Source organism: Bradyrhizobium sp. (assembly GCF_028868675.1).
GTDB lineage: Bacteria > Pseudomonadota > Alphaproteobacteria > Rhizobiales > Xanthobacteraceae > Bradyrhizobium.
On record NZ_JAGWUA010000016.1, the window covers coordinates 1 to 44812 of the forward strand.

41 protein-coding genes and 1 pseudogene are annotated in these 44812 nt (G+C 66.3%); 26 read left to right on the forward strand and 16 right to left on the reverse strand.

The annotated features are described in order from the left end of the window. Positions 1-213 (forward strand): annotated as a pseudogene (locus tag KGM94_RS04075) (peptide chain release factor 1); the annotation flags it as partial. Positions 214-231: 18 nt separating this feature from the next. On the opposite strand, the gene KGM94_RS04080 reads toward KGM94_RS04075, so the two are convergent. Next, a complete protein-coding gene (locus tag KGM94_RS04080; protein WP_366526208.1) occupies positions 232-633 on the reverse strand; it encodes a helix-turn-helix domain-containing protein in 402 nt (133 codons plus the stop codon). 188 nt (positions 634-821) lie between these two features. Beyond that, positions 822-1232, reverse strand: coding sequence for a hypothetical protein (locus tag KGM94_RS04085; RefSeq protein ID WP_300255231.1), 411 nt, complete (start codon positions 1230-1232; stop codon positions 822-824). A gap of 352 nt (positions 1233-1584) precedes the next feature. On the opposite strand from KGM94_RS04085, the gene KGM94_RS04090 reads away from it, so the two are divergent. From KGM94_RS04090 to KGM94_RS04105, 4 genes are all read left to right on the forward strand, one after another. Beyond that, entirely contained in the window at positions 1585-2931 is a 1347-nt protein-coding gene (locus KGM94_RS04090) for a substrate-binding protein (protein WP_300255232.1), read from the forward strand. A 108-nt stretch (positions 2932-3039) separates the two neighbouring features. Beyond that, entirely contained in the window at positions 3040-3915 is an 876-nt protein-coding gene (locus tag KGM94_RS04095; protein ID WP_300255233.1) for a branched-chain amino acid ABC transporter permease, read from the forward strand. Between the two features lie 26 nt (positions 3916-3941). Further along, complete coding sequence (locus KGM94_RS04100; RefSeq protein ID WP_300255235.1) at positions 3942-5798, forward strand: branched-chain amino acid ABC transporter ATP-binding protein/permease; 1857 nt, start codon at positions 3942-3944, stop codon at positions 5796-5798. Next, a complete protein-coding gene (locus KGM94_RS04105; RefSeq protein WP_300255237.1) occupies positions 5795-6493 on the forward strand; it encodes an ABC transporter ATP-binding protein in 699 nt (232 codons plus the stop codon). Before KGM94_RS04100 ends, KGM94_RS04105 begins: the two co-directional genes overlap by 4 nt. An 8-nt stretch (positions 6494-6501) precedes the next feature. Here KGM94_RS04105 and KGM94_RS04110 read toward each other — a convergent pair whose 3' ends face one another. After that, the gene (locus KGM94_RS04110; protein WP_300255238.1) at positions 6502-6927 is read right to left on the reverse strand and encodes an HIT family protein; all 426 of its coding nucleotides are present in this window, start codon (positions 6925-6927) and stop codon (positions 6502-6504) included. A gap of 101 nt (positions 6928-7028) precedes the next feature. On the opposite strand from KGM94_RS04110, the gene prmC reads away from it, so the two are divergent. Together prmC and KGM94_RS04120 are read left to right on the forward strand one after the other, a co-directional pair. After that, positions 7029-7907, forward strand: coding sequence for a peptide chain release factor N(5)-glutamine methyltransferase (gene prmC, locus KGM94_RS04115; protein ID WP_300255240.1), 879 nt, complete (start codon positions 7029-7031; stop codon positions 7905-7907). Positions 7908-8359: 452 nt separating this feature from the next. Next, on the forward strand, positions 8360-9100 hold the full coding sequence (locus tag KGM94_RS04120) for a DUF4167 domain-containing protein (protein ID WP_300255242.1): 741 nt from the start codon (positions 8360-8362) through the stop codon (positions 9098-9100). Between the two features lie 63 nt (positions 9101-9163). Here KGM94_RS04120 and KGM94_RS04125 read toward each other — a convergent pair whose 3' ends face one another. Beyond that, on the reverse strand, positions 9164-9904 hold the full coding sequence (locus tag KGM94_RS04125; protein WP_300255244.1) for a methyltransferase domain-containing protein: 741 nt from the start codon (positions 9902-9904) through the stop codon (positions 9164-9166). A gap of 108 nt (positions 9905-10012) precedes the next feature. Between KGM94_RS04125 and gloB the strand changes: the two genes are divergently transcribed. After that, on the forward strand, positions 10013-10780 hold the full coding sequence (gene gloB / locus KGM94_RS04130; RefSeq protein ID WP_300255246.1) for a hydroxyacylglutathione hydrolase: 768 nt from the start codon (positions 10013-10015) through the stop codon (positions 10778-10780). Between the two features lie 8 nt (positions 10781-10788). Then, entirely contained in the window at positions 10789-11211 is a 423-nt protein-coding gene (locus KGM94_RS04135; RefSeq protein WP_300255293.1) for a cupin domain-containing protein, read from the forward strand. Between the two features lie 24 nt (positions 11212-11235). On the opposite strand, the gene KGM94_RS04140 is transcribed toward KGM94_RS04135, so the two are convergent. The 3 genes from KGM94_RS04140 to KGM94_RS04150 all read right to left on the reverse strand — a co-directional run bounded on the left by KGM94_RS04140 (position 11236) and on the right by KGM94_RS04150 (position 14322). Next, positions 11236-12105 (reverse strand): EamA family transporter, encoded by an 870-nt coding sequence (locus KGM94_RS04140; RefSeq protein ID WP_300255248.1) that lies wholly within the window; start codon positions 12103-12105, stop codon positions 11236-11238. Between the two features lie 143 nt (positions 12106-12248). Further along, positions 12249-12974, reverse strand: a complete 726-nt coding sequence (phbB, locus tag KGM94_RS04145) for an acetoacetyl-CoA reductase (RefSeq protein WP_300255249.1) — start codon at positions 12972-12974, stop codon at positions 12249-12251. 169 nt (positions 12975-13143) lie between these two features. Next, complete coding sequence (locus KGM94_RS04150; RefSeq protein WP_300255250.1) at positions 13144-14322, reverse strand: acetyl-CoA C-acetyltransferase; 1179 nt, start codon at positions 14320-14322, stop codon at positions 13144-13146. 316 nt (positions 14323-14638) lie between these two features. Between KGM94_RS04150 and phaR the strand changes: the two genes are divergently transcribed. The 8 genes from phaR to KGM94_RS04190 all read left to right on the forward strand — a co-directional run bounded on the left by phaR (position 14639) and on the right by KGM94_RS04190 (position 24332). Next, positions 14639-15220, forward strand: a complete 582-nt coding sequence (gene phaR, locus KGM94_RS04155) for a polyhydroxyalkanoate synthesis repressor PhaR (RefSeq protein WP_300255252.1) — start codon at positions 14639-14641, stop codon at positions 15218-15220. Between the two features lie 116 nt (positions 15221-15336). Further along, positions 15337-16014, forward strand: a complete 678-nt coding sequence (locus KGM94_RS04160; protein WP_300255254.1) for a Spy/CpxP family protein refolding chaperone — start codon at positions 15337-15339, stop codon at positions 16012-16014. Between the two features lie 114 nt (positions 16015-16128). Further along, complete coding sequence (locus KGM94_RS04165; protein WP_300255256.1) at positions 16129-16554, forward strand: hypothetical protein; 426 nt, start codon at positions 16129-16131, stop codon at positions 16552-16554. 106 nt (positions 16555-16660) lie between these two features. Further along, positions 16661-17056, forward strand: coding sequence for a FixH family protein (locus KGM94_RS04170; RefSeq protein WP_300255257.1), 396 nt, complete (start codon positions 16661-16663; stop codon positions 17054-17056). A 63-nt stretch (positions 17057-17119) separates the two neighbouring features. Continuing rightward, the gene (locus KGM94_RS04175) at positions 17120-18529 is read left to right on the forward strand and encodes an efflux RND transporter periplasmic adaptor subunit (RefSeq protein WP_300255259.1); all 1410 of its coding nucleotides are present in this window, start codon (positions 17120-17122) and stop codon (positions 18527-18529) included. Beyond that, positions 18526-21699: an efflux RND transporter permease subunit gene (locus KGM94_RS04180; protein ID WP_300255261.1), complete on the forward strand. Its 3174-nt coding sequence runs from the start codon at positions 18526-18528 to the stop codon at positions 21697-21699. The genes KGM94_RS04175 and KGM94_RS04180 overlap by 4 nt, the downstream gene beginning before the upstream one ends. 194 nt (positions 21700-21893) lie before the next feature. Then, the gene (locus KGM94_RS04185) at positions 21894-23606 is read left to right on the forward strand and encodes a PQQ-binding-like beta-propeller repeat protein (RefSeq protein WP_300255263.1); all 1713 of its coding nucleotides are present in this window, start codon (positions 21894-21896) and stop codon (positions 23604-23606) included. 87 nt (positions 23607-23693) lie between these two features. Further along, complete coding sequence (locus KGM94_RS04190; RefSeq protein ID WP_300255265.1) at positions 23694-24332, forward strand: cytochrome c4; 639 nt, start codon at positions 23694-23696, stop codon at positions 24330-24332. Positions 24333-24335: 3 nt separating this feature from the next. Here the strand turns inward: KGM94_RS04190 and KGM94_RS04195 are convergent, their stop codons facing one another. Beyond that, positions 24336-25256: an ankyrin repeat domain-containing protein gene (locus KGM94_RS04195; RefSeq protein ID WP_300255267.1), complete on the reverse strand. Its 921-nt coding sequence runs from the start codon at positions 25254-25256 to the stop codon at positions 24336-24338. 259 nt (positions 25257-25515) lie between these two features. On the opposite strand from KGM94_RS04195, the gene KGM94_RS04200 reads away from it, so the two are divergent. From KGM94_RS04200 to KGM94_RS04215, 4 genes are all read left to right on the forward strand, one after another. After that, positions 25516-28383 (forward strand): PAS-domain containing protein, encoded by a 2868-nt coding sequence (locus tag KGM94_RS04200; RefSeq protein ID WP_300255269.1) that lies wholly within the window; start codon positions 25516-25518, stop codon positions 28381-28383. A gap of 241 nt (positions 28384-28624) precedes the next feature. Beyond that, positions 28625-29605: a tripartite tricarboxylate transporter substrate binding protein gene (locus KGM94_RS04205; protein WP_300255272.1), complete on the forward strand. Its 981-nt coding sequence runs from the start codon at positions 28625-28627 to the stop codon at positions 29603-29605. A 138-nt stretch (positions 29606-29743) separates the two neighbouring features. Next, a complete protein-coding gene (locus tag KGM94_RS04210; RefSeq protein ID WP_300255274.1) occupies positions 29744-30229 on the forward strand; it encodes a tripartite tricarboxylate transporter TctB family protein in 486 nt (161 codons plus the stop codon). Positions 30230-30232: 3 nt separating this feature from the next. Then, positions 30233-31741 (forward strand): tripartite tricarboxylate transporter permease, encoded by a 1509-nt coding sequence (locus tag KGM94_RS04215; RefSeq protein WP_300255275.1) that lies wholly within the window; start codon positions 30233-30235, stop codon positions 31739-31741. A 46-nt stretch (positions 31742-31787) separates the two neighbouring features. Here the strand turns inward: KGM94_RS04215 and KGM94_RS04220 are convergent, their stop codons facing one another. After that, positions 31788-33470 carry a bifunctional diguanylate cyclase/phosphodiesterase gene (locus KGM94_RS04220; RefSeq protein ID WP_300255294.1) on the reverse strand — a complete coding sequence of 561 codons (1683 nt, stop codon included), beginning with the start codon at positions 33468-33470 and terminating at the stop codon, positions 31788-31790. Between the two features lie 230 nt (positions 33471-33700). Between KGM94_RS04220 and KGM94_RS04225 the strand changes: the two genes are divergently transcribed. Then, entirely contained in the window at positions 33701-33973 is a 273-nt protein-coding gene (locus KGM94_RS04225; RefSeq protein ID WP_300255277.1) for a hypothetical protein, read from the forward strand. A gap of 6 nt (positions 33974-33979) precedes the next feature. Here KGM94_RS04225 and KGM94_RS04230 read toward each other — a convergent pair whose 3' ends face one another. From KGM94_RS04230 to mtgA, 3 genes are all read right to left on the reverse strand, one after another. Continuing rightward, entirely contained in the window at positions 33980-34621 is a 642-nt protein-coding gene (locus KGM94_RS04230) for a hypothetical protein (protein ID WP_300255279.1), read from the reverse strand. Between the two features lie 139 nt (positions 34622-34760). After that, positions 34761-34943, reverse strand: a complete 183-nt coding sequence (gene rpmF / locus KGM94_RS04235) for a 50S ribosomal protein L32 (protein ID WP_211990280.1) — start codon at positions 34941-34943, stop codon at positions 34761-34763. Between the two features lie 163 nt (positions 34944-35106). Then, positions 35107-35787, reverse strand: coding sequence for a monofunctional biosynthetic peptidoglycan transglycosylase (gene mtgA, locus KGM94_RS04240; protein WP_300255296.1), 681 nt, complete (start codon positions 35785-35787; stop codon positions 35107-35109). A 174-nt stretch (positions 35788-35961) separates the two neighbouring features. On the opposite strand from mtgA, the gene KGM94_RS04245 reads away from it, so the two are divergent. Further along, positions 35962-36870 (forward strand): polyprenyl synthetase family protein, encoded by a 909-nt coding sequence (locus tag KGM94_RS04245; protein ID WP_300255283.1) that lies wholly within the window; start codon positions 35962-35964, stop codon positions 36868-36870. 11 nt (positions 36871-36881) lie between these two features. Beyond that, positions 36882-37571: a DUF1345 domain-containing protein gene (locus tag KGM94_RS04250; protein ID WP_300255297.1), complete on the forward strand. Its 690-nt coding sequence runs from the start codon at positions 36882-36884 to the stop codon at positions 37569-37571. Between the two features lie 221 nt (positions 37572-37792). On the opposite strand, the gene KGM94_RS04255 is transcribed toward KGM94_RS04250, so the two are convergent. Beyond that, on the reverse strand, positions 37793-39559 hold the full coding sequence (locus tag KGM94_RS04255; RefSeq protein WP_300255285.1) for a caspase domain-containing protein: 1767 nt from the start codon (positions 39557-39559) through the stop codon (positions 37793-37795). Between the two features lie 216 nt (positions 39560-39775). On the opposite strand from KGM94_RS04255, the gene KGM94_RS04260 reads away from it, so the two are divergent. Together KGM94_RS04260 and KGM94_RS04265 are read left to right on the forward strand one after the other, a co-directional pair. Beyond that, positions 39776-40150 (forward strand): nuclear transport factor 2 family protein, encoded by a 375-nt coding sequence (locus KGM94_RS04260; RefSeq protein ID WP_300255287.1) that lies wholly within the window; start codon positions 39776-39778, stop codon positions 40148-40150. A 36-nt stretch (positions 40151-40186) separates the two neighbouring features. Next, complete coding sequence (locus tag KGM94_RS04265; RefSeq protein ID WP_300255288.1) at positions 40187-41794, forward strand: Na+/H+ antiporter; 1608 nt, start codon at positions 40187-40189, stop codon at positions 41792-41794. Between the two features lie 158 nt (positions 41795-41952). Here KGM94_RS04265 and KGM94_RS04270 read toward each other — a convergent pair whose 3' ends face one another. From KGM94_RS04270 to KGM94_RS25260, 3 genes are all read right to left on the reverse strand, one after another. Continuing rightward, positions 41953-43290, reverse strand: coding sequence for a Rieske 2Fe-2S domain-containing protein (locus KGM94_RS04270; RefSeq protein WP_300255290.1), 1338 nt, complete (start codon positions 43288-43290; stop codon positions 41953-41955). A 151-nt stretch (positions 43291-43441) separates the two neighbouring features. Continuing rightward, positions 43442-44680: a flavodoxin-dependent (E)-4-hydroxy-3-methylbut-2-enyl-diphosphate synthase gene (gene ispG, locus KGM94_RS04275; RefSeq protein ID WP_300255291.1), complete on the reverse strand. Its 1239-nt coding sequence runs from the start codon at positions 44678-44680 to the stop codon at positions 43442-43444. Between the two features lie 13 nt (positions 44681-44693). Next, positions 44694-44812: RodZ domain-containing protein (locus tag KGM94_RS25260; RefSeq protein WP_366526209.1), on the reverse strand; the 119-nt coding region annotated here is incomplete at its 5' end.

Sequence of the window (44812 nt, forward strand, 5' to 3'; positions counted from 1 at the left end):
GCGGACCGCAAGGAGAAGGTCGGCTCCGGCGACCGCAGCGAGCGCATCCGCACCTACAATTTCCCGCAGGGCCGCGTCACCGATCACCGCATCAATTTGACGCTTTACAAGCTGCCGCAGGTCATATCCGGCGAGGCGCTGGGCGAGCTGATCGACGCGCTGACCACCGAGCACCAGGCCGCGCAGCTCGCGGCGCAAGGCGCGGCGGCGTAGGCAGTTCTTCAGCGTCCCTCAACGTGTCCCCGATTGGATCGATCGCAAGGCCTTGCTCAACGCCGGGCTCGCGGCGCGCAGCTCCTCGAGATGGATCTTCGACAACGAGCGCAGCTTCTGCTCGCCCTTCGCGGTCAGCTTGAGCCGGACGCGCCTGGCGTCCTCCGGATCGACGGTCCGGACGATCAGCTTGAGCTTCGCCATCCTGCCCATCAGTTCGACGGCGGTGTGATGCCGGATCAAGAGAAACCGGGCGATGTCGCCGACGCTTGCGGCACTGGCAAGACCCTTGATGCCGAGCAACGCCTGATGCTGCTGTGGCGTCAGGCCCGCGCGTTGGGCCGCCGCTTCGCTGAACGCGAGGAAGGTCCGGACCTGGTAGCGGAACCGGGCCAGCGCTTCATAGTCCGCCTCGCGCATTGCCGCACGGCGCCTGCGCGTTGGCCTCGATGTCCGCTTCGACTGAATCATCTCGTGGTCTCGACCGCTCGCTTCGCGCCTCCGCAAAAATCGCGAAGAGAGTAGCAAGCGCGCGTTCCGGCGCTCAAACGCTCCCGGGACCGATGCACAGAAAATCGCCCGGTATCCCGGTCCGCGACCGCGCGACGCTACTCGAAGCTCGAGAGCAGGGTCTTCACCAGGATGATCTGGAACGCGATGGGAATGCGCACGCTCTTGCGCCGGATCGATTTCTCCAGTGCCGCGATCATCTCGGCGCTGGAGAGCGCCCCGGTCGACGCATTTGCGATCAGCCGCGCCCACATCTCCGACAGCGATCTGCCGGCCCGTAGCGACGGCGCGATCGTCACGCCGCAGCCTTGCGCCCATATGACGATCTCGCGCGCGGTCTGAGGACCGCAATTGCGCGCAGCCGCAAGGCGGTCCGCGGTCAATGCGAGAAGCAGCTCTCGGGAGGGAATCCAGCTTCCCTTCGGCGCCTGCTCGCCGGTGAGCTCGACCGCGAGCTCCTTGAGCACGTTCTGGGCGCGCACGCTCAGGGTCTTCGTCGGTCCGCGCATCGGTTTCGATCGGCCCGAGGACGCCGTCCGCCGGACGGAGCGGCCGGGAAACGGCTCTTCCCGCGTGCCGAATTGCCCTTTCCTGACGCTCGCCACTCTCGTTCGTCGGTCCATATCGACTATCCATCCGGTGCATTACGTAAGCAGAAAGGCTAATATCTATCGTATTACGATATGTTTTTGCGAGATAATTTTCGTCCTTCGACCAAAGGCGAAATTGACAGGCCGCCATCACAAGCAATGTTTGAGGCCAGAACCACACGCGGATGTGACGCGATCCGACTGCCGAGTCGGACGAGAGCCCGAGACCTCGCATCTTCGCGCGGACAAAAAAACGTTTGGAGGATAGCTCATGAAGGACAACCTGATCGGCCGCGGCCTCAGCCTCGGTATCTCACGCCGCCGCTTGTTGCAGGGCAGCGCCGGACTCGTCGGCGGAACCCTCGTGCAGGGTCTGCCGGCCTTCGCAGCCGACAAGCCGGCGCTCGGCACCTATCCGGCGGGCGTGTCGGGTTCGACGGCCTTCATCGGCATCTCGGTGCCGCGCACCGGAACCTATGCGGTGCAGGGCGAGGACGAGCTCAAGGGTTACGAGCTCGCCGTCGAACACATCAACTCGGGCCACGAGCTGATCAAGAAGATCTCGCCGAAAACCACCAAGGGCGTGCTCGGCAAGGAGCTGAAATACGGCGTGGCGGATTCCGCGGCCAAGCCGAACGAGGCGGTGCAGGCACAGCAGCGCTTCATCAGTGAGAACAAGGCGATCATGATCACCGGCGGCACATCGAGCGCGGTGGCGGTCGCGCTCAACAAGCTCGCCCAGCGCGAGCACGTGATCTTCGTCTGCGGCATTTCCGGCTCCAACGACACCACCGGAAAGGACTGCGTCCGCTACGGCTTCCGCCAGGACTTCTTCGGGCAGACCGCGGCGGCGGCGATCGGCCCCGTCATGGTCAAGACGTTCGGCAAGGGCAAGAAGGCCGCCTATCTGACGCCGGACTACACCTACGGCCACACCGTCACCAAGTCGATGCAGGACTATCTCGCGACCGCGGGCTGGACCACGGCGACCGACCAGGTCGCGCCGCTGGGCGCGCCCGACTACTCGTCCTATCTCCTCAACGTCGCCAACTCCGGCGCCGACGTCCTCATCAACGTCAACTGGGGACATGACGCCGTGCTGTCGACCCAGCAGGCCAAGCAGTTCGGCGTGCTCGACAAGATGAAGCTGGTCGTCCCCTACCAGGTCCCGTTCATCGCCCCCGAAACCAAGGGCCTGATGCAGGGCGTCTACGCCGCCACCGACTATTGGTGGACGCTGGAGGACAAGTTCCCGCTCGCCAAGATCTTCAACGAGACCTTCGAGAAGAAATACGGCTACAAGCCGGAATGGGGCGCGGAGAACGCCTATGTCAGCTTCGCGCACTGGGCCCGCATGGTCGAAGAGGCCGGCAGCTTCTATCCGCCCGACGTCATCAAGGCCTACGAGAAGGGCGAGACCATTCCCTCCCTCGTCGGCGACGTCCACTACCGCGCCGAGGACCATCAGTGCGTCCGTCCCGTCATCATCGTCAGGGGCAAGATGGAAAAGGACATGAAGAGCAAGGACGACTATTGGGAGGTCGTCGAGATCGTCCCCGGCGAAGGCCTGATGCAGAAGCCGGACGCCTTCGGCTGCCACCTCGGCGAATACAGTTGAGGCAAGCTTCATCAGCGACGCCGCAGGCGGTTGCGACGCCCTGCGGCGTCGGCCTTTTTTGCACGCGGATTCACCCCGTTTGCGAGCCGGAAAACGTGACCGCGCTTCATGATTAGTTGGCCCAATCTCGTCTCCCAGCTGTTCAACGGGCTGGCGCTCGGCGCCCTGCTCGCGCTGATCAGCTCCGGCCTGACCATCATCTACGGCACGCTCGGCGTGCTCAACCTCGCGCACGGCGCGATGTTCATGATCGGCGGCTATGCCGGCTACGTCGCGTACCAGTACACCGAATCGTTCATCGCCGCGGTCGTGGCGGGCTCCCTGTTCGTGATGCTGCTCGGCGTGGCGATGGAGCGCCTCATCATCCGCCATTTCTATCATCGCCCGCACGAGGATCAGCTTCTCGTCACCTTCGGGCTCGGCATCTGCTTCGTCGAGATCGTCCGCCTGATCTTCTCGAGCCAGTCCCAGGTCGTGCCGCCCCCGCCGATGCTGCAGGGGATCACCAATCTCGGCTTCATGTTCTATCCGACCTATCGCCTCGCGGTGGTCGGGATCGTGGCGGTCGCGCTCGGCGCGCTGTTCCTCATCCTGTATCGCACGCGGCTCGGAATGATCGTGCGCGCCGGCATCGAGGACTCGGTGATGGTCGATTCGCTCGGCATCAACGTCTACCGCGTCTTCATGGTCGTGTTCGGCATCGGCGCGATGGCCGCCGGCTTCGCCGGCATCGTCAACGCGCCGGTGGTGTCGCTGACGCCGGGCGTCGGCGACGACATCCTCGTCGAGACCTTCGTGGTGGTGGTGATCGGCGGCGTCGGGTCGTTTCCCGGCGCGATTCTCGGCGGCCTGATCGCCGGCGAGATCATCAGCGTCACCTCGATGTTCAACCCCGGCTACGCCTACGTGATGCTGTTTGCGGCGATGACGCTCGTGCTCGTGGTGCGACCGCATGGCCTGCTCGGCGTGCAAGGCCGCGAATAGATGCCGCGAATGAAAATGTTGGTCAGATGCTCAAGCAACGCCCCTTCCTGATCGAGACGCTGACCGCCATCGGGCTGATCGTCGCTCCCTTCATCCTGCCCCATCTCGGCTTCGCGCCGAACACCGTGAACCGGATCCTGGTCTGGGGCCTGTTCGGCCTCGGCTTCGACATCCTGTTCGGCTTCACCGGCCTCCTGTCGTTCGGCCAGTCCGCCTTCTACGGCACCGGGGGATTCGTCGCCGCCTATCTCCTGACCCGCGCAGGCTTCGGCAGCGTGCTGGGTGCGCTGGTCATCGGCATGATCGCCGCCGCCGCGACCGGCTATCTGATCGGCCTGATCGCGCTGCGCCGCACCGGCATCTACTTCGCGATGATCACGGTGGCGATCGCGGAAGTGTTCTACTTCGTCGAGTTCAATCCGCTGTCGGACTTCACCGGCGGCGAGAACGGCCTGCCCGGCGTACCGACGCCGAGCTTCAACCTCGGCTTCACCACGCTGCACTTCACCAACGGCTGGTCGCTCTACCAGTTCATCGCGCTGTGCTACTTCATCGGCGTCGTGATCGCGCTCAGGATCGTGCGCTCGCCGGTCGGCGCCATCTTCAGCGCGATCCGCGACAACCCGCTGCGCGCCACCGCCGTCGGGCACAACATCCACGGCTACAAGCTCACCGCCTTCGTGATCGCCGCCGCCTATGCCGGCTTCGCCGGCGGCCTGCTCGGCGTGCTGCAGGCGTTCATGCCGCCCGACGCCTTCACCTTCGACACTTCGGGCCAGCTCGTGATGCAGACCGCGATCGGCGGCCGTGCCACGCTGTTCGGGCCGCTGGTCGGCGCCGCGGTCTGGCTGTTCCTGCAGGACTTCCTCCAGGCCGCGATGGGGCTCGGCGCAGCCTGGAAGCTGGTGCTGGGCGTGGTCTTCGTGCTGCTGGTCTGCTTCCTCCGCGGCGGCATCGTCGGCGGGCTCGTCGACCTCTATCGCTGGCTCGCCGGCAAGCGCGCCGCAGCCGAACAGGCGCCGTCCGATCAACCCGTCACCGCGAATGGGCCGGTGTCGCTTGCGGCGCATTCCCCCCCCGCATCCGTGCCGACCCGGGCGGCGCGCACGAGCGCCTCCGGTCCGATCCTGCAAGCCACCGGCCTCACCAAGCGCTATGGCGGGCTGGTCGCCAACAGCGACATCGACTTCACCGTCAATCACGGCGAGCTGCGTGGCATCATCGGCCCGAACGGCGCCGGCAAGTCGACCTTCTTCAAGATGCTGACCTGCGAGATCGCACCGACCTCGGGCCGGATCACGTTCGACGGGCGCGACATCACCGGGCTGGGCGTCACCCATGTCTGCCAGCTCGGCCTCACCAAGAGCTATCAGGTCAACCAGCTGTTCGCGGGGCTGACGGTGCGCCAGAACCTCGTGATCGCGGCGCTCGCACAGTTGCGCGGCAAGTTCCGGCTCGACCTGTTCCGGAGCATCAACAGCGTCAAGGGACTGCCGGAGCAGGTCGACCGCACGCTCGAAATGGTCAACCTGACCGCGCGCGCCGATACGCCGGTGTCCGAGCTCGCCTATGGCGAGAAGCGCCGGCTGGAGATCGGGCTTGCGCTCGCCACCTCGCCGAGCCTGCTGCTACTCGACGAGCCGCTCGCCGGCATGAGCCCGCGCGAACGGGTCGAGACCGTCAAGCTGCTGAGGTCGATCGCGCGCGACCGCACCATGATCATCATCGACCACGACATGGATTCCCTGTTCGAGCTGGTCGAGCGGGTGACGGTGTTGCAGGAGGGGCGCGTGCTGCTGCACGGCACGCCCGACGAGATCAGGACCAGCCCCGCGGTGCAGGAGGCCTATCTCGGCGGCGTTCACGGAGAGATCGCGGCATGAGCCTGATCGAGGTCCATGGGCTGAACAGCTACTACGGGGATTCCCACATCCTGTTCGACGTCGCGATGCGCGTCGAGCGGCACGAGGTCGTGGCCCTGCTCGGCCGCAACGGCGCCGGCAAGAGCACGACGCTGAAGAGCCTGATGGGCGTGGTGACGCCGCGCCGCGGCAGGGTGATGTTCGACGGCGCTGACATCGCCGGCCGCCGCAGCCACAAGATCGCACAGGCCGGCATGCAGCTCGTCCACGAGGAGCGCCGGATCTTCGGCAGCCTCAACGTCGAGGAGAACATCCTGATCGCGGGAATCACCGCGCCAAAACGCTGGCCGCTCGGCCGCATCTACGAGATGTTCCCGCGGCTGAAGCAGCGGCGGACCAATCGCGGCAATGAGCTGTCCGGCGGCGAGCAGCAGATGCTGGCGATCGCCCGCGCGCTGGTGCGCGATCCCAAGGTCATCCTGCTCGACGAGCCCTTCGAGGGGCTGGCACCGGTGATCGTCCACGATCTGGTGAAGGCCTGCCGGGACCTCGCCGCCGCCGGCCAGACCATCGTGCTGGTCGAGCAGAATCTCGCAGCGACGCTGGCGCTGGCGCAACGCATCTACATCATCAACAACGGCCACATCGTCCACGAAGGGCCGGCTCAGGAGCTGAAGGCGCAGCCCGAACTCCTGCAGCGTTATCTCGGCGTGTAGCGCCGCAATCAGCCGCGCAGGGCCGCGATCATCCGCCCGGCATGGTCCGCGAGCACGGCTGGATCTTCCTTCCGGGTCTGCGCCGGCAAGAGGTCAACGCCCTGCTTCACCGGCATGACGTGCATGTGCAGGTGGAGCACCACCTGGCCGGAGGCCGGCTCGCTGAACTGCTGGATGATGATGCCGTCCGCGCCGAACGCCCGCATCGCCGCGATCGCGATCCGCTTCGAGGTTCGCGCGACTTCGGCAAAGTCGTCCTCGGCGATATCGAGGATGCCGCGCGCCGGCGCCTTGGGGATGACCAGCGTATGGCCGGGCGAACGCGGCATGATGTCGAGGAAAGCGAACGCGCGCTCGTTCTCGTAGATCTTGAAGCACGGAATCTCGCCGCGCAGGACTTTTGCGAAGACGTTCTGGTCGTCGTATGCCGTCATGGCTTTCACCTCGTCAGCCCGTCCGCGATAAGATGCGAGCTGCGCCGTTGACGCAAGCCTTTCGCGCCGTCATATCGACGCCAGGCAGAACAGGCGGTTCATTGACGGACAGCGGAACGACCATCGAGCGCGCGCGGCGCGAGCTTGCGACACGGCTGCAATCGGCCGGCATCGAGACGGCCGCGCTCGACGCGCGCCTTCTGGTCGGAGCAACCCTCGGTCTCGACCTGACCGGCATGATCGCGCAGGCCGCCCGAGCGCTGGCTCCGGCGGAGGCCGCGCAGCTCGAGCGATTCGCGCGGCGGCGGCTGGCGGGCGAGCCGGTCGCGCGCATCCTCGGCGTCAAGGAATTTTGGGGCCTGCCCCTCAAGCTCTCGGACGCCACGCTGGTGCCGCGGCCCGACACCGAGACCGTCGTCGAACTGGCGCTCGAGATTGCGCGCGAGCGGTCCCCTTCGGGCGGCGGCCTGCGGATCCTCGACATCGGCACCGGGTCCGGCGCCATTTTGCTCGCGCTGCTGCACGAGCTTCCCGGCGCTTACGGCGTCGGCACCGACCTCAGCCTGACGACGCTGCGCGCCGCGAAGGGCAATGCCATCGACCTGGGTCTCGCCGACCGCGCCGCGTTCGTCGCCTGCCGCTATGCGGCGGCGCTCGCAGGCCCCTTCGACCTCATCGTTTCCAACCCGCCCTATATCCGGACCGCCGATATCGCGAGTCTGAGCCGCGAGGTCCGCGACCACGATCCGCATCTTGCGCTCGATGGCGGTCGCGACGGGTTCGAGGCCTACCGCGCCCTGATTCCACAGGCGGCGGGTCTTCTCGTGCCCGGCGGAGCGCTGATCGTCGAGGCCGGCCTCGGCCAGGCAGACGAGATTGAAACCTTGATGACGGCCGCGGCGTTATCGGTGGACAGGCCGCCCAGGGCCGACCTGGCTGGCGTTCCGAGGGCGGTTGCGGCCCGAAAAATGCCCCCATAAAAGCCCGATTGGGCTGCAAAAACCTCTTGGAATATGCCGTGGGAACGACTACGTTCCGCTCACAACACCGGTGCCGGCCCCGTAGACCTACGGGCGAAAGCCGGGCTCTCAGGGCGAGAGCTGCACTGGTCAAAGGTTCCAAGCCGCAGGTCCTGTTAAGCGCGATGGCCCGTGGAGCTGCGCTGCTTTCCGACCGCAACGTGAACGAAAGCCTGTTATTGCGCTTGAATACTTACGCAAGAAACCAGGGCTTGTTTCGACAAGCGAGATGAACGGGTTCGCCGGCGATGGATGCCGGCGGTGGGGAACGCGTGTTTATTGAACGCGACGGTCTACGACATCGGCAGGAACTTGATCCGCGTGGGCGAGCGTCGCACCACGGCCATCCGGATCTCTCTCAACATCAAGTCACGCGTTTAACTTTTCGATAGGGCTGGAATCAAAGGCAGGACATGAGAAACGGTCAAAACAAGCAGCGGATGCGCAACCGGAACAATAACAACAACAACCGGCGCGGCCAGAACCCGATGACCCGGGTCTACGAGTCCAACGGACCCGACATCAAGATCCGCGGCACCGCCTCGCATATCGCCGAGAAATACCTGCAGCTCGCGCGCGACGCGCGCTCCTCCGGCGACCCGGTCGCCGCCGAAAACTACTACCAGCACGCCGAACATTATTTCCGCCTGATCGCTGCCGCCCAGGAGCAATTCCGCCAGCAGCAGCAGCCGCGCGGCGAAGAGGCGGCCAGCGACGACGGCGAGGAGGAAGGGGAGAGCTTCTCCAACTTCGGCCAGGAGCCCGGCTTCGTCCCGCAGCAGCCGCAGCCCTTCATGCGCGACCGCGACGGCCAGCGCGATCATCAGCGTGACCACCACCGCGACAATCAACCCTATCAGCGCGACCAGCAGCAGCCGCGCGAGCATCGCGAGCGCGACCACCGTGCGCAGCCGCAATATCAGCCGCAACCGCAGCACCAGCCGCAGCCGGCGATTGCCGATACCGGCAGCGTCGATCGCCTGCCCTCCTTCATCACCGGCGCCCAGCCGCAGGTCGGTGGCGGTCAGGGTCAGGGCGGCTTCGAAGGCGGCGGCGAGCGCTATCCGCGACGCCGGCGCCGCCCGCACGGCCCGCGCCCCGAGCGCGATACCGCTCCGGCCGGACAGAGCGACGACATGGCGCCCGGCGAGTAAGCCGCCGCCTTTACCGATTGAATTCGCGATGCATCGTCCCGGCCTTGCCGGGACGATTTTTTTCTAGCCCCGTGTCACCGTCGAGGACGGCACCAGCACCGGCTTCAGCGACGGTATCAGCCGCGCCCGCTCGCGCTTGGCGGGGATGACGCGATAGACCTGCTTGGTCGCTTCCACGATATGCACGCCGGCAAAGGGCAGCGACAGCGCGGCGCCGGCGCGCTCCCACATCAGTGCCGATTTCAGGAACCAGCCGCCGGCATAGGGCGGCATGAACAACGCCTCGCCCCAGGCGGACGGCGTGAACCAGGTCTGGCGCAACAGGTCGGTGATCTGCGAGCGCGAATAGGGCCGGCCGTGACCGAACGGCGTCTTGTCGGTGCGGGTCCAGACGCCGCGCCGGTTCGGGATCACCGCGATGACGCGCCCGGACGGCGCCAGCACCCGCCACACCTCGCGCAACAGCGCGGCCGGGTCGTCGCACATCTCCAGCGCATGAACGAGGAGGATACGGTCGATCGCGGCATCCGGCAGCGGCAGGGAGAACTCGTCGACCAGCGAGGCCAGCGCCGGCCGCCCGGTCGGCCATTTCAGCACCCCTTGCGCCGCCGGCATGAAGGCGATGCAGCGCTCGGCATCCTCGCGGAACAGACCGAGATAGGGGGTGGGGTAGCCGATGCCGAGCACCCGCTGGCCGTCGGCATTCGGCCAGCGCTCCCCGATGCCGCGGTTGATCAACTGCCGCGCCACGATCCCGAGGCGGCGCGAGTAGAATTCGCGGAGATCAACGACGTCGATGCTCATGAGGCCAATGTACCATGCTCCCCGCGGCCGCGGCGCGCGGAATATTGCATTGCCTGCGCAACGTTAACGCCATATTTGTCGGGCGGGGCGAAGCGCGATGGAGATGTCATGGCCGCCGAAATTCGCATTTTCACCTGCTTGAACGACAATTTCGGCTATCTGATCCACGACACGGACACCAAGGCGACCGCCTCGATCGACGCGCCGGAAGCCGGCCCGATCGCCGCGGCGCTGGAGCGGGAAGGCTGGCGGCTGACCGACATCCTGATCACCCATCATCACGGCGACCACGTCGGCGGCGTCGCCGAGTTGAAGGCCAGGCATGGCTGCCGCGTCGTCGCCCCGCACGACAAGGCGGCAAAGATCGCCAACGTCGATCTGCGCGTCGCCAATGGCGACGTCGTCAAGATCGGCAACCTCCTGGGCCGCGTGCTGGAGACGCCGGGTCACACGCTCGACCATGTCTCCTACGTGTTCGATGCGGAGAAGACGGTATTTGCCGCCGACACGCTGTTCTCGATCGGCTGCGGCCGCGTGTTCGAGGGCAACTATCCCATGATGTGGGATTCGCTCCTGAAGCTGCGCGCGCTGCCGGACGATTTCCGCCTCTATTGCGGCCACGAATACACCGCCTCCAACGTCAAGTTCGCGCTCTCCGTCGACCCCGACAATCCGGTGCTGCAGGCGCGCGCCGCGGAAGTGACGAAGCTGCGCGCCGAGAACAAGCCGACCATTCCCTCGCTGCTCGGCGAGGAGAAGCGGGCCAACGTGTTCCTGCGCGCCGACGATCCCGACGTCGCCGCCCAGCTGCACATGAAGGGCGCCGAGCCGTCGGCGGTGTTCGGCGAATTGCGCGAACGCAAGAACAAGTCCTGACGATGCCGATGGCGACCGCGGCCGAGATCATCGCCCGCCTCGAGCTCAGGCGGCATCCCGAGGGCGGGCATTATCGCGAGACCTTTCGTGACCAGAACGTCGACGCCCAGGGGCGTGCGCGCTCGACCTCGATCTATTTCCTGCTCGCGTGCGGCGAGCGCTCGCACTGGCATCGCATCGATGCGGCCGAGATCTGGCACTACTACGCTGGAAGCCCGCTGACGCTGCGCATCGCGCATCAAGGCTGCACGGAGCATGTGGTGCGTCTCGGCACCGACCTTGCCGCCGGCGAGCGTCCGCAGGCGATCGTGCCGGCACAGGCCTGGCAGAGCGCCGAAAGCACCGGCGAGTGGACGCTGCTCGGCTGCACGGTGGCGCCGGCGTTCGAGTTCGCGAAATTCGAGCTCGCGCCGCAGGGCTGGAAGCCGTAAGCGACCTGTCATTCCCAGAATGACTTATCGACGCCGCAGCACCATGTCCTTCGCCGCGATCAGGCCGCCGCCGGCGATCAGGATCGCGGCGATGGCGATGTTGGCGCTGGCCTTGGCGAATCCGGCCGCGATCAGGAATCCGGTCGAGAGCAGCGGCGTCGCGTAAGAGGCTGCGCCCAGCACGCGGATGTCGCCCCGCTTCATGCCGATGTCCCAGGCGTAGAAGGCCGCGCCGACCGGACCGATCCCGAGCGCGACCACGGCAAGCCATTGCAGCGCGGTCTGCGGCCACACCGTCGTCTCGACGAGGACGTGCGTCAGCGCGGCGAGCGCCGCGGTGGCGAGGCAGAATCCGGCGACCGCATCGGTCGGCACCGCCTTCAGCCGCCGTGACAGCACCGAATAGGTCGCCCAGACGAAAGCGGCGACGAAGGCCGCGACGAGACCGGGCACCTGGCCCGGCGCGAAGTCGCTCGTATTGCCGGCGAACAGCAGCACCGTGCCGACGAGCCCGAGCAGCGCGCCGATGACGTGATGGACTGCGAGCCGCTCACCCGGAAGGAACGAGGAGAACAGCACGATCAGGAGCGGCCAGAGATAGTTGAGCAGACCCGCTTCGGCAGGAGGGGCGAAACGCAGCGCGAGAAAGTAGAGCGCGTGATAGCCGAACAGGCCGCCGATACCGACGATCCAGACCACGCGCGGCTGGCGCAGGCTCCGCATCGCCTCGATTCGCCCGATCCAGGTGAGCAGGCCGACCAGGCCGCCGATCGCAAACGTCATCGCCGCGAGCTGGAACGCAGGGATGGTGCCGGTCGCCACCGTCATCACCGCGAGCAGCGACCACATCAGGATTGCGGTCAATCCGATCAGCGTCGCGGTGCGGGGAGTCATTGCTTCGATACTTTCGTCATGGCCGGGCTTGTCCCGGCCATCCACGTCCTTGCGGGGATTACATTCGTTGTAGGGACGTGAATGCCCGGCACAAGGCCGGGCATGACGACTTTATCTGTATGACCGGATTTGATGCGCTCGCATCACACCATGTATTGACCGCCGTTGACCGACAGGGTCGAGCCGGTGATGGCGCCGGCTTCGTCGGCAGCGAGGAACACCACCGCGCGCGCGATCTCCTCGGGTTCGCCGAGACGACCGATCGGGATCAGCGGCAGGATCGCCTTTTCCAGGACGTCCTTCGGCACCGCCTGCACCATCTCGGTGTTGATGTAGCCCGGGCAGATCGCATTCACGGTGACGCCGGCCTTGGCGTTCTCCAGCGCCAGGGCCTTGGTGAAGCCGATCTCGCCGGCCTTCGCCGCGGAATAATTCACCTGGCCGAACTGGCCCTTCTGGCCGTTGATCGAGGAGATGTTGATGATGCGGCCGAATTTGCGCCCGCGCATGCCCTCGATCACCTGGCGCGACATGTTGAACAGCGAGCCGAGATTGGTGCCGATCACGGCGTTCCATTGCTCCAGCGTCATCTTGTGGAAGGCACCGTCCTTGGTGATGCCGGCATTGTTGACGAGCACGTCGATCGGGCCGACCTCGGCCTCGACCTTCTTCACGCCGCTGGCGCAAGCGTCGAACGAGCTGACGTCCCATTTGTAGACGGCGATGCCGGTCTCCGCCTTGAACTTCTCCGCCGCCGCGTCGTTGCCGGCGTAGCTCGCCGCAACCTTGTAGCCGGCAGCCTTCAGCGCCTTGCTGATCGCGGCACCAATGCCGCGCGTACCGCCCGTGACCAATGCAACTCGTGCCATAATGTATTCCTTCCCTTCGACGTTCCCTAGGACACTTTCAGCGAGCGTTTTTAGCCATCGATTATGAGGCAGGTTTGACGGACATCAAGAACAAAACGCCCGGCTCATCGCCGGGCGTTTGTCTTTCGTCGAAGCTTACGCGGTTGCGAAATCGCGCGCTACGCGCTCTTTAGTCGCGTGCCAAGCACATCGCGATACCCATGCCACCGCCGATGCAGAGCGTGGCGAGGCCCTTCTTGGCGTCGCGCTTCTGCATCTCGTGCAGCAGCGTCACCAGCACGCGCGCGCCGGAGGCGCCGATCGGATGGCCGATCGCGATCGCGCCGCCATTGACGTTGACCTTGGAGGTATCCCAGCCGAGATCCTTGTTGACGGCGCAGGCCTGCGCCGCGAACGCCTCGTTGGCCTCGATCAGGTCGAGATCGGCGATGTTCCAGCCGGCCTTCTTCAACGCGGCGCGCGAGGCGGGAATCGGGCCGGTGCCCATGATCTTGGGATCGACGCCGGCATGGGCCCAGGACACGATGCGCGCGAGCGGCTTCTTGCCTTCCTTGGCGGCCTGCTTCGCCGTCATCAGCACCACGGCGGCGGCGCCGTCATTGATGCCGGAGGCATTGCCGGCGGTTACCGTGCCGTCCTTCTCGAAGGCAGCCCTCAGCTTGCCCATCGCGTCGAGCGTGGCACCGTGGCGCGGATATTCGTCGGTGTCGACCACGATGTCGCCCTTGCGGCTCTTGATGGTGACCGGGACGATCTCATCCTTGAACCTGCCGGCCTTCTGCGCGGCTTCCGCCTTGTTCTGCGAGGACACCGCAAACTCGTCCTGCTGGGCGCGGGTGATCTGATACTGCTTGGCCACGTTCTCAGCGGTGTTGCCCATGTGGTAGCCGTTGAAGGCGTCCCACAACCCGTCCTTGATCATGGTGTCGACCAGTTCGAGCGCGCCCATCTTGACGCCGCCGCGCAGATACTGGGCGTGCTGGGCCATGCTCATGGACTCCTGGCCGCCGGCAACCACGATGTCGGAATCGCCGTTGAGCAGCGCCTGGTAGCCGAGCGCGACCGAGCGCAGGCCCGAGCCGCAAAGCTGGTTGACGCCCCAGGCCGGGCTTTCCACTGGAATGCCGGCTGCGATCGAGGCCTGGCGGGCCGGGTTCTGGCCCTGACCGGCGGTCAGGATCTGGCCCATGATGACTTCAGCGACCCGGCCCGGCTCCAGACCGGCACGCTGCAGCGCGGCCTTGATGGCAATGGCGCCGAGGTCGTGGGCGGGAAGGGTCGCGAAGGCTCCGTTAAAGCTTCCGACCGGGGTGCGGGCGGCGCTGACGATGACGACATCGTCTGACATGGGCATCTCCTGGGGCTTGAGGTTGTTCTGAAAAGGGCGGGCGGACGTCGGGAAATCGGTCCACCCCTGTTAAGCGGCATCCTGTTAACGTCGTTGAGGCATGTCAATCGGCCAAGGGGCGGATTCATGCCGCACCGCATTCAAAATAACGTTCTTGGCTGCTTCGCAAGCAAGTTTTTGCCCTGCAATTAACCGTGGCGCACAAAACGGTAGCGTGAGGTCTTTGAAAATGCTTATTTTGTTGCGTTGCGTACTCTTCCCGCCCTGCGGCAAGTCCGTCGGGTTCCCGTTCTCAGCGTTGCCTCAGTGAGAGCCCATGGCGAAATCAGACCAACCCACCACCATCAAGAAATACGCGAACCGCCGGCTCTACAACACCGGCACGAGCACCTATGTGACGCTCGAAGACCTCGCCACGATGGTGAAGGAAGGCGAGGATTTCCTGGTCTACGACGCCAAGACTGGCGACGACATCACCCGATCCGTACTCGCCCAGATCATCTTCGAGCAGGAGAACAAGGCGGGACAGAACCTGCTGCCGACCACCTTCCTGCGACAATTGATCCGCTTCTACGGCGACAGCATGCAGATGGTGGTGCCGAAATATCTGGAGCAGTCGATCGCCACGCTGACCCAGGAGCAGGAGAAGTTCCGCAAGCAGCTCGCGGGCGCGCTGAGCGGCACCCCCTTCGCGCCGCTGGAGGAGCAGGTCCGCCGCAACATGGAGCTATTCCAGCAGACCTTCTCGATGTTCAAGCCGTTCGCCCCGCGCACGTCGTCCGAGCCCGAAGCAGGGCCGGAGCCGGAGCCCGCGAAGAACGACAACATCGACGAACTGCGCCAGCAGATGAAGGACATGCAGGAACGCCTCGACCGCATGTCGAAGAAGGACGAGTAGACGAGAACCGGGCGCGCTCAGGCGCTTCGCGCCTCCGGGTTGACCTGCGTCAAGCATCATCCGGCCGAAATCGGCACTGATCTGCGACGGCATCCAACTTCGTCGAGGAGAAGGCCATGCGTGTTCCGACCTTTGCCGCAGCCAGCCTGCTCGCGGCCACAATCGCGATCTCCGGCCCGGCCGCCCGGGCACAATCCGCCACAGAGCACCAGGACCATCACGCCGAGCAGAACGCGCCGGCAGCGACGCCGAACGCCGCGCCGGCTCAGGCCGGCACGGCTCGGCCACAAGGCATGATGGGTGGCGGAATGATGATGGGCGGTGGAATGAGGGGAATGATGGGCAAGATGCCCATGATGCAGTCGATGGGCATGATGGGCGACCAGGGCTGCATGAGCGGCATGGAAACGATCGACCGTGTCGAAGGCCGGATCGCGTTCCTTCGCACCGAGCTGAAGATAACCGACGCGCAAGTCTCGGCCTGGAACGGCTTTGCCGATGCGCTGCGCGCCAACGCCAAGGCGCTCGGCGAACTCCGCACCTCGATGATGACGCAACAGGGTGCCGCGCAGAGCCTGACCGACCGTCTGTCGGCGCAGGAGAAATGGCTGGCCGCCCGGCTCGACGGCACCCGCGCGATCCGCACGGCGCTGACCGCCCTCGCCGGCACCTTTTCGGACGAGCAGAAGAAGGCGGCGGACGAACTGCTCGCGCCGCATCTCGGCATGATGGCGGGGATGCAGGGCGGCATGATGGGCCAGATGGGAATGGGACGGACGCAATCCGGCCGCTGAGCCCGACCCTTGCGCGGCGGTAACCCGCGTCACATCTTGAGGCGGGTCAAAGACGTCGGGTCCGCGCCCGGCCATGTTGTATTGCCTCGAGGAGAGGATAGACTGACAGGCACCATGCGGTTCGTCCGTACCATTCTCGCACTCGCGATCGCGGCCTCGCTGGCATTGCTGCCGGTAAGCGCGGCGGCGACCGGCTTGGCCGGGGCGGCCGGCCATGGCGCCATGGGCGTGCAGGCCGATCCGTCGCGCGATATGGCGATGGACCACGCGACGATGATGCATCACATGGCAATGGATCACATGGCGATGGATCAGATGGCGATGGACGATTGCTGTCCGGGCGCCAAGGCCAACCCCTGCCATCCCGACGGCGGCAAGTGCCCGCTCGGCTTCTGCGTCGCCCCCTTCGTCGCCGCCGGCGACATCTCCGCCCTGGCTTTCGACTTCCCCTCGCTTGGCCGCGACACGGTGCCGATCCCCGCGGACCAGGTCGTCTCCCTCATCGGCGGCAGTCCTCCCTTCCGACCTCCTCGCGTCTGATCTCTCCCGACATCGATCGCGCCGGGCGTTCCGCCCGCGCGCCATGACGCCTGTCGTGCGCCGCCGAGAACCGGCGGCCGAGAACCAGACATTCGAGGACCACATCATGATTGCGAACTTCGTGCGCGCTGCGGCTCTGGCCGCGTCGATCAGCCTTGCCGCATCGGCTGCGATGGCCGCCGCAGGCGACTATGCGTTCGAGCCGGTCACCGCGGAGATGAAGAAGGGCGACGACGTCACCGTCGCGATCCGCCTGACCAACAAGACCACGGGCCAACCGGTCTCCGACGCGGTGATCTTCAAGACCCGCGTCGACATGGCGCCAGACGGCATGGCCGAGATGGTGTCGGCGGTCGAGCCGCTGCCGTCGAAGGAGCCGGGCGTCTACCCCTTCAAGACCGATCTGCCGATGGCCGGACGCTACCAGATCACGCTGTCCGCCAAGATCCAGGGCGAAGCGGAGACCGTCACCGGCAAGGTCATCGTCAAGGCGAGCAAGTGAGCCGAACGGGGCTGTCGCACACCGCGGCGCCCCGTTCTCGCAACCCTCCTTCAGGTATTCGCCATGACCAAGCTGCGATATCTCGCGATGGCCACACTCGGCGCCGGTTTCCTTGCCGGCGCCCTCTGGTCGATCGAACGCGCGTCCACTCACCCGCATCTGACCGATGCCGCGGCGGCCACCGACAAGGTCCCGCTGTACTACCGCGATCCCGCCGGCGCGCCGCGGTGGTCCGCCGTCCCGAAGAAGGATGCGCAGGGGCGCGACTATCTGCCGGTCTATGACGACGGGGCAGCCGACCCGCCGAAGGCGTCGAGGCAAGCGCAGGGCCCGCGAAAAATCCTCTACTACCGCAATCCGATGGGACTGCCGGACACCTCCCCGGTGCCCAAGAAGGATTCGATGGGAATGGACTATGTCCCCGTCTACGAGGGCGAGGATGGCGACGACGGCACGGTCAGGCTGTCGCCGGGCAAGATCCAGCGCACCGGCGTGCAATCGGCACCCGTCGAACGCCGCGCCATCCGCCTCGCCGTGCGCGCGCCCGGCACGATCCAGCTCGACGAGCGCCGCGTCTCGGTGATCGCGATGCGCGCCGAGAGCTTCGTGCAGAAGGTCGCCGACGTGACCACCGGCACGCGCGTCAAGGCCGGACAGCCGCTGATGGAAATCTACAGCGCCGCCATTGCCTCGGCCGCTGCGGAATATCTCGCCACGATCAATTCGAAGACCACCGGGGGCAACGAGGCCTATGGCCGGGGCTCGCGCCAGCGGCTGATCAACCTCGCGGTGCCGGAGCCGTTCATCGCCGCAATGGAGAGGAGCGGCGTCGCGCCGGTGACGGTGCAATGGTCGGCGCCGCGCGACGGCATCGTGCTCGAACGCAACGCCATCGAGGGCATGCGCGCCAACCCCGGCGACGTGCTGTTCAAGATCGCCGACATCTCGCTGGTCTGGGCGCTCGTCGACGTCGCCGAGCGCGATCTCGGCGCCATCGCGGTGGGTCAGCCCGTCACGATCCGCGCCCGCAGCTTTCCGGCCCGCAGCTTTACCGGGACGATCGCCGTGATCTACCCACAGGTGAACCGCGAGACGCGGACGGCGCGGCTGCGGATCGAGCTCGCCAACCCGGATTCGGCGTTGCTGCCGGACATGTATGTCGACGCCGAGATCGACACCGCCGATTCCGCTCCGGTGCTGGCGGTGCCGGACAGCTCGGTGCTCGACACCGGCAGTCGGCAGGCGGTGCTGCTCGACAAAGGCGAGGGCCGTTACGAGCCGCGCGGGGTCAAGCTCGGCCGCCGCGGCGGCGGCTATGTCGAGGTGCGCGACGGCCTCGCCGAGGGTGACGCCGTGGTCACCTCCGCCAACTTCCTGATCGACGCCGAAAGCAACCTCAAGGCCGCACTGAAGAGCTTTGAGGGCGCAGGCGCGGCGGGCTCGCCGACCCCCGGAACGGGAGAGCTCAAATGATCGCCCGCCTGATCGCCTGGTCGGCCCGCAACCTGCTGCTGGTGCTGTTCGGCACCGGCTTCGCGGCCGCAGCCGGCCTCTATGCCCTCCTCCACCTTCCGCTCGACGCCATCCCCGACCTCTCCGACACCCAGGTGATCGTCTACACCGAATATCCCGGCCAGGCGCCGCAGGTGATCGAGGACCAGGTCACCTATCCCCTGACGACGGCAATGCTGACGGTGCCGAAGTCGAAGGTCGTGCGCGGCTTCTCGTTTTTCGGCGCGTCCTTCGTCTACGTCATCTTCGAGGACGGCACCGACATCTACTGGGCGCGCTCGCGCGTGATGGAATTCCTCAACGGCGCGGCTTCGCGACTGCCCTCCGGCGTCACTCCGACCATCGGCCCCGATGCCACCGGCGTCGGCTGGGTCTACCAATATGCGGTGATCTCGAAGGAGCTGAACCTCGCCGACACGCGCACGCTGCAGGACTGGACGCTGAAATTCGCCCTCGCCAGGGCCGAAGGCGTCGCCGAGGTCGCCAGCATCGGCGGCTTCGTCAAGCAGTACAACGTGATCCTCGACCCGCAGCGGATGCGCGACCGCGGCATCACCATGCAGAAGATCCGCGACGCGATCCGCGCCAGCAATGCCGACGTCGGCGGCCGCACGGTCGAGCTCTCGGAGTTCGAATACGTCATCCGCGGCAAGGGCTACATCAAGGACATCAACGACCTCGGCAACGTGGTGCTGAAGGCCGCCAATGGCACGCCGGTGCTGCTACGCGACGTCGCCCGGCTCGAGCTCGGCCCGGACGAGCGGCGCGGCATCGCCGAGCTGAACGGCGAGGGCGAGGTCGCAAGCGGCATCGTGCTGCAGCGGTTCGGCGTCAACGCGCTCGACGTCATCGACAACGTCAAGAAGCGCTTCAAGGAGATTGCCCGCGGCCTGCCGAAATCGGTCGAGATCGTTCCGGTCTACGACCGCTCCAACCTGATCCATGCCGCGATCGACACGCTGAAGCGCACGTTGACGGAAGAGAGCATCGTGGTGGCGCTGGTCTGCGTCGTGTTCCTGCTGCACGTGCGCAGCGCGCTGGTCGCGATCCTGATGCTGCCGGTCGGCGTTCTCATGGCCTTCGGCGCCATGAAGCTGCTCGGGCTGGGCTCCAACATCATGAGTCTGGGCGGCATCGCGATCGCGATCGGCGCCATGGTCGACGCGGCGATCGTCATGATCGAGAACGCGCACAAGCATCTCGAAAGGGCCGCTCCAGATCAGCCGCGCGTCAAGATCCTGATCGACGCAGCAGCCGAGGTCGGACCGGCGCTGTTCTTCAGCCTGCTGATCATCACCGTGTCGTTCATGCCGATCTTCACGCTGGAAGCGCAGGAGGGGCGGCTGTTCAGCCCGCTCGCTTTCACCAAGACCTTTGCCATGGCCGCCGCGGCCCTCTTGTCCGTGACGCTGGTGCCGGCGCTGATGGTGATCTTCGTGCGCGGCAGGATCGTTCCCGAGCACAGGAACCCCATCAACCGCTTCCTGATCTGGATCTACCGGCCCGTCATCCGCGGCGTGCTGCGTGCGAAGATCGCGGTGATCCTGCTCGCGCTCGCCGTGCTCGCGGTTTCGGTCTGGCCCGCGCGCCAGCTCGGCAGCGAATTCATGCCGGCGCTGAACGAGGGCACGCTGCTGTACATGCCGACCACGCTGCCGGGCATCTCCGTGACCAAGGCCGCCGAGCTGATGCAGACCCAGGACCGCATCATCCGCTCGTTTCCCGAGGTCGCATCCGTCTACGGCAAGGCCGGGCGGGCGACCACCGCAACCGACCCGGCGCCGACCGAGATGTTCGAGACCATCGTCAATCTCAAGCCGAAGGACGAGTGGCGCGCCGGCGTGACGATCGACGGCCTGATCGCGGAGATGGACAAGGCGCTGCAGTTCCCCGGCGTCGCCAACGCCTGGACCATGCCGATCAAGGCCCGCATCGACATGCTGTCGACCGGCATCCGCACGCCGGTCGGCGTCAAGGTGATGGGCACCGATCTCGCCGAGATCGACCGGCTGGCGCGGCAGATCGAGCGCGTGCTCAAGACCGTTCCCGGCACGTCCTCGGCCTATGCCGAGCGCGGCATAGGCGGCTACTATCTCGAGATCACGCCGGACCGCGAGGCGCTCGCCCGCTACGGCCTTCTGATCCAGGACGTCCAGGACACCATCGCGGCCGCGCTCGGCGGCCAGACGGTGACGACCACCGTCGAAGGCCGGCAGCGCTTCACCGTCAACATGCGCTATCCGCGCGACCTGCGCGACAATCCCAAGGCGATCGCCGGCGACATCCTGGTGCCGATGCCAGCGGGCGGCGCGGTGCCGCTCGGCGAGGTCGCGAAAGTCGAGCCGGCGCGCGGGCCGACGTCGATCCGCACCGAGAACGGGCAGCTTGCGACCTACATCTATGTCGACATCCGCGACCGCGACATCGGCGGCTACGTCGCCGACGCGCAGGCCGCAGTGAGCAAGGACGTGCCGTTTCCCGCCGGCAGCTATGTGGTCTGGAGCGGCCAGTACGAATATCTGCAGCGTGCCGCCGCGCGGCTGAAGGTCGTGGTGCCGGTCACGCTGACCATCATCTTCCTGCTGCTCTATCTGAACTTCAGATCGCTGACCGAGACCCTGATCGTGATGCTGTCGCTGCCCTTCGCCCTCGTCGGCGGGCTCTGGATGATGTGGTGGCTCGACTTCAATCTGTCGGTCGCTGTTGCGGTCGGCTTCATCGCGCTCGCGGGCGTGGCGGCGGAGACCGGCGTGGTGATGCTGATCTATCTCGACCACGCGCTGGTCGCGACGAGGGCAAAGTGCGGCGCCGAAGGCCGTCCGCTGACGCGCGCCGATCTCCATGGCGCCATCATGGAAGGCGCAGCCGAACGGGTGCGGCCGAAGATGATGACGGTCGTCGCCATCATGGCCGGCCTGCTGCCGATCATGTGGAGCACCGGTACGGGCTCGGAAATCATGCAGCGGATCGCCGTGCCGATGATCGGCGGCATGATCTCCTCGACCCTGCTGACGCTGATCGTGATCCCCGCAATCTTCGGCCTGGTGCGGGGACGCGGGCTGGCGCGGAGCGATGGCGATGCGAGCAAGGTGACGGGCGGCCGCAGCGGCGATATCCCGGCTGCGGCGTGATCGCCGGCCAGGCTGACGCCGCGCGCTGCATCGCAATCGGGACCTTCGCAGTCGCGAACAGCCGGTGACCGCTGCACAAGGCGCTGCCGGCGGAACTATTTTTCTTGTCAAACCGGGCGCGCCGGGAGCAGAGTTCCCCCACACCGTGCAAATTTCGGCCGGTTAAACCAGAACATAAAAATGGGGCGGAACGGATGAATAGATCTTCGATCGGATACGCCGTGTTGCTCGGGCTGGCCTTCCTGACGCCAGCCGCCTCGTACGCACAGCAGGAAGTGAAACAGGATTCCATCGGTCCGGTGGGCCAGGCGAAGGTCACGCCGGTGACGCAGGCGATGCTCAACGCTGCCGACAAGAGTGCGACCAACTTTCTCCTGACCAATGGCAACTATGCCCAGACGCGGTTTCACCCCGCGAAGCAGATCAACCGCAACAACGTGAAGAACCTCCACGTCGCCTGGATTTTCCAGACCGACGTCAAGGAATCGCTGGAGACCTCGCCCATCGTGGTCGACGGCGTGATGTACGTGACGACGTCCTACAGCCACGTCTACGCGCTCGACGCCAAGACCGGCCGCGAGCTCTGGCACTACAATCACAAGATGGGGCCTATCACGACCTATTGCTGCGGTCCCAACAATCGCGGCGTCCAGGTCCTCAACGACATGGTCTATCTCGCCACGCTGGACGCCAAGCTGATCGCGCTGAGCGCCAAGACCGGCGACGTGGTCTGGAAGACCGACATCGCCGATCCCGAGCTCGGCTACAGCGAGACGATGGCCCCGACGGTGGTGAAGGACAAGGTCCTGATCGGTACCAATGGCGGCGAATACGGCATCCGCGGCTTCATGCGCGCCTATGACGCCAAGACCGGCAAGCAGCTCTGGAATTTCAGCACGATTCCGGAAAACTCGGTCGGCGTGTGGGCGACCAAGGACGCCACCGGCCGCGACATGCATCGCGACATCGCGGCGGAAAAGGCCGTGCTCGCCAAGAATGGCGATCCCTTCGCCAAGCTCGGCGGCGGCGTCTGGCAAAACCCGGCCGTCGATCTCGCGACCAACCGGATCTATTTCGTGGTCGGCAATCCCTCGCCCGACCTCGACGGCTCGCTCCGTCCCGGCGACAACCTCTACACGGACTCGCTGGTGGCGCTCGACCTCGATACCGGCAAGTATGTCTGCCACTTCCAGTACATCGCCCATGACGTCTGGGATCTCGACGCCGTCAGCCCGCCGGTGCTGGTGAACGTCAAGGACAAGAGCGGCAAGACCATTCCGGGCGTGATCCACGCCGGCAAGACCGGGCACATCTACGTGCACGATCGCAAGGACTGCAGCCTGATCCGCTTCTCCGACGCCATGGTGCCGCAGGAGAACATGTGGGTCCTGCCGACCAAGGAAGGCGCCCGCATGCTGCCCGGCGCGAACGGCGGCGTCGAATGGTCCCCGATCGCCACCGATCCCGGTCAGGAGCTCGCCTACGCCATCAACCTCCACCAGCCCATGCACTACCGGGTGGAAAGCTCGCCCTATCCGAACGGCAAGCTGTGGCTGGGCGGCGCCTTCACCGCGATCCCCGGCGAAAAGCAGTCCGGCAACATCACGGCCGTGAACTACAACACCGGCAAGATCAAATGGCAGGTGAAGACGCCGGAGCCGATGATCGGCGGCATCCTCGCCACGGCCGGCGGCCTGGTGTTCACCGGCGAGGGCAACGGCAAGTTCGCGGCCTATGATTCCGGCAGCGGCAAGGAGCTGTGGAGCTTCCGCGCCGGCGCCGGCGTCAACGCTCCGCCCTCCAGCTATATGCTGGGCGACAGGCAGTACATCGTGGTCGGCGCCGGGGGTAACACCCAGGTGAATTTCAGGCGCGGCAACAACATCATCGCCTTCTCGCTCGATTGAGCGACGAGGCGTGATATTCGTCGAAGATGCTTGCGAAGCGGGGCCGGTCGCGGCCCCGCTTCCGTGTTGAGCCTCAGGGGTCATGGAATGGGCGTTGGACCGAGCTGGATGATCTCGGGCGCAGTCGTCGTCGGGCTCGGCCTGGCATTGGGTTTGGGCATGAGTCCCGGTATGGCGCTTGCGCAGAGCAGGGAGGGCACGAGTCCGGCGCCAAGCGTTCCGAAGGCCCTTGCCGAAAAAGTCGAAATCTGCGCCGGCTGCCATGGCGCCGACGGCAAGCCCGTCGACAAGACCATTCCGATCATCTGGGGGCAGCTTCCCGGCTACATCTACATCCAGCTTCGCGATTTCAAACGGGGCGATCGCAAGAACGAGACCATGCAGCCGATCGCGTCCGCGCTGGAGAAGGACGAGATGATGGCGATCGCCGAATATTTCTCGCAGAAGCCGTGGCCCGATATCGGTCAGCCCAGGGCGCCGAAGGCCGTCGCGCAGAAGGCAAGCGACGCCGAACATTCGGTCGGCTGCACCGGCTGCCACCTCGAGCAGTTTCAGGGCACCGGCATCATGCCGCGGCTGGCCGGGCAAAGCCGCGAATATCTGGCCAAGACCATCGCCGACTTCCGCACCCGCGCGCGCGGCAACAATCCCGGCATGTCCGACCTGATGATCGCCACGCCGGAAGACGACCTTGCGGCGCTGGCGGAGTATCTGGCGGGGCTTTGAGCCTCAATGCGCGCTTAACCGTTCGCGCAGCGACGTCAGCACGGTGAGGTCGGCGGCACGCTTGCCGGCCTTGTCGCGGAGCGACGGATCGGCACCGCGCGCGAGCAGGACGGCCGCGACTTCCGCGCGACCGCCTTCCGCCGCGATCATCAGCGCGGTACGGCCGCGTGCGTCGCGATCATCGATGCGGGCACCGGCATCGAGCAGATGGCTGACGACCTTGACCGCCTCGGCGTCGGCGACCTTTTCGTCCGCGCCCGCCGCCCACATCAGGATGGTCAGATCGTTGGCGTAACGGGCGTTGACGTCGATGCCGCGCGCCAAGAGCCGCTTCACGACGTCGAGGCGGGCGGCCGCCGCGGCATAGACGATCGGCGGCTTGCCGGTGGCATCCGGCAGCCGCTCGTCGGCACCGTGCGCGAGCAGCGCCTCGACGATCGCGTCGTTGCCGGCAAAGGCCGCGGCTGCGATCGGCGTGAGCCCGCTGCGCCCGGTGAGCTTGACGTCGGCGCCGCCCACGATCAGGCGATCGACCACCGCGGCGTGGCCACGTTCAGCGGCGAAATAGAGCGCGGTGGCACCGGACAGGTTGCGCGCGTCGATCGGGGCGCCCCGCGCCAGCAACAGCTCGACCATCTCGATGTGACCGAACCTTGCGGCATGGCTGAGTGGCTTCGCGCCGAACCGGTCGCGCGCATCGACCGAGGCGCCGAAATCGAGGAGCTCGGTCGCAAGCGCAACGCAATTCGCGTCCGCCGCCGAGAACAGCGCCAGCGACACCTCAACCGCCGTGATCTGCGGCCTCGTGCTCTCGAACCGACGCGCCAGCTCCTGACATCGCGCCGCGTCGGCCGCATGTGCCGTCGATGCGGCACCAAGCACGGCGACGGCGATCCACCAGCAAGCGGCGATGCAACGTTGCAAGACGATCATCTCCCCGCGACCCATCCGGATGCGCGAGGGTGGCACGCTCGGCCGGCTCTGCCAAGCGGGCACCGCTCGTTATCGCGGCCGATCGGCATGCTGCGGCGCATCACGGCCGAAATTGGTCATGGCGCGGCACGTGGCGGTCATGCTCCGTCAACTACGCCGTTTAAGGGAATTTTCCCGGATGGCCGCTAGGCTCGGTTCCCGAGTTACGTTGCGTTAAGTGTGTTGGCCCGCCCGTGAAGATCCTCCGCAGATGACGACTTCCAGGAAACGACGCCGCGCGGGCGGCCCGCCGCGCACGCAAGGCCTGCTTGCACTGAGCCAGCTCGCGCTCGATCGCATGGAGCAAGGGGTCTGCGTCTACGATACGGACAACCGCATCGTGCTGCTCAACCGGCGCTATGTCGAGCTGTTCGACATGTCGGCCGAAATCGTCCGTCCGGGGACGAGCTATCGCGACGTGCTTGCACACAGCGCCTCGCTCGGCAATTTCCCGGTCGACCAGGCGGAGCCGCTCTACCGCACGCGCCTCGATCTGCTGGCGGCCGGAGAGCCGCTCCGGGTCGAGCAGCGGCTGTCGAACGGCAGGGTGCTGGCGCTGGACCTCAAGCCCCTGCCCGAGGGCGGCTGGATGACGATCTGCGACGACGTCACTCGCCTCGACCGGCTCGAAGCCGAGCTGCGGGTTCAGACCGAGCGCAGCCAGCATGCGCTCGCCAACATGTCGCACGGCCTGTGCATGTACGACGCCGAGGGCCGCCTGATCGTCTGCAACCAGCAGTACCTGCGCCTCTACGATCTCGACCCCGAGGTCATCAAGCCGGGGGTGTCGCACCGCGAACTCACCGATCACTGGATCTCGCGCGGCAATCTGCCGGGCATGTCGGCGAACGAATTCCACGATAGCCGCATGAAGGAGGTCCACCGCCAGAGCCCGAACAGGGTGCTGCTGACCCGCTTCGACGGGCGCGTCATGCAGGCCGTATCGCGCTTCATGCCCGACGGCGGCTGGGTGACCGCGCACGAGGATGTGCATGACCGTCTGCAATACGAGGAGGCGCTGAAGCGACAGAACTTCCTGCTCGACGCCGCGCTCGAGAACATGGCGCACGGGCTGTGCTTCTACGACAGCGACATGCGACTCAAGATCTGCAACCGCCGCTATCGCGAGATCTATCGGCTGTCGGTAGAGGAAGCCGCGCCCGGCACCCACCTCGCCGACCTGATCGAGCGGTCGATGGCGAACGGCGCCCTCCCCTTGGATCATACCCCGCGGCAGATCCTCGCGGCCGCGCGCGAGCGGATCGATGCCCGCGACGATTCCGCGATGCGCCGCCGCATGTCGGACGGGACCGTGGTCTCGGTGCGCTACTGCACGCTGCCGGAAGGAGGCTTCGTCGCGACCTACGAGGACATCACCGAGCGCGAGCGCGCGATCGAGGAATTGAGCGAGCAGTATCGCCGGTTCGACGCGGCGCTGAACAACATGAGCGAAGGCCTCTGCATGCTCGACGGCAGCCTGCGCGTCATCGTCTGCAACAAGCGCTACATCGAGATTTTCGGCCTGTCGCCCGACATCGTGAAGCCCGGCGTCACCATGCGCGAGATCATGGAGCACAGCTGCGCGCTCGGCAACCACCCGGGCACGACGGCGGCGCAGCTCTATGCCGGCTACGTCGAGCAGCTCCTCGAGGGCGAGCATACGCTGCATCGCCATCTCAGCGACGGCCGCATCATCGAACTCAACCACAACCGCATGGCGCATGGCGGCTGGGTCGTCACCTATGAGGACGTCACCGAGCGCCACAAGGCGCAGGCCCGCGTCGCACACATGGCACGGCACGACTCGCTCACCAACCTGCCCAACCGCGTGCTGTTCCGCGAGAAGATGTGCGAGAGCCTCGATCAGGTCGCGACCGCCGGCGGCGAGATCGCGGTGCTGTGCCTCGACCTCGACAATTTCAAGACCGTCAACGACCGCCATGGCCACGCCGCCGGCGATCGGCTGCTGAGCTGGGTCGCCGCGCGCCTGAAGGACCACGCCGGCGAGCACGACAGGGTCGCCCGCCTCGGCGGCGACGAGTTCGCGTTGCTGCAGCGCGGACCGCAGCCGGAATCGGCCGAGAAGCTCGCCCGCCGCCTCGTCGAGATCATCGGCCGTCCGCCGCCGATCGGGAACCAGTCGATCCATGTCGGCGTCAGCGTCGGCATCGCGGTGGCGCCCGATCACGGGCTCGACCCGGACGAGCTGATGAAATGCGCCGACCTCGCACTCTATCAGGCCAAGGCGAGGGGCCGCGGCGGCTACCAGCTCTTCCAGCCCGCGATGGAGCAGCAGGCGCGCGCACGTCATGGCCTCGAGCGCGATCTGCGCTGCGCGCTGGAGGCCGGCGAGCTCCAGCTCGCGTTCCAGCCCCAGGTCCGCCTCGACAACTCGGCCCTGACCGGCTTCGAGGCGCTTCTGCGCTGGAAGCATCCCGAACGCGGCATGGTCTCGCCGGGCGAGTTCATTCCGATCGCGGAGGAAACCGGCCTCATCATCCCGATCGGCGAATGGGCCCTGCGCGCAGCCTGCGCGACCGCTGCGGCCTGGCCCGATTCCATCACCATCGCGGTAAACCTGTCGCCGGTACAATTCCGCGCCCGTGGCCTGGTCGCGATGATCACCAGCGCGCTGGCCGAGGCCGGCCTGTCGCCGCAGCGGCTCGAACTCGAGGTCACCGAGACGGTCTTGCTCGATGACAGCGAGACGACCATCGAGACCCTGCACCGGATTCGTGCGCTCGGCGTCCGCGTGAGCCTCGACGATTTCGGCGTCGGCTATTCCTCGCTGAGCTATTTACGGAAGTTCCCATTCGACCGGATCAAGATCGACCGCTCCTTCGTCGGCTCGCTCGGCGAGAGCCACGAGAGCGCGGCCATCGTTCGCACCATCGCGAGCCTCGGCGCCGTGCTCGGCGTCGAGACCACCGCGGAGGGCGTCGAGACGGCCGAGCAACTCGACTTCGTGCGTGCATCCGGCTGCACCGCCGTGCAGGGCTATTACTTCGGCCGGCCGAGCCCGGCGTCTGAAGTTGCGCGCGTGATCGAGCGCCTCGGCGAGCTCCGCCGCGTGGCGTGAACTACCCTCTTCCCTCGTAAAGGGCGTCGAGCGAAGACCACGCACAATACTCGTTGAAATTCCGTACCTCGGGATGTGCGTGCATGACCAATTGTCGCACGTGGATTCCGTCGCTGAAATGGCGCGCCACGGCGCCGCCGCCGCGCTTTTCTTCTGCGGTGATTTCGACGACAATCGCACGACAACACGCAAGATAATGCGGTCTCGCGTGAAAGCGCCGGCCGCGAAGGGAGGAGTTGCGATGTCGCGATGCCGAGTTGGAACGAGCGTACTCCGAGCCAGCGTACTTGCCGCGATCGGCGCGCTGCTGTCGGTGGCCGCCCAGGCCCAGGACTATCCCGCGAAACCGATCACGCTGATCGTGCCGTGGCCGGCCGGCGGCTCGACCGACATCTCGATGCGCGCGATCGCCGATTCGGCCGCGAAGGTGCTGGGCCAGCCGATCGTGATCGACAACAAGGCCGGCGGCGGCGGCACGGTCGGGCCGGCCACCATGGCCGCGGCCGCAAAACCCGACGGCTACACCATCGCGCAGATCCCGATCACCGTATTCCGCCTGCCCTTGATGCAAGAGGTGTCGTGGGATCCGGCCAAGGACTTCACCTACATCGTCCATCTCACCGGCTACACCTTCGGCGTCACCACCAGCGCCGAAGGGCCGTTCAAGAGCTGGAAGGACGTGGTCGACTACGCCAAGCAGAATCCGGGCAAGGTGACCTACGCGACGCCGGGCACCGGCACCTCGCTGCATATCGGCATGGAGCAGATCGCGGCGATGTCCGGCATCAAGTTGACGCAGGTGCCGTTCAAGGGCGGCGCGGAGACCAACGCCGCGGTGCTGGGACAGCACACCATGCTGCAGGCGGATTCGACCGGTTGGCGGCCACTGGTCGACGCCGGCAAGCTGCGGCTGCTGATGGTGTGGACCGCGGCGCGGTCGCCGAACTATCCGGACGTGCCGACGCTGAAGGAGCTCGGCTATGCCATGGTCTACGATTCTCCGTTCGGCGTCGCCGGGCCGAAGGGCATGGATCCCAAGATCGTCGCCAAGCTGCATGACGCCTTCAAGAAGGCGATCGAGGATCCTGCCGTGATCACCACGCTCGCCAAATACGACATGGTGCCGAACTACAGGAACACCGAGGACTACAGGAAGTTCGTGGCCGAGACGACGGAATCCGAGCGCAAGGTCATCGACAGCCTCGGGCTCGCGAAGAAGTAGAGCACTCGTATCCCGGACGCGGCGCGGCATGAAATGACGCGACGCAGAGCCGGGATCTACACGCCGCCCGCCATGGGCCCCGGAACTGCAGCGCAGCACTTCGCGCTGCGCAGCATCCGGGGCACGAGAGAGACGCCAATGGACAACCAAACCAACGTCAAGCTCCGTCTCTCCAACTCCGAGATCTGGGGCGGGCTGATCGGGCTCGCCCTGGGCTGCTTCGTGATCTGGTCGGGGGTGAGGCTGAAGCTCGGCACCATCAACGATCCCGGCTCCGGCTACGTGCTGTTCTATACGGGCATCCTGATGTGCGCGTTCGCGGCCGCGATCATCGTGGCCGCGCTCACCGAGGGCGGGCCGACGCTCGCCTCGCGGTGGGCGGGCGCGCGCTGGACCAAGCCGGCGCTGGTCATCGCCTGCCTCGCCGCGTTCTCGTTCGCGCTCGAGCCCTTCGGATTCCTGCTGGCGGCGATGCCCCTGATGCTGCTGCTCTTGCGGGTGATCGATCCCGTGCGCTGGCAGCTTGCCGTTCCGATCGCCGTGCTGGTCCCGCTTGGCATGTGGTGGATACTGAAGCGCCTGCTGCTGATTCAGCTGCCGTCGGGCATGTTCGGGATCGGCTGACCCATGGACACCCTCGCCAACGTCGCACACGGGTTCAGCGTCGCGCTGCTGCCGATCAACCTGCTCTACTGCTTCATCGGAGTCTTCATCGGCACGCTGGTCGGCGTACTGCCCGGCATCGGGCCGATCTCGGCGATGTCGCTGCTCCTGCCGGTGACGTTGTCGGGCACGCCGGAGTCCGGCATCATCATGATGGCCGGCATCTACTACGGCTCGATGTATGGCGGCTCGACCACCTCGATCCTGGTCAACATTCCCGGAGAAGCCGCCTCCGTCGTCACCTGCATCGACGGCCATCAGATGGCCAAGCAGGGCCGCGCGGGACCGGCGCTCGGCATCTCCGCCTTCGGCTCCTTCATCGCCGGCACGTTTGCCCTCGTCGCCCTGATGCTGGTCGCGCCGAAGCTCGCGAGCATCGCCATCGCGTTCGGCCCGGCCGAGTATTTCAGCCTGATGGTGCTGGGCCTCGTGGTGTTGACTTTCCTCACCCAGGGCTCGATGCCGAAGGCGCTGTTGATGGCCTGCATCGGCGTCGTGCTCGGCCTGGTCGGGCTCGACAGCATCACCGCGCAGCCGCGCCTGACCTTCGGCCGCATGGAACTGATCGACGGCATCGGTCTCGTGCCCGTGGTGATGGGCCTTTTCGGCGTCGCCGAGGTGCTGCTCAACACCGAGCACGCCATCAGGCGCGACATCATCAACGCCAGGATCACCCAGCTCCTGCCGAACAAGGCGGACTGGGAGGCGAGCGCGGGCCCGGTGGCGCGCGGCACGCTGCTCGGCTTCCTGCTCGGCATCTTGCCGGGCGGCGGCGCGGTGGTGGCGTCGTTTGCGTCCTACGCGCTGGAGAAGCGGCTGTCGAAATCGCCGGAACGTTTCGGCCACGGCGCGATCGAGGGCGTCGCGGGACCGGAGTCGGCCAACAACGCCGCGGCCGGCGGCGCGTTCATTCCGCTGATGACGCTCGGCATCCCGCCCAACGTCGTGATGGCGCTCCTGCTCGGCGCGTTCGTGATCCACGGCCTGCAGCCGGGGCCGCTCCTGATCACGCAGAACCCCGGCCTGTTCTGGGGCATCGTCGCCAGCATGTATATCGGCAACCTGATGCTCCTGGTGCTCAACCTGCCGATGATCGGCATGTGGGTGCAGCTTCTGAAGCTGCCCTACAACATCCTGTTCCCGCTGATCATCCTGTTCACCATTCTCGGCGTCTACTGCTCCTCCAACAACGTCTTCGACGTCTACGTGATGATCGCGTTCGGCGTGATCGGCTATTTCATGCGCAAGCTCGGCTACGAACCCGCGCCGCTGGTGCTGGCCTTCGTGCTCGGGCCGATGCTGGAGAACAATTTGCGCAAGTCGCTGATCCTGTCGCAGGGCGACCTCATGACCTTCGTGCAGAGGCCGATCTCGGCGGCCTGCCTGCTGCTCGCGCTGCTGCTCCTGGTCGCTCCGCTGCTGCCGACGCTGCGCAAGAAGCGCGAGCTGGTCGCGCTGGACGAGGGGGCGTGAGGCCTGCGCAGGGTGGGGCAGCCCAACGATTTCGGAACTTGCGCCGCTACCCCGCCGCGGGCAGTGCCGCGTCCGGCGGCGCGCTCCAGGGGCGCTCCGCCGATGCGAGCCCGATCAGCCGGCCCTGGATGTAGTCGCAGCCCCAGTCGCGCAGCATGCCGGCGGCCTCCTCGTCCTGCACCCATTCGGCGACCGTCTCGATGTCGAGGCGGCGGGCGAGATCGATCAGCGTCTGCACGAAGGCGCGGTCGTCGGCGGAACGGGTGATGTTCTGCACGAAGGCGCCGTCGATCTTCACGATGTCCACACCGAGCTTGCGCAGGTTGCGGAACGAGGTGTAGCCGGCGCCGAAATCGTCGATCGCGATCCGGCTGCCGAACTGCTTCAGCCGGCCGACGAAGGCGCGGACGTCGTCGATGTCCTGGATCGCGACCGTCTCGGTGATCTCGACGATCAGCCGCCGGGCGACGCCGGGATGGGCGTGCATCAGCGATTCGATCGAGGCCCACCAGTCCGGATCCATGGTGGTGTCGGGCGAGATGTTGAGGCTGAGCCTGACGTCGGGCGAGGCGGCGAGTTCCGCCACCACCAGCTCGAGCACGCGATGATCGACGAGGCGGATCAGGCCGAGCCGCTCGGCGACCGGCACGATGTCGGGGGCGAGCAAGGTGCGGCCATCGCCCTGCTCCATGCGCACCAGGCATTCGTAGAATGCGCCTTCGCGCGAGGACGCCGTCACCACCGGCTCGTAGGCGAGCACGATGCGGCGCTCGTTCAGGGCGGTGACGATCTCGTCGGTGACGCGGATGTTGACGCGGCGCTGCGCGTCGCGCTCGGCATTCGGTCGCCAGGCGCCGAAGGAGCCGGCGCGGCGGCGCTTGGCGGCCTCCAGCGTCTCCTGGGCGCGATTGATCGCCTCGTCGGCGGTGCGCGCATAGCGCGGCACGCTGACTGCGCCGATCGAGACGGTGACGGAGACCGGGCCGGACCTGGTCGGCACCACCTCGTCGCGCACGCCGGTGAGAAACCGCTCGGCGGCGACGTTCATGTCGTCGACGGTACAGTTCTTCAGGATCAGGCCGAACTTGTTGCCCGAGAAGCGGCCGAGCACGTCCCCGCCGCGCAGGCGCTCGCGGATGCGTTTGCCGACGTCGAGAATCACGGCGTCCGCGACATCGAAGCCGAAGGCGTCGTTGACGCGGGCGAGACGGTCGATGCCGACCAGCATGAAGGCCGAGGAGGATCGGAAGCGCGCCGACTCCTCGATCGTTTCCGCGAGCGCCGCAATCAGATGAGTGCGGTTGAGTTCGCCGGTCAGCGGATCGAGCTGGGCGAGCTTCGTCAGTTCCTCGTCGCGGGCGTGGCGCTCATTGTTGATGCGGACGATGCCCTGGGCGCGCATCGGCCGGCCGTCGGCGCCGGCGAACCAGCGCCCGGTCTCCTCGACCCAGACCACCGGCTCGGAGGCGCTCAGGCGCACGCCGTATTCCACCCGGTAGGGCGTGCCGTCGGCACCGTGCACCGGCGAGGTCAGCGCGAGCGCGGCACTTCGCAGCGTCTGCGACGGCTCGATCAGCTTTGCGAATTCGGCGCCGGTCGCGAGCTTGTCGGGCGGGATGCCGGCGAAGACCGTTGCTGCCTGCTCGCCCCACCGGATCGTGTCGCTGGCGATATCCCAGACGAACACGGCCTGTCCCAGGGCGGCCAGGATCTCGGAGGCTTGCGGCATGGCAGGGGTCAAGATCGCCTCGTTTCGGGACAGCGGGGGTGATCCGCGGGACTGAGGATAGAGCCAGATTCGCCCTCGACCCTAGGCAAAGTTCATAAACAATTTGGAAACCACGTTCGAAACGCGTCCCGGAACCAAACACCGCAAACCGGCATGGACCTTGCGATTCAGTTAATCGCGGAGGGCGTCGCGTCCCAAAACGCGACAGGTCAGCCGGATTTCGGTGTGCGATGGCGAGTACTGAACGACGGGAACAGGCAGGCAACAGCGGCGCGGGTGCGACCGGCACCGCGCTCGTGCCCGTGACGGCGACCCTGCAATGGGTGCCGAAGGGGCCGCTGCCGCGCCCGGACCCGAGCTTCGTCACGCAACTGATCGCCAATGCCGAGCATCTGCCGCAAGCCAGCCGGCTCCGCCGCGCTTCGCCCGCGGATGCGCAGGCGGCCTATGGCGGCAAGCCGCCGGCAGGGCGCGTCGGCCCGCGGACCAGGCGGGTTGCCTAAAGCAAACTAGCGCGGCTGTTCGGACGAACCGGGCGTCCCGTTGCCCGGCTGCAAATGCGGCGCGATTTCGGGCACGACCGGCGCCGGAGACTGCACCGGCTTTGGCGCGGGATGATCCATCAAAACGGATTCGGCGACCGATTGCGCCGACGCCGGTACAGACGGCGCGGGCTGCGGCTCCGCGGTCGGCTGCGGTGCCGGCGCGGGCTCCGGCGCGATGACGGGCTCTTCGACCCGGCCGCGCGCCTTGTGCGCGGCCGGTGCAGCCTCGGCCACGACGGCGCGGCGGCGCGTGCGCTGTGCGACGCCGCCGAGGAAATCGGCCATCGCAAGCAGGGTCAGCAGGAAATAGGTGGAGTTGCCGAATTTCGGCCACATCACGAATTCGGCCGCGGCCGCGCCGAACACGATCAGCGACAGCAGATGGTCGGTGAGATATTTCGCGCCGGGCCGCGCGCCCTTCACGACTTCGAGCAGCAGCAGCACGATGCCGAGCGCGAGCAAGAGATCGCCCAGCGTCACCGACCATGTCTCGCCCGTGATCATCGGCACCTTGAACAGAATCGCGTTCAGGGCGACCTCGGGCATCAGGAAGGCGATGATGTTGTAGACCGCGAGCGGGATGAGAAGCAGCGGGAAACCGACCATCGACTTTGGCCTTCTTGATCAGGACATCCGGACAGGACAATGCGGCGGCGAAGCATTCGCTCCGCCGCCGTCACCGTCTTATCTCACTGAATGGCCGAATTCGGGCAGGCTGGGCCGCCGCGCTCGTGAACGCCGGCCTTCAGGACTCTTTCTTCTTCAGGACCTGCCGGCCCTTGTACATGCCGGTCTTGAGGTCGAGATGATGCGGGCGGCGGAGTTCGCCGGAGTCCTTGTCCTCGACATAGGTCGGCGTCTTCAGCGCGTCCGCCGAACGGCGCATGCCGCGGCGCGACGGCGAGGTCTTTCTTCTCGGAACGGCCATTATCGCTATCCTCTAGGGATTGGTGTTCGGTGGCATCGTCCGCGAGGGGACGGCTCAGCACCCGCAGATCGGGGCGAGCTGAATGCCGATCAAGGCCGGGCTTATAGAGGAAGGCTGGCTGCAAAGCTAGGGTTTTGGACCGGAAAAAACGGCCGAAACCGGCTCAATATCCGCGATTTTCCCGCCAGCAGGTCTGTAACGACGACGCCTGCCCCCTCGCCATATAGGTCATGGCCAGCCGCCGGATGCCCGGACCGGGGCTGCGGGCGCTGCGCCGGACCGGATTGGGCAGGATCGAGGCCAACAGCGCCGCCTCCCGGGGCGAGAGGTTCGCGGCCGACTTGCCGAAGGCATAGGCCGACCCCGCCTCGACGCCGAACTGCCCCTGCGGGCCGAGTTCGGCGATGTTGAGATAGATCTCGAGGATCCGCGGCTTCGGCAGGACCAGATCGATCCACAGTGCCAGCGGAAACTCCAGCACCTTGCGCACGGGGTCGCGGCCCTGCCACAGGAACAGGTTCTTCGCGACCTGCTGGGTGATGGTCGAGGCACCGCGGAAGGGCGTCCCGTCCTCCTGCGCGTCATCGATCGCCTCGCGCAGCGCACCCCAATCGATGCCGTGATGCTTGCAGAAATGGGCGTCCTCCGCCGCCACTACGGAGCGGGGCAGATAGGGCGACATCGCGGAGAGGTCGATCCAGCGCCGCTGCATTGGCGCGCCACGCAAGGTCCGCCAGGCCATCAGCGTCGAGACCGGGTGGCCGGCACGGTAGAACGGCGCGATCAGATACGGCAGGAGAGCCGCGACCGCGAGCACCAGCAGCAGGGTCTTGACGAGGCGCAAGTCGCAGCTTTCCGGAAGAAAACGAAACTTTAACAACAGATCGTCCATTAAGTCTGTGATAATTCGGGCCTTTTCCAGCACTTTTAGGGCGTTCCACATGATTGACTGACGCCACGGCATAAAGGATTGTCCCGGCGAATTCGTTCCTTCGACCGTTTCCTGGAGCCCTCCTTGATGACCGACTTCGCCAAACGCCTGGACGAGACCGCGGAAGACACCGAGGCCCTGCTCGGCCGGCTGCTGTCGGACGACATCATGGCCGACGAGATCGCGCGGCCGAAGCGGCTGATGGACGCGATGCGCTATTCGAGCCTCGGCGGCGGCAAGCGACTGCGGCCGTTCCTGGTGGTCGAGAGCGCGGCGGTGTTCGGCGTGCCGCGCGCGGCCGCGCTGCTCGCGGGCGCCGCGCTGGAATGCATTCACTGTTATTCGCTGATCCATGACGATCTGCCGGCGATGGACAATTCCGACCTGCGCCGCGGTCGCCCCACCCTGCACAAGAAGACCGACGACGCCACCGCGATCCTCGCCGGCGACGGGCTGTTGACGCTCGCCTTCGACATCGTCACCCGCGACGAGATCCATCGCGACGCCAATGTGCGGCTCCTGCTGACGCGCGCGCTGGCGCGCTGCGCCGGCATCGGCGGCATGGTCGGCGGCCAGATGCTCGATCTCGCCGGCGAAGGCCGCTTCGGCGACCGCGAGCCGGTCGACGTCGCCCGCCTGCAGCAGATGAAGACCGGCGCGCTCTTGCGCTTCGGCTGCATCGCCGGCGCGATCCTGGGCCAGGCTTCCGCGAAGGAATATCAGGCGCTCGACGATTACGGCCGCGCGCTCGGCGAGGCCTTCCAGATCGCCGACGACCTGCTCGACGTCGAGGGCGATGCGGCAGCGCTCGGCAAGCCGTCGGGCCAGGATGCGGCGCTGGGCAAGACCACCTTCGTCACCCAGCTCGGCATCGAGGGCGCCAAACAGCGCGTGCGCGACCTCCTGGCACGCGCCGATTCCGCGCTGTCGATCTTCGGCGAGCGCGCCGCGGTGCTGCGCGCCGCCGCGCGCTTCGTTGCCGAGCGCAAGAACTAGGCGTGCTGCCGATGGCGGGCTTCGACAACGACGATCCCGTCCTCGCCCGCTTCCGCCAGATGTCGCGGCCGATGCGGCTGCTCTATGCGCGGCCGCGTACCTTCATCTCGCTCGGTGTCGGCATTCTCGTCTGCCTGCTGCTGCCCGGCAGCCTGCGGCTCGTGACGCGGCTCCTGATCGGCTGGGACGCGCTGATCGCGGTCTATCTCGTACTGGTCTACGGCATGATGCTGAACAACGATCACCGCCATATCGGCCGCGCTGCGGCGATGCAGGACGACGGTCGCTTCGTGATCCTGCTGGTGACGGCGACAGGCGCGTTCGCCAGCATCGCCGCGATCGTCGCCGAGCTCGGCACTCATCGCGGCGTGGCGGAGCTCACCATCGCCATCGCCACGATCGCATTGTCGTGGGCGGCGGTGCACACCACCTTCGCGCTGCATTACGCCCATGATTATTATCGGGGGTCGAAGCCGGGCGGGCTGCAGTTCCCGAGCGGCGACACCAAGGACCACGCCGACTACTGGGACTTCGTCTATTTCTCCTTCGTGATCGGCATGACCGCGCAGGTCTCCGACGTCGGCATCACCGACAAGACCATTCGCCGCACCGCCACCGCGCACGGCATCGTCTCGTTCATCTACAACACGGCGCTGCTGGCGCTGACGGTGAACATCGCGGCAAGCGCGATCGCGACGTAGGATTTCGTCCGTCATTGCGAGGAAGCGACAGCGACGAAGCAATCCAGACTGCCTCAAAGGAAGGATTCTGGATTGCTTCGCGGAGCCTGTCATCGGGCCGCGCTTCGCGCGGACCCGTTGGCTCGCAATGACGGGGGGTGCACCGTCGCTCTACGACCGCTCCCTGGGGTTATGGGTCATGGCTTTCGCCAGGACGACCTTGGGGAGGCATTTCGCCCAGCTCAGTTGCAGACCTCGACATTGGCGTCGTTGCCGGGGCCGCCGCCGCCGCGATATTCGAGATGGCAGCCGCGCGAGATGGGACGGCAACCGGTGGATCCGCAGAAGATCTGGCCGCCGCCCGACGCGCGGCCGGACGCGACACCTGCGGCAGCGCCATAACCGCCGGCAGCGCCCGCCTGCGCGCGCTGGCGCGCCGGCCGGTCCTGCTGCTGGCTATCATTGCCCTTGGCGGTATTGGCAGGCTTGCCGCGCTTCTTCTCGCATTCATTGTCGTTGTTCAGCACAAAACCGTCACCGCAGACGATCCTGGTACAGTTGTCACCGTCGGCCTTGTAGCCGTGCTGGCACACCAGCGGACACACGCGCGCCTGCTTGCTCTTGATCGAATCGAGCGCGTCGGTGCTTGCGACCTTCACGTCGAGATTGGTGCCGGCATAGCGGTTGAACTGCGACAGCGAGCGCTGCGACGCGGTGTTCCAGTTGCCGTCGGCGGAGCCGGAGAAGCAGCCGACGCGGTTCAGCTCCGTCTGCACCGACCGCGCCATATCCGCCTGCGAGGTCGCGGGCGTGAGCGCGGCGAGGGAGGTGCCCTTGTCGGTACTCTTGGCCTCGGTGGCCGGCGCGGTGCTGGCCGCGGCGGCGGCCTGCTGCTGCGCCTTCAGCTTGGCCTGTTCGGCCGCGGCGCGCGCCTGCTCGGCCGCTCGCGCGTCCGCGTCGGCCTTGGCCTGCACGTCCTTCTGCGCGCCGGCGGCCGCGAGACGCTCGCGTTCGGCTTCGGCCTGCTTCGCTTTCTCGATCGCCGCCGCGTGGGTCTGCTCGGCCGTGATCTTGTCGAGCTGCAGCTTGGCGAGGCTCGCATAGAAGCCGTCGGGATGCTGGGCCAGGAAAGCGTCCCAGGCCTGCTTGTTGCCGACCTGCAGCGCGAGCTCGTAGTCGCGCCGCACATCGGCCTGCGGATTGACGGGTGCGGAAGGTGCGGCCGCCACCGCCTTGACCGGCACCAGCGGCACGTCCTCGCCGCCGAGCGAGCCGTAGACGAACGGTTCCTGCTTGTTGCCGGTCGTCTTCAGCACGTCGTCGCGCACGAAGCCGAAGGCGCGGCGCACGTCGAGGCCGGGCGTCGTCAGGTGCTTCGACAGCGCGATCGTGAACGGGCTGTTGCTGCCGTCGCCGTCCTGCGCCGTGGAGCCGGCCTTCGCCGAATAGGCGATCAGCGTGTTGGGGCTGGTCGGCTCGACCTGGGCGAGCCCGCGCCCGATGCCGCGCGAGGCGATCGTGCGCTTCATGGTCTTGCCGAAGGGATTGTCGCGGCAGGCGTCCAGGATCACCAGGCGGAGCTGCTTGGCCGGCTCGATCGCGACCAGCACGCGGTCGAGCGAGAGCGCCTCGTCGTAGACGTCGGTGTCGCGCTCGAGCCGGGCGTCGACCGGGATCAGGTAATTGGCGCCATCCACCTCGATGCCGTGGCCGGCGTAATAGACCACGGCGATATCGGCGCCGCGGGCCGCGTCCGCGAAGTCGCGCAGCACCCGCCGTGTCTCCAGCGCCGGTAGGTCGTGGCGGGAATCCACCACGTCGAAGCCGGCGTCCTTGAGCGTGCGGGCGATCACGGCGCCGTCATTGACGGGGTTCGGAAGCGACGGCGCGTTCTGGTAGGCCGAATTGGCCAGCACCAGCGCCACGCGCTTGCCGGCAAAGGCGGGCTCCGCCACCAGCAACAGCGTGAGGGCGAGGAGCAACGGGTAAAGTCTGAACAGGCTGCGCACGGCGAGGCTTCCAATTCGACGGGAGAATTCGACACCCTTTGGGGCCAGCCTAGCAAGAGCCGCATCGGTTGGTTGTGACCGACATCACGAAGCGTGCGGCCGGAGCCTGCCGGGGAACCCTTTTCATTAGTCTCGCCAGCACGATGGCGGTTCGCTACTTGCCGATTGCGTTTTTCCCGTCATGATCGAGAACCGGGCCGAGAGGGAGAAACCAGGATGGGTTATGACCGTTCGAGTGTGGAAGCGGTGGTGCAGGGCTATTTCGACGCGCTCTACGAGGGGGATGCCGACAAGCTGGGGGCGGTGTTCCACCCCTCCGCCGATCTGCGCTGGGTCGAGAAGGGCGAGCTGAAGGTTTTGACCGTGCCGGACTGGCTCGCCTGGGTGCGCAAGCGCACTTCTGCCAAGGCCGAGGGCAAGACGCGCGAGGACTTCATCGTCACCATCGACCGCTCCGACGACAAGACCGCCTTCATCAAGGTGCGCTGCCAGCTGCCGCCGCGCTATTTCACCGACTATCTGGTGGCGATGAAACTCGCGGACGGCTGGCAGATCGTGTCGAAGTCGTACCGCTACGACCTCAGGGAATGAGGACCCGGCCGCGCTTCCGGGCCAAGTGACGCCAGCATGGAAACGCGATTTCAGACCTTCCTCATCCTGCTCGGCGTGCTCGCGGGAACCGCGCTGGTGGCGCGGCGCCTCAACGTCGCGCCGGCCATTCTCCTGATGCTGGCCGGTGTGGGGCTCGCTTTCGTGCCGGGCATGCCGCCGGTCGAACTGCCGCCGGAACTGGTGCTGCTGCTGGTGCTGCCGCCGCTGATCTATTCGGCGAGCGTCGCCATGAGCTGGCGCGAGTTCAGGAACAATCTGCGCCCGATCGTGCTGCTCGCGGTCGGCTGCGTGATCTTCACCGCGGCCATGGTGGCGGCCACCACGCACTATCTGATCGGCATGCCCTGGACCGTCGGCTTCCTGCTGGGCGCCATCGTTGCGCCGCCCGACGTGGTGGCGCCGCTGGCGATCGCGCGCAAGCTGCACATGCCGCGCCGCATCCTCGTCGTGCTCGAGGGCGAAGGCCTCGCCAACGACGCCACTGCGCTGATCCTCTACCGCTTCGCGCTGGCCGCGATCATGACCGGCAGCTTCTCGCTGCCGATGGCCGCCGGCGAATTCCTGGCCATCATCGCCGGCGAGATCGCCTTCGGCATCGGCGTCGGCTGGATCAGCCTGCGCGGGCGCAAATGGGCGCGCGACCCGCAGGTCGAGATCACGCTGTCGCTGATCACGCCCTATATCGCCTACTGGCTGCCCGAGCATTTTGGCGGCTCCGGCGTGATCGCCACCGTCGCCTGCGGACTCTATGTGAGCTGGAACGGGCCCTTGTGGATCTCGTCGGCGACGCGCCTGCAGGGCATGTTCTTCTGGGACCTCGTCATCTACATGATCGAGGGCATCCTGTTCCTGCTCACCGGCTTCCAGATGCGGGCGCTGTACGAGAAATCGAAGGCATTTCCGCTCGACGACATCCTGATTGCGACCGGCGTCGTGGTGGCGATCGTCGTCATCGCCCGTTTCGCCTGGCTCTATCCCGCGACCTACCTGCCGCGCGTGTTCAGCAAGAGCCTGCGCGAGCGCGATCCCTCGCCGCCCTGGCAATGGGTGTTCACGCTCGCCTTCACCGGGGTACGCGGCGCGGTGTCGCTCGCGACGGCGCTGGCGCTGCCCTTCGCGCTGCAGGGCGGCGAGAGCTTCCCCTATCGCGACCTGATCCTGTTCGTCTCCTTCGGCGTCATCTTCATCACGCTCGTCGGCGTCGGCCTCGGCCTGCCCACGGTGGTGCGCTGGCTCGGCGTGGCGGACGCCGGCCGCCACGAGCACGTCGCCGAGCACGCGGCGGAGATTCTTGCACGCCGCCAGGCGCTCGATGCGGCGCTGAGATCGCTCGACGCGATCGTCGAGACCGAGGACGTCTCGGACGAGGTGGTCGGCCTGCTACGGGCGCGGCACGAGATCCGCACCAATCAATTGCCCGATTCGCTCGACCCTGCCAGGCACGACGTCTCCGCCATGGGCACGACGCTGACGCGCGAATTGATCGCGGCCGAGCGCAAGTTCATCCACGCACTGCTGCGCGACGGCCAGATCACCGACGAGACCCGCCGCCGGATCGAGCGCGATCTCGACCTCGAGGAAGCCAGTCTCGCCAACCGCGAGTACCGCAGCGTGCCGCTGTGAAGATTGTCGTCCCGGGCAAGCGAAGCGCGCCCCGGGACCCACAACCACAGGAAGTTGTTGTTACGAACGCTGGAACGACGAGTCATCGCAACAACGAAAGCCTGTGGTTATAGGTCCCCGCGGTCGCGGGGACGACGGCGGTGGATGTGGCGGCCGCCCTACTCCGCCGCCGCAATCCGCGGTCGTCCGACGAAGCCCGCGACGTCGCCAAAGCGCTCCAGCATCACGGCGGGCAGATCCTTGGCCTTGTGGGTGACGCAGGCACCTGAGCGCACGGCATAGCGGTCCTGGCGAGCGACGTGCGGCGGCGCCTCGCCCTGCTGCAGCGCGCGGGCCAACTCCATCACGGTTTTCCGGAAGTGCATGATGCCGAGATCGGTCGGCCCGAGATGCTCTCGGGTGCGGTCGGCGATCGGGCCCTGGCTGTCCTGCACGGCCGCGTCCTGCTCGGAGACGCCCTTGATGCCGGTGTAGCTCTTCGTCTTCTGCAGCTTGCGGTCGATCAGGTAATCATTGCCCTTGTGGCGCAGCGGCACGTAATTGTCGTCGACCTCCGCGATCACGCCGTTGCCGCGATCGAAGGCGTCGCGCTCGGCCTGCGTCAGCGGCCGCTCCGGATTCCAGGCATAGGTGTAGATCCAGCAATTGATGTCGGTGACCGGCACAAAAGTCTGGCCAAAGATGTTCTCGCCGGGCATCGCGCTTGGCGCATAGGCGTGGAACGGCATCAGGAATTGCGCGATGCGCCAATAGATGCTGTCGCTGCCGGTGAGCCGGCCGCCGGCGATCGTCAGCCCGGCGTCGTGTGGATTGATTCTGATCACCGGACGCGGGTCCTCCGCGATCCAGCGCATGTGATCGGTCGACATCCGCGCAAGCGGATTCACGAAGTGCTTCTTGATGTCGAGGATCTCGTTCTCATCCTTCTCGAAGGCGAGATGGGCAAAGGTGAAATGCGCGGTGTCGATCGAGCCCTCCAGCGCCTGCACCCAGTTGCAGTCCTGCCATTTCTTGCTGACGTAGCGATGCGAGGCCGGCAGCAGCGCCATCTCGAGATCGGGCAGTTCCGGCATCGCGTCGGCCGGACCCATATAGGCCCAGATCATCTCGCCCCATTCGCGCGCGGGATAGGCCTTGATGCGGACGTGGTCCTTGGCGCAGAGGTCAGGATAGGAGGTCGGCATGTCGACGCAGGCGCCGTCGGTGTCGAACTTCCAGCCGTGATAGACGCAGCGGATGCCGCATTCCTCGTTGCGCCCGAGCCAGAGATTGGCGCCGCGGTGCGGGCAGTACTGATCGATGATTCCGACCACGCCACGGGTGTCGCGAAAGGCGAGCAGCTGCTCGCCGAGCACGGTGATCTTCTTCGGCTCGCCGTCGGGCTCGGGCAGCTCTTCCGAGAGAAGCACGGGTATCCAGAACCGGCGCAGCAGCTCGCCCATTCCCGTTCCCGCACCCGACTCGGTCAGGAACTCGTTGTCCTCGGCGCGGAGCATGGATAGGTCCTCCCGATAGTGCTTTTCGGGAAAGATTGGCGCGGGCGGGAGAGGACGTCAACGCTGGTAGGGAACGAAGGCGCAATCCGGGATCGGTTCGTCAGCTGACGAGAAAACCTGGGTTTCGCTGCGCTCCGCCCGGACGACAAGACTACTCTGCCGCCGGTGCTTTCGCGCCCCGGCCGTAGCGCTGGTCGATGTAGTCGATCACCAGCGCCTTGAAGTCCGCGGCGATCGTCGGCCCGCGCAGCGTGCGGAATTTCTTGCCGTCGACGAACACCGGCGCGGCCGGCGCTTCGCCGGTGCCCGGCAGGGAGATACCGATATTGGCGTGCTTGGATTCGCCGGGCCCGTTGACGATGCAGCCCATCACCGCGACGTTGAGCGCCTCGACGCCGGGATATTTCGTTTTCCAGGTCGGCATCTCCTCGCGGATGAAATCCTGGATCGAGCGCGCCAGTTCCTGGAACGTGGTCGAGGTGGTGCGGCCGCAGCCGGGGCAGGCCGCGACCAGCGGCACGAAGGTGCGGAAGCCCATGGTCTGCAAGAGCTCCTGGCCGACCTGCACCTCGCGGGTGCGGTCACCGCCGGGCTCGGGCGTCAGCGAGATGCGGATGGTGTCGCCGATGCCCTGCTGCAAGAGGATTCCGAGCGCGGCGCTGGAGGCGACGATGCCCTTCGAGCCCATGCCGGCTTCGGTCAGGCCCAGATGCAGCGGATAGTCACAGCGACCGGCGAGATCGCGATATACGGCAATCAGATCCTGCACGCTCGAGACTTTGCACGAGAGCACGATGCGATCGCCTGGTAAGCCGAGTTGTTCGGCCAATGCCGCTGACTCTAAGGCAGAGAGAATCAATGCCTCGCGCATGACATCGCTGGCTGAGCCCGGATCGGCTTTCTGGGCGTTGTCATCCATCACGCGTGCCAGCACCGATTGATCCAGGCTGCCCCAGTTAACGCCAATGCGCACCGGCTTGTTGTAGCGGATCGCCAACTCGATCATCTGCGAGAACTGTTCATCCTTCTTCTTGCCGAAACCCACGTTACCCGGATTGATGCGGAACTTGGCTAGCGCTTCTGCGCAGGCCGGATAGTCGCTCAGCAGACGATGGCCGTTGTAATGAAAGTCACCGATCAAGGGCACATCGCAATTCATACGATCAAGTTGCGCCCGAATCTCCGGAACAGCCGCAGCCGCTTCCGGCGTATTGACCGTAATACGCACCAACTCTGCGCCGGCACGGGCAAGCTCCGCCACCTGAATGGCGGTCTTCAGCGCATCCGCCGTGTCGGTGTTGGTCATGGCCTGCACCACAATCGGCGCACCGCCGCCCATCGCAATATTGCCGACGGCTACGCTGCGGGTCAGGTGTCGCTGCAGAGTCATTTTATGACCAGTCTTAGCGCAGGGTCTGGCGGGCGACGTCGTCGCCGCTCAGCTTGTCGAGTTTGAGGGGCTCGTCACGCCAGCGCGCCTGCACCTGCTTGGCATTGCCGATCATGACGTCGAGCGGCGCGG

Excerpts from the sequence above, each read along its gene's own strand:
- KGM94_RS04225 (WP_300255277.1), top strand. The coding sequence starts at position 33,701 with ATGGCGAGTACTGAACGACGGGAACAGGCAGGCAACAGCGGCGCGGGT.
- KGM94_RS04120 (WP_300255242.1), top strand. The coding sequence starts at position 8,360 with ATGAGAAACGGTCAAAACAAGCAGCGGATGCGCAACCGGAACAATAAC.
- KGM94_RS04215 (WP_300255275.1), top strand. The coding sequence starts at position 30,233 with ATGGACACCCTCGCCAACGTCGCACACGGGTTCAGCGTCGCGCTGCTG.
- gloB (WP_300255246.1), top strand. The coding sequence starts at position 10,013 with ATGGCCGCCGAAATTCGCATTTTCACCTGCTTGAACGACAATTTCGGC.
- KGM94_RS04100 (WP_300255235.1), top strand. The coding sequence starts at position 3,942 with ATGCTCAAGCAACGCCCCTTCCTGATCGAGACGCTGACCGCCATCGGG.
- KGM94_RS04180 (WP_300255261.1), top strand. The coding sequence starts at position 18,526 with ATGATCGCCCGCCTGATCGCCTGGTCGGCCCGCAACCTGCTGCTGGTG.
- KGM94_RS04125 (WP_300255244.1), bottom strand. The coding sequence starts at position 9,904 with ATGAGCATCGACGTCGTTGATCTCCGCGAATTCTACTCGCGCCGCCTC.
- KGM94_RS04110 (WP_300255238.1), bottom strand. The coding sequence starts at position 6,927 with ATGACGGCATACGACGACCAGAACGTCTTCGCAAAAGTCCTGCGCGGC.
- KGM94_RS04090 (WP_300255232.1), top strand. The coding sequence starts at position 1,585 with ATGAAGGACAACCTGATCGGCCGCGGCCTCAGCCTCGGTATCTCACGC.
- KGM94_RS04170 (WP_300255257.1), top strand. The coding sequence starts at position 16,661 with ATGATTGCGAACTTCGTGCGCGCTGCGGCTCTGGCCGCGTCGATCAGC.
- KGM94_RS04205 (WP_300255272.1), top strand. The coding sequence starts at position 28,625 with ATGTCGCGATGCCGAGTTGGAACGAGCGTACTCCGAGCCAGCGTACTT.
- KGM94_RS04160 (WP_300255254.1), top strand. The coding sequence starts at position 15,337 with ATGCGTGTTCCGACCTTTGCCGCAGCCAGCCTGCTCGCGGCCACAATC.
- KGM94_RS04270 (WP_300255290.1), bottom strand. The coding sequence starts at position 43,290 with ATGCTCCGCGCCGAGGACAACGAGTTCCTGACCGAGTCGGGTGCGGGA.
- KGM94_RS04185 (WP_300255263.1), top strand. The coding sequence starts at position 21,894 with ATGAATAGATCTTCGATCGGATACGCCGTGTTGCTCGGGCTGGCCTTC.
- KGM94_RS04150 (WP_300255250.1), bottom strand. The coding sequence starts at position 14,322 with ATGTCAGACGATGTCGTCATCGTCAGCGCCGCCCGCACCCCGGTCGGA.
- KGM94_RS04250 (WP_300255297.1), top strand. The coding sequence starts at position 36,882 with ATGGCGGGCTTCGACAACGACGATCCCGTCCTCGCCCGCTTCCGCCAG.
- KGM94_RS04140 (WP_300255248.1), bottom strand. The coding sequence starts at position 12,105 with ATGACTCCCCGCACCGCGACGCTGATCGGATTGACCGCAATCCTGATG.
- KGM94_RS04210 (WP_300255274.1), top strand. The coding sequence starts at position 29,744 with ATGGACAACCAAACCAACGTCAAGCTCCGTCTCTCCAACTCCGAGATC.
- KGM94_RS04230 (WP_300255279.1), bottom strand. The coding sequence starts at position 34,621 with ATGGTCGGTTTCCCGCTGCTTCTCATCCCGCTCGCGGTCTACAACATC.
- KGM94_RS04135 (WP_300255293.1), top strand. The coding sequence starts at position 10,789 with ATGGCGACCGCGGCCGAGATCATCGCCCGCCTCGAGCTCAGGCGGCAT.
- KGM94_RS04085 (WP_300255231.1), bottom strand. The coding sequence starts at position 1,232 with ATGCGCGGACCGACGAAGACCCTGAGCGTGCGCGCCCAGAACGTGCTC.
- KGM94_RS04190 (WP_300255265.1), top strand. The coding sequence starts at position 23,694 with ATGGGCGTTGGACCGAGCTGGATGATCTCGGGCGCAGTCGTCGTCGGG.
- KGM94_RS04260 (WP_300255287.1), top strand. The coding sequence starts at position 39,776 with ATGGGTTATGACCGTTCGAGTGTGGAAGCGGTGGTGCAGGGCTATTTC.
- KGM94_RS04200 (WP_300255269.1), top strand. The coding sequence starts at position 25,516 with ATGACGACTTCCAGGAAACGACGCCGCGCGGGCGGCCCGCCGCGCACG.
- phbB (WP_300255249.1), bottom strand. The coding sequence starts at position 12,974 with ATGGCACGAGTTGCATTGGTCACGGGCGGTACGCGCGGCATTGGTGCC.
- KGM94_RS04095 (WP_300255233.1), top strand. The coding sequence starts at position 3,040 with ATGATTAGTTGGCCCAATCTCGTCTCCCAGCTGTTCAACGGGCTGGCG.
- KGM94_RS04220 (WP_300255294.1), bottom strand. The coding sequence starts at position 33,470 with ATGCCGCAAGCCTCCGAGATCCTGGCCGCCCTGGGACAGGCCGTGTTC.
- KGM94_RS04105 (WP_300255237.1), top strand. The coding sequence starts at position 5,795 with ATGAGCCTGATCGAGGTCCATGGGCTGAACAGCTACTACGGGGATTCC.
- KGM94_RS04165 (WP_300255256.1), top strand. The coding sequence starts at position 16,129 with ATGCGGTTCGTCCGTACCATTCTCGCACTCGCGATCGCGGCCTCGCTG.
- KGM94_RS04080 (WP_366526208.1), bottom strand. The coding sequence starts at position 633 with ATGCGCGAGGCGGACTATGAAGCGCTGGCCCGGTTCCGCTACCAGGTC.
- KGM94_RS04265 (WP_300255288.1), top strand. The coding sequence starts at position 40,187 with ATGGAAACGCGATTTCAGACCTTCCTCATCCTGCTCGGCGTGCTCGCG.
- rpmF (WP_211990280.1), bottom strand. The coding sequence starts at position 34,943 with ATGGCCGTTCCGAGAAGAAAGACCTCGCCGTCGCGCCGCGGCATGCGC.
- KGM94_RS04245 (WP_300255283.1), top strand. The coding sequence starts at position 35,962 with ATGACCGACTTCGCCAAACGCCTGGACGAGACCGCGGAAGACACCGAG.
- phaR (WP_300255252.1), top strand. The coding sequence starts at position 14,639 with ATGGCGAAATCAGACCAACCCACCACCATCAAGAAATACGCGAACCGC.
- ispG (WP_300255291.1), bottom strand. The coding sequence starts at position 44,680 with ATGACTCTGCAGCGACACCTGACCCGCAGCGTAGCCGTCGGCAATATT.
- KGM94_RS04175 (WP_300255259.1), top strand. The coding sequence starts at position 17,120 with ATGACCAAGCTGCGATATCTCGCGATGGCCACACTCGGCGCCGGTTTC.